Source organism: Nonomuraea sp. NPDC050153, assembly GCF_044460125.1.
Classification (GTDB): Bacteria; Actinomycetota; Actinomycetes; order Streptosporangiales; family Streptosporangiaceae; genus Nonomuraea.
In genome coordinates this window covers 1-56,116 of sequence record NZ_JBITJQ010000005.1, presented here as the reverse complement: position 1 = coordinate 56,116, position 56,116 = coordinate 1, and the positions used below count along the sequence as shown (strand labels likewise).

Sequence of the window (56,116 nt, the reverse complement as noted above, 5' to 3'; positions counted from 1 at the left end):
CGTACGCGGGCGGAGATCGTGGCGTCGAGCCGCTCCACGAACGACTCGACGAGCGCGGCTTCGTACTCGGGACCGAGGTCCCGGCGGGCGTCCAGGGTGGCCTGGAGATCATCCCGGATGGGGCGCTTATCTGGCATGACAGCAATCATCCATCGCCGGCGCCACGCCGTCATCCGACCTGAGGGCTAAGGTGCGATCCTCCCCAGGTACGGTGCTGGCATGGAGGTCATGACCCCGCGGGGGCCCGCGCTCGTCCAGGTGGACGAGGTCGCGGACCCGCGCCTGCTGCTGGTGCTCACCCACGGTTCGGCCGGGGGAGTGGAGGCTCCCGACCTGCTGGCCGTACGGGACGCCGCGATCGAGGCCGGGGCCGTCGTGGCCAGGGTGACGCAGGCGTTCAGGGTAGCGGGGGCACGGGCGCCGGGATCGGCGGTCAAGCAGGACGAGGCGTGGGAGATCGTCCTCAAGGAGGTGCGCACGCTCTGGCCGGGGCTGCCTCTGGTGCAGGGCGGCCGGAGCAACGGGGCGCGGGTCGCCTGTCGTACGGCCGGGGCGGTCGGCGCGGCGGCCGTGGTGGCGCTGGCCTTTCCGCTGCACCCGCCGGGGAAGCCGGAACGCTCCAGGGCCGACGAGCTACGCGGCGCCGGGGTCGACGTGCTGGTGGTCAACGGGGACCGGGATCCGTTCGGCGTGCCGGACGCCGCTGACGCGGCACGCCTGGTGGTGCTGCCGGGGGAGGGACACGACCTCAAGAAGGACCCCGCCCGAGTGGGCGAGGTCGTGGCGGAGTGGATAGTTCACTACGCCTAGTCCTAGCTCACGCCGCGCCGACCACGGGCCGGTGCGGCGCGATGGCGGCACCGCTGGGCAGGAGCTCTCCGGTGTCCTCGAACAGGACGACACCGTTGCAGAGCAGGCTCCACCCCTGCTCGGGGTGGCAGGCGAGAGTGCGTGCCTTCTCGCGGTCGGGCGCCTCGGCATCCGGACAGGCCGGGTCGTGCGGGCACATCGGCGTGCCTCCGATATCTCGTGGGATGCTCCCGTTTGGAGGGTCGGGAGCCGGCTCGGGTTGTTGTCGTGGCAAGTGTGCGACAGAAGTCACACTCCCGGACATAGTCCATCAGGACTGTTACAGGAGAGATCCCCGTTCGTGTGACCTTCGACACAGCGTGCCGTATGCAGGATAACGGGCCAAGCGTGACACGCGCACTACGTTTGCAATCCCTTGAGCAGAGCGTCGAGCCCGCGCTCGAAATCGATATCTGCTCTTTCGTCCCTCCTGACCCATTCGTCAACCTCGGGATCGGCCCAGCCTGACTGCTGCACCTCGACGGCCACGCTCCCGAAGACGAAGGCCCGCAGCGCTCGCACGGCCTCCGCCGCGTCGCTCAGCCCGCCGTCGGCGAGTTGCTCCGTCTGCTCCCTGATGGCCAGGGCGGTGGCGCCTTTGGGGGGTTTGGTCAGGGCCAGCGCGAGCACGCCCGGATGCTCGCGCAGCAGCTCCCGCCCCGCCCGGCACCAGGCCTTGGCGGTCTCCTGCCAGGTGGGCGCCTGCTCGACGCGGACCGAGGTGACGTGCTCGGCCAGGGCGTCCATCAGCGCCTCCTTGCCCCTGGGCAGGTGGTGGTAGATGGCCATGGCCTCCACCTGCAGGGCGTCGCCCAGCCGGCGCATGGTGAGCCGCCGCAGGCCCTGGCTGTCGGCGATGTGGAGCGCGGCCTCGATGATCCGCTCGCGGGAGAGCGGGACCGGCGGTCTCTTGGCGGGCATGGAGATCATCTTACTTCGTAAAGCCGGTCGCGCCGGGTCGATTTCCCGCTGTGTCGCAGGACGGCGTACCCTTGGCGGTTGAACGAGTACCGGCTGGGTGAAGGGGCAGGTTCGATGGCGTTTTTCCGTCCGCGGGTGAGCCGGGAGGCCGAGGTTCGCTACCACGCGGACCAGGAGATCTCCAAGAGCTTCCCCGAGTTGCTCGACAAGGCCAGGGAGGCCGAGGAGACGCTGCGCGAGCTGCGGGCCGCGGCGGCGGACGAGGTCGAGCTGCTGGCGGCCGGGCGGTTCTTCGACCGGGCGCTGACCGACGCCCTGCGGGCCGCCGAGGCGGGGCAGCGGGCCACGTTCGGGGTCAAGGCCTACGACGACCGGATCGCCCGTCGCAAGGCCAAGGCCACGCCCACCGGGGCGATGTGGACGGCCGAGGTCGACCGGCTGCGCACGCTGCGCGAGGACAACCGGATGTGGGGGATCCCGCGCGTGCCCCGTCCGCTGCCCGCGACCCTCTGACCTCAGGACTTTTCCGCCCCGAGGCCCCACGCCGGGCTTCGGGGCGGTCGCGTTCCCCGGGCGCGTCGCCATGGGCGGGCGCATGAAGAAGCCCCGGCACAGCCTCCCTCGTTGTGCCGGGGCTTCGGGTTCTCAGCTCGCCCAGTCCAGCAGCGGGCGGGTGTTGCTGGGGTGGCGGAGCTTGGACAGCGACTCCTTCTCCAGCTGGCGGATCCGCTCCCGGGTCAGTCCCAGGTGCTTGCCGATCTCGTCCAGCGTGTGGGGCTTGCCGTCCACCAGGCCGAAGCGGAGCGCCATGATCTTCGACTCCCGGGGCGAGAGGTTGTCGAGGACGCCACGCAGCTGGTCGCCCAGCAGCTGGCGGTCGACGATCTCCGAAGCCTCCGGCGAGTCCACGTCCTCGATGAGGTCGCCGATCGTGGTCTCCCCGTCCTCGCCGATCGTGGCGTTGAGCGAGATCGGCTGGCGGCTGGTGCGCAGCAGCTCCTCGATCTGGTCGGGCGTCTTGTCCAGCTCGACGGCCAGCTCCTCGGGCGTGGGCTCGCGCCCCAGGCGCTGGTGCATGTCACGCTCGACGCGCGACAGCTTGGACAGCATCTCCAGCACGTGCACGGGCAGCCGGATCGTACGGGCCGAGTCGGCGAAACCACGCTGGATGGCCTGCCTGATCCACCACATGGCGTACGTGGAGAACTTGAACCCCTTGGTGTAGTCGAACTTCTCCACGGCCCTGATCAGGCCCAGGTTGCCCTCCTGGACCACGTCCAGGAGCGACATGCCGCGGTCGGTGTACTTCTTGGCGACCGACACCACGAGCCGCAGGTTGGCCTCCAGCATGTGGTCCTTGGCCTGCTTGCCGTCCTCGATCACCAGGTGGAGGTCCTCCTTGGCGGCGGCGGGCAGGTCGGGCTCGGTCTCCAGCTTGTACTCGGCGTACAGGCCCGCCTCGATCCGCCGGGCCAGTTCGACCTCCTGCGCCGCGGTGAGCAGCGTGCGGCGGCCGATGGACTTGAGGTAGGTGTGCACGGAGTCGCCCATGACCGACTGGTTGTCGTCCAGGTCGATCTGCTCGCCGTCGTTGTCGAGGTCGGCGTCCTCGGCGCTCAGCGCGAGGTCCTCCGGCACGTCCTCCTCGTGCTCCGGCTTGGGCTCGGGGCGGGTCACGGCCTTGGCCGCGACCTCCGTGGCGGTTTTTGCCTCCGCAGCCTTGCGGCCGGTAGTCTTTGCACGCGCGGGCTTCCTGGAGGTCTTCCTCGGGGCGGTCTTGCTGAGAGACGGTTCGTTCTCGGCGGCCAGGCTCACACCGCTCTCCGAGAGCTCGCGCAGGATCGTGCGGCCTTCAGAGGGGCTGATACCGGCGTCCGCGAACGCGTCACGCAGCTCCGCGAGAGAAAGGTGACCCTGGGCTCGCCCTCGTTCAATCAATTGGTCGAGAGTCGCAGGTGGGGTCGCTACGGCGGTTCTGGGCATGAGGACACCTCCTCCGTACGGAGTCGAAGCGATCAGGCAGGTTGTGGTGGGGCGGCTTCTGTCCGCACGGCGCACCAGTATCAATAACGCCAATCGCCGTCATTTGTTCCCGCTGGGATGAAAAAGGGGCGGAACGCCCCAATGGACGAACCGCCCCTCCTGCGGGTCTTATTCCCCGATCTTGATCTCCCCGGCCGAGACCTCGGGCATGGGCATCGGCTGGGCGTCCTGCAGGCGCTGGTCCGTCCAGTAGTCGACGACCGCGTCAGGGTCGGGGTTGACCTCGTGGGACACCACGGTGCCGTCGTCGCTGGTCGTGGGCGTCGGGGACGACGCCGGCAGCGGTTGCTTCTCCACCACGGCTCGGGTCTCCTTCGCGACCTGATCGAGCTTGCCCGCCGAGGCGGCCGCCGCGACTGAGGCGCCTCCGACGACGATGACGCCGACGACGGCCGCGGATGCCCACATCTTGCGGGTCTGATCCATGAAGGCTCCCTCCCTCTCCCCAACTATGACGCAGCCGCAACTCGTCAGGTTCCTGCCCGGAGCCGTACCAAATCGGTCTTCCCATTCGGAAGTAGCGGCAGCTGGGACACCAGGCGCAGGCTGCGCGGGGCGGCGTGAGGGGGAAGCCTATCGCGGCAGAACGCCCGCAATTGGCGAAGAGTGAGTGGCGTGTCGGGATTGGCCGGCACCACGATGGCGGTGACCACTTCGCCCCACTCCGCATCGGGCGTGCCGATCACGGCGGCGTCGGCCACCTCCGGATGGGTGCAGAGCACCGCGGTCACGGCGGCGGCCACGACCTTCTCGCCGCCGGTGTTGATCACGTCGTCGGCCCGGCCCAGCACGCGCAGCCGGCCGCCGGTCAGCTCGCCCAGGTCGGAGGTGCGGAACCAGTCGCCGTCGAACGGGTCGGAATCGCCGAAGCGGTAGCCGGAGAACAGCACGGGACCGGTGATCCTGATCAGCCCGTCATCGCCGATCTTGAGATCTACATTGTAAAGGGGCTGGCCGTCGTAGACGCAGCCGCCGCACGTCTCGCTCATCCCGTACGTCGTGACGATCCGCGCGCCGAGCTCCCGCGCCTGCTCCAGCAGCCCCGGCCGGGGCGCGGCGCCGCCGAGCACGATCGTGCGGAACACCGACAGGTCCGCCCCCAGCTCGACCAGCCGGTGGAGCTGGGTGGGGACGAGGGAGACGTGGTCGGCCCCCGAGGTGAGCACCTCTTGCGGGTCGAACCGGGCGTGGATGATCGGCTCGCTGTCCGACAGCAGGGCGCGTACCAGGACCTGGAGGCCCGAGATGTGGGCGACGGGCAGGCAGCACAGCCAGCGCTCGCCCTTGGAGGCCGCCACGCGGCGCAGGGAGGCGGCGGCCGAGGCGCGCAGGGCGGTGGCCGAGAGCATCACGCCCTTGGGGGCGCCGGTGCTGCCGCTGGTGGCGATCACGACCGCCACGTCGGAGGGGACGCCCTCGCCGTCGCTCCGGAGCGCGCCGTTGACGTGCGTGGGGCGCAGCGCGGTCACGGCGGCTTCGGAGTGGCCCGGGGCCAGGGGGAGCACCGCCGGGCCCGCGCCGGACAGCGCGTCGCGGATCGCCGCGAACAGGTCGGGGCCGGGAGGCTGCACAATGGCATGCAGCGGACGGTCCGGATGCGACGGGTTCCTCCACATGCTCGTAAGGTTAGTGGCGACAGGTCGGACAGCGGCGCAGGGAGGGTCGTGACGCGTTCTCCCGTGGTCTTCCGCATCCCCATGCGCACCCGGTTCCGTGGACAGACCGTCAGGGAAGGCGTGCTGCTGCACGGTCCCGCCGGATGGGGGGAGTTCTCCCCGTTCCCGGAGTACGGCCCGCGCGAGTGCGCCCGCTGGCTGGCATGCGCCCGCGAGGCGGCCTTCGAGGGGTGGCCGCAGCCGGTGCGCGACAGCGTCCCCGTCAACGCGACCGTGCCCGCCGTGGGGCCCGAGCAGGCCCACGACATCGTCCGGCGGTCGGGCTGCGGCACGGCCAAGGTCAAGGTGGCCGAGCGGGGCCAGACGTTCGACGACGACGTGGCCCGGGTGGAGGCCGTACGCGACGCGCTCGGGCCGGGCGGCCGGCTGCGGGTCGACGCCAACGGCGCCTGGGACGTGGACGAGGCGGTGCGGCGGCTGAAGCGGCTCGACCGGTTCGACCTGGAATACGCCGAGCAGCCGTGCGCCACGCTGGAGGAGCTGGCGGCGGTGCGGCGGGCGTGCGACGTGCCGATCGCGGCCGACGAGTCCATCCGCAGGGCGGAGGACCCGCTGCGGGTGCGGGCGGCCGAGGCGGCCGACATCGCGGTGGTCAAGGTGCAGCCGCTCGGCGGGGTGCGCGCGGCGCTCAAGGTGGTGGAGGCGTGCGGGCTGCCCGCCGTGGTCTCCAGTGCCGTGGAGACGTCCGTGGGGCTGGCCGCGGGGCTGGCGCTGGCGGCGGCGCTGCCGGCGTTGCCGTATGCGTGCGGGCTGGGCACGATGGCGTTACTGGCGGGTGACGTGGTGGACGACTCTCTGGCGCCGGTGAACGGAGCTCTGACGGTACGGCGCCCTTCGGTGGATTTTAGGCTTTTGTCGGATTTTGAGATTGAATCTCCCCAGTGGCTTCGCCGGATGCAGGAGGCGTCACTTTGAACCCCGCTACGGCGCTGGCCACGGTGCTGGTCGACGAGCTGGTGCGCTGCGGCCTCACCGACGTGGTGGTGGCCCCCGGCTCGCGCTCCGCCCCGCTGGCGCTGGCCCTGCACGCCGAGTCGCGGGTGCGCCTGCACGTGCGCATCGACGAGCGGTCGGCGTCGTACCTGGCGCTGGGGCTGGCCAAGCGTGGCGAGCGGCCGGTGGCGCTGATCTGCTCGTCCGGCACCGCCGTGGCGAACTTCCACCCCGCGGTGATCGAGGCGAGCGAGTCGGGCGTGCCGCTGCTGCTGCTGACCGCCGACCGGCCGCCCGAGCTGCGTGGCACGGGCGCCAACCAGACGATCGACCAGATCAAGCTGTTCGGCTCGGCGACCCGCTGGTTCGCCGAGGTGGGGGTGCCGGAGGACCGTCCCGGGCAGGTGGCCTACTGGCGCTCGCTGGCCTGCCGCGCCTACCAGCGCGCCTCGGGCCCGTCCGATCCTGGGCCCGTCCACCTCAACCTGGCCTTCAGGGAGCCGCTGATCCCCGACGGCGACACCTCCTGGTCCGAGCCGCTCGACGGCGGCGCGAACGGCCCGTGGGTGCGGGCCAGGGTCGCGCCCCCGCCGGTCGCCCTGCACATCGCGCCGACCAGGCGCGGCGTGCTGGTGGTCGGCGACGGCGCGGCCAACGTGCGCCGGTACGTGGCGGCGGCGGGCATGGCGGGCTGGCCGGTGCTGTCGGAGCCGAACGGCGGCGGCCGCTATGGCGACCACGCGATCTCCACCTACCACTACCTGCTGGGCATGCCGGAGTTCGCCGACACGCACCGGCCCGACGTGGTGGTGACGCTGGGGCGGCCGGGGCTGTCGAGGCCGCTGCTGTCGTGGCTGAAGCGGGCAGGGGAGCACATCGTGGTGGCCCCCGACCTGGGCCGCTGGCCCGACCCGACCCGTTCGGCCACGCAGGTGGCGCAGGCCGTGGAGATCCCGGTGGCGGCCGGTGACGATTCGTGGCTGCACGCCTGGCGGCAGGCGGACGCGGCGGTCAGGTCGGCCACGGACGCGGTGCTGGACGCGTCGGGCACGAGCGAGCCGCGCCTGGCGAGAGATCTGGTCGACTCGCTGCCCAACGGCGCGCTGCTGTTCTGCGGCTCCTCGATGCCGATCCGCGACCTGGACCAGTCGATGCGGCCCCGGCGCGGCATCAGGCTGATGGCCAGCAGGGGCGCCTCCGGCATCGACGGGGTGGTGTCCGCGGCGATGGGGGCGGCGCTGGCGCACAACGGCCCCTCCTATGCGCTGATCGGCGACCTGTCGTTCCTGCACGACCAGAACGGGCTGATCCTCGGGCCCCGCGAGCCCCGGCCCGACCTGTGCTTCGTGGTCGTCAACAACGACGGGGGCGGCATCTTCTCGCTGCTGCCCCAGGCGGCGGTGCGCGACCCGTTCGAGCGGGTCTTCGGCACGCCGCACGGGGTGGACCTCGCGTACGTGGCGGCGGCCACGCGGACCCCGTACACGCTGGTGGAGGACATCTCCGACCTGCCCAAGGCGCTGCGTGGCGAGGGGCCGCGCGTGGTGGAGGTGCGCACCGACCGCGAGGAGAACGTGATCGTGCACGCCCGCCTGCGCGAGGCCGCGCAGGAGGCCGTCCGTTCCTACCTCGACGGCTAGCCGCCCAGCACGTCGAGCAGGCGGTTGAGCGGGCCGTCGAGGCCGTGGCGGTCGGCCAGGGCCACGAGGGCCTCGGGGTCGCGCGGCTTGGCGGGCAGGGTGAGGTCGGTGTCGGGGAGCGGCGCGTCGGAGGCCACCTCGACGACGGCGGGGGCGGCGCGCAGGTAGTCGCGGGCGGCGGCCAGCTTGGTGCGGCTGCCCGCAGGGAAGCCGTCGGTGACGCCCGCGTCGAGGGCCTGGAGCAGGGCGTCGAGCGAGCCGAAGCGGGTGATGAGGGCGGCGGCGGTCTTCTCGCCGACGCCGGCCACGCCGGGCAGGCCGTCGCTGGGGTCGCCGCGCAGGGTGGCGAAGTCGGCGTAGGCGCGCCCGGGGATGCCGTACTTGGCGGTGACGAACGCCTCGTCCACGATCTGCAGGTTGCGGATGCCGCGGGCGGTGTAGAGGACGCGTACGGGGCGGGCGTCGTCGACGAGCTGGAACAGGTCGCGGTCGCCGGTCACGATGTCCACGGCGCCGGGGGCCCGGTGGGTGAGGGTGCCGATGACGTCGTCGGCCTCGTAGCCGGGCGACTCCGGGCGGGCGATGCCGAGCGCGTCGAGCACGTCGTGGATGACGGCGATCTGCGGGACGAGCGCCTCGGGGACCTCCTCGGTGTTGCCGTGGGCGACCCGGTGCGCCTTGTACGTGGGGATCGCCTGGACGCGGAAGGCGGGCCGCCAGTCGGCGTCCATCGTGGCCGCGAGCTCGGTGGGGGAGTGCTGGCGGACAAGGGTGGCGATCATGTCGATGAGGCCGCGCACGGCGTTGACCGGAGAGCCGTCGGGGCCCTTGATCGACTCCGGCACGCCGAAGAAGGCGCGGAAGTAGAGCGACGGAGTGTCGAGAAGCATCAGCACGGGTCTATGGTCGCACCCTTGACGAGCGGTTCCTCGCTCTGCGCCGGTATCCGGGCCGGTATCCGGGCCGGTATGGACGCCGGTATCGACACCGCCAGCAGGCAGGCGTCGTCCTCGGGGTTCGGGCCGCCGATGTCGGCCAGGAGACGGTCGAGCCCGGCGTCCAGGTGGCGGGTGGGCACGTCGCGGGCGGCGGCGAGCACCAGGTCGAGGCCGACGTCGATGTCGCGGGTGCGCCGCTCGACCAGCCCGTCGGTGAACAGCAGCAGCAGGTCCCCGGGCAGCAGCCGGGTGGTGGCCAGCTCGTACGGGCGGCCCGAGGCGGCCCCGAGCAGCACGCCGCGGGGCTGGTCGAGCTGGCTGGCGACCCCGTCGCGCACGAGGATGGGCGCCAGGTTGCCCGCCTGACCCCAGGCGAACACGCGGGTCTCCGGGTCCAGATGGCCGATGATCGCGGTGGCGGTGGTCTCCTTCAGCTGGTGCATGACGAGGTCGTTGAGCCAGGTGAGCAGCCGGTGGGCGGGCTGGCCGGTCATGGCGAGGCCGACGAGGGCGTGGCGGAGCTGGGCCATGTGGGCGATGGCGGGCAGGCCGTGGCCGGAGACGTCGCCGATGGCCAGCAGCAGCCGGCCGTCGGGCGCGGGCGCGGCCTCGAACCAGTCGCCTCCGAGGCTGGCGGTCTTCTCGGCGGGCACGTACCGGACCGCGATCGTGGTGTGCGGCAGGTCGAGGCATCCGGGGTGCTCGGGCAGGATGGCCTCGCGCAGGGCGAGCATGACGTGGCGCTCCTCGGCGGCCTGCTCGCGGGCTTCGAGGAGCTGGCGGCGCGACTCCGACATCAGGCGCTCGGCGCGGCGGCGGCCGGTGATGTCCTGGATGACGCCGTGCAGGCCGATGGGGCCGCCGGGGGCCATGAGGGGTTCGAGGACGACGCGCAGGTCGCGCAGCTCGCCGCGGCGGCGGATGCGGAACTCGGCCTGGACCGGCTCGACGCTCTCCACGGCCGACCACAGGAGCCGGTCGAGCGTGCCCATGTCCGCCTTCTCGACATGTTTGGCCAGGTCGGGCAGGGCGATCGGGCCGTCGGCCGGGTTGCGGCCGAAGATCAGGTAGACCTGGTCGGACCAGATCGTCTCGCCGGTGTGCATGTGCCATTCCGCCCAGCCCATGTTGCCGAGCCGCTGTGCGTGCGCCAGTCGTACGGCGTGCATCTCGGCGTCGGCCGCGCCTGCGACGTCGACCATGGTCCCACTTTCAAAGACTGGACAATTGACCCCACAATACGTGATCAACCTTGAACGGAGTGTAGCGGTGGCTTGCCGTGTTGTGAGAGCTTTTCGCGGATTTTAGGCGGCGCGGTCCGAGTAGATTATGGGCTGTGACGTCCTCAGATCTGTATCCCGTGTCCCGTCTCGCCGCCGTCCAGGAGGCCACCGCCAAGGCCGGTCTCGACGCCCTTCTGCTCACGCCCGGCCCCGACTTGCGCTACGTGAGCGGATATGAGGCCAAGCCGCTGGAGCGGCTGACGTGTCTCGTGGTGCCCGCCTCCGGTGAGCCGTACATGATGGTGCCCCGCCTGGAGCTGCCCGCGGCGCAGGCGTCGCCCGCCTCGCGGCTGGGGCTGGAGTTCGTGGCGTGGGACGAGACCGACGACCCGTACGCCATCGCGGCGGCGCGGCTCGGGCAGGTCGAGAAGGTGGGCCTGGCCGACCGGATGTGGGCCATGTCCTCGCTGCGCTTCCGCGAGGTGCTGCCGGAGGCGGAGCAGGTGCTGGCCGGGACCGTGCTGCGGGAGCTGCGGATGCGCAAGTCGGCCGCGGAGGTGGCGGCGCTGCGCGAGGCCGGGGAGGCGATCGACGCGGTGCACCGGCGGGTGCCGGAGTTCCTGCGCGCCGGGCGCACGGAGCGCGAGGTGGGCCGGGACATCGCGGAGGCGATCCTGGCGACGGGCCACGCGACCGTCGACTTCGTCATCGTCGCCTCCGGGCCCAACGGCGCCAGCCCGCACCACGACGTGTCCGACCGGGTGATCCAGGCCGGGGAGCCGGTCGTGGTGGACATCGGCGGGCAGCTGCACAACGGCTACTGCTCCGACTCGACGCGCACGTACAGCGTCGGGGAGCCGCCGGCGGAGTTCGCCGCCTACTACGAGGTGCTGCGCAGGGCGCAGGACGCGGCCTGCGCGGCGGTGCGGCCGGGGGTCTCGTGCGAGTCGATCGACGCGGCCGCTCGCGACATCATCGCCGAGGCGGGCTACGGCGAGTACTTCATCCACCGCACCGGCCACGGCATCGGGATCGAGACGCACGAGGAGCCGTACATCGTCTCCGGCAACGGCGAGCCGATGGAGCCCGGCTTCGCCTTCTCCGTGGAGCCCGGCATCTACCTGCCCGGCCGCCACGGGGCGCGGATCGAGGACATCGTGGTCTGCACCGACACGGGCGCCGAGCGCCTCAACAACACCCCGCGCGACCTCGTCATCGTGTAGGAGGTCGTGTTCGCGGAGATCGCCTGCGCCAGCAGGCCGGGGTCCGGGCGGCCCAACGAGGACCTGGTGATCGCGGGGCCGTCGTGGATCGTCGTGCTCGACGGGGCGACGGCCGCCCAAGACGTCGCCAGCGGGTGCGCGCACGACGTGCCGTGGCTGGTGGGACGGCTCGGGGGCGCGCTGGCGGCGGGCCTGAGCGCCGATCGTGACTCGCCGCTGGCGGAGATCCTGGAGGCGGCCATCGAGACGACGATGGCCGCCCACTCCGGCACCTGCGACCTGGACAACCCCGACTCGCCGTCCTCGACGGTGGCCCTGGTGCGCGCCGGTCGTGACGGCGTCGAATATCTCGTGCTGGGCGATTCGCCCGTGGTCTTCTCGCTGGCGGGCGGCGGCGTCCGGGTGGAGAGCGACGACCGGCTGGACCGGCTGCCGGGCGGGCGGCCGTACACGGTGGAGCTGGTGCGGCGCATGCGCAACGCGCCCGGCGGGTTCTGGGTGGCGGGCAGCCGCCCGGAGGCGGCTCGGCAGGGGCGGTGCGGGGTCGTGGCGGACGCGCGCGGCGTGGGCGCGCTCACCGACGGGGTGTCGCGGCTCGTCGAGTGGTACGGCTGGAGCTGGCGCGACCTCGTGGCGGCGCTGGACGGGGAGGGCCCCGAGGCGGTGATCGCGGCGGTCAGGGAGCTGGAGAGGCGCCGGCCGCCCGCGCACGGGAAACGGCACGACGACGCCACCGCCGCCTGGACCCGCGTCTGAGGTGTATCAGGGGCCGCCGCCCGCCCTCTGGGAATGCGAGGGGGGCGGAGGGAGCGCTCATGTTCGTCGGCAGGACAGCGGAGCTCGCCCTGTTGGGCGCCGAACTGCGCGCGGCGGACGGGGGATCCGCCAGGAGGGCGCTCGTCGAGGGGCCCGAGGGGATCGGCAAGACGGCGCTCGTCCACCGGCTCCTCGCGACCGGCGGCGCGCGGGTGCTGGCGGCCAGCGGCGAGGAGAGCGAACAGGCGCTTGAGCTCGGCGTCGTGCGCCAGCTCCTGGACGAGGCGGCGTATCTGGGAGCACCTGTGCCCGCGCCCGCGGGGCAGGGCCCGTGCGCCGCCGGGCAGGTGCTCCGCGGGGCGATCGACGCGCTCCAGGCGCAGGCTCCTCTGGTGGTGCTGGTCGACGACGTGCAGTGGGCGGACGCCCCGTCGCTGCGCGCCCTGTCCTACGTGCTGCGGCGGGTGCGGGCCGGGCGCGTGCTCGTGCTGCTGGCCTGCCGCGACGTCACAGGCCCGTGGCTGCCCGAGGGGCTGCGCCGGCTCCTGACCTGCGACGGCACGCTCCACGTCACGCTGGACGGCCTGGGCGCGGCCGACCTGGCCGAGCTGATCTCGGCCGGGGACGACACCGCGCGCACGGCGGGCGCGCCCGGCCTCCGCCGGGCCGCCGCGCGGTTGCGCGAGCACACGCTCGGCAACCCGCTGCACGCCCGCGCCCTCTTGGCCGCGCTCCCCGTCCGGGTCCTGGCCGATCCCGGCTCGCGACTGCCCGCCCCGGGCACGTACCTGCGCTCCTTCGCCCGCCGCCTGCACGCCTGCGCCCCCGCCGCCCGCGCGCTCGTCGCCGCGTGCGCCGTCCTGGGCGAGGGCTGCCCGCTGCACGTGGCAGCCGCAATGGCCGGCGCTGTGGGCGGCGCCGTGGGCGGCACGGTGGGCGGCACGGTGGCTGACACGGCGGGCGGCGCTGTGGCTGACATGGCGGCCGACGCGGGCGCGGGCGGCCTGGACGAGCCGCTGGACGCGCTGGAGGAGGCCGTCGGCGCCGGGCTGCTTCGCGAGCTGCCCGGACGCCTGGTCGGCTGCGCCGAGCCGCTGGCGCGGGCGGCCGCCTACGACGGGCTCGGGGCCGGCGTCCGGTCGCGGCTGCACCTGGCCGCCTCCCGCCTGACCGAGGACACCGGTACGGCCCTGCGCCACCGGGCCGCGGCGGCCGGCGGGCCCGACGAGGCGCTGGCCGAGGAGCTGGCCGGGTTCGCCGCCAAGGCCGCCCAGCACGGGCAGTGGCAGGAGGCCGCCGCCCACCTCGACCTGGCCGCCGGGCTGACCGAGTCGGCGGCCCGCCGCGACGAGCTGTCCACGGCCGTGCTGGAACACGTCCTCGTCGGGGGCGACGTGATCCGCGCCACCGAACTCGCCGCCGCCCGAAACGCCGACCCGCGCCCGGTGCGCCGGTACGTGCTGGGACGGCTCGCGCTGGCCTCGGGACGCTTCGACGAGGCGGGCGAGCTGCTGGCGCAGGCGTGGCGGCACCGGGAGCCCGGGTTTGCCGCCGACGTGGCCGAGCAGCTCGCCTGGCTGCGCCTGGTCGGCGGAGACCGGGAGGCGGCGGTGAGCTGGGCCCGCCTGGCGATCGAACAGCCCATCGCGGGCGCGGTCGCCAGGCCGTACGACGTGCTGGCGCTGGGCGGGGCACCCGGCGCCGGCACGCCGCCCGACGGCCTCGCGCCGGTGCCGGGAGGGGCGCCTGGCGCCGCGCCGCCCGACGGCCTCGCGCTCGCGCGGGGAGAGGCGCCCGGCACCGCGCCCGGCGGCCTCGCGGCGGCGCTCGCGCACCTGGCACGGGGCGCGCCCGAGCAGGCGTGCGCGGTGCTCAGGACGGTCGTGGGCGCGGCGGCCAAGGCCGGGCTGCCGCACCACCGGCTGCTGGCCGCCGCGCTGCTGGCCGTCGCCGAGCACCGGAGCGCGCGCTGGGACGAAGCAGCCGCCCGCGCCGAACAGGCCCTCGCCGAGGCCAGGACGCTCGGGCAGCAGTGGCTGCTGCCGTGCCTGGAGGTCGCCTGCGTGGCACCGCTGGCGGCACGCGGCGAGCACGAGCGGGCACTCGCGCACGCCATGGCCGCCCGCGCCACCGCCCGCCGCCTGCGCCACGCGATGGGGGAGCGGCAGGCGGACCAGGCACTGGCGCTCATCGGCACCGAGCCCGCCGGGACGGTGGACGGGGCGGGCGAGGTGTTCGTGCCCGACCCGAGGCCGGGGCGGATCGAGGCGCTGGTGGCCGACGGGCGGCTGGAGGAGGCGGAGCGGACGCTGGCCTTGTTCGGTGAGAGCGGCCCGGCGGGACAGGCCGGCCGGCTCAGGCTGGCGGGCCTGCTGCTCGCCGCCAGGAACGTTCCAGACGAGGCCGAGGAGCGCTTCGCCCGCGCGCTCGCGCTGGCGGCGGGGGCGTGCCCGCTGGAGGAGGCACGGGTGCTGCTCGACCTGGGCCGGCTGCTGCGCCGCACGGGCCGGCGCAGGGCGGCCGCTGACCGGCTTGGCGCGGCCCGCGCGATCTTCCAGCGGCTCGGGGCCCGCCCGCTCGTGGACCGCTGCGCGCGGGAGCTGGAGGCGTGCGGGCTGGAGCCGCCGGCGACGGTACGGCTCGGGCTCACGCCCCAGGAGCTCAGCACCGCCACGCTGGCGGCCGACGGCCTGACGAACCGGCAGATCGCCAGGGAACTGCTCATCAGCGTCAAGACCGTCGAGTACCACCTCGGCAAGATCTACACCAAGCTCGGGATCGGCTCACGGGCCGCGCTGGCCGCCAAGCTCGCGGCGCACGGACGGCCTCACGGGCGGCCGGCCTGACCACGGTCAGATGAGGATCCAGGTGGTCACCACGGGGCCGCCGCGGTCGGGGCTGACCCGGAGCCGGAGCGGGCCCGGCGCGAGCTCGCCCGTGGTGAAGCGGCCCAGCTCGTCCGCGCGCACCGGCGTGCCGCCGTCCCGCCGCTGCACGACGATCTCGGCGGGCCTGCCGCCCGTCACCCGCCCCACCAGCCGCCTGCCGGTCACCTCCAGCTCCACGACGACCTCCCCGGTGGCGAACGTCAGCAGCCGCGCCCGCCCCCCGCCGCGCACCCGGGTGGCCGACAGCTCCTCCCACGAGTCGAACGTCAGCTCGGCCAGCTCCGCGTCCAGGGACCTGAGCGCGTAGGCCAGCATCGCCTCCTCGAACAGCGCGTCCGGGACCGGGTCGAGCCGCCCGGCCGCCGCCCGCAGCCGCTCCTCCAGCTCCATGTCCCTCTCGTCGATGGCGTCGTCCATGCCGCTCACCCCCGGATGCCGTTCACGCCGCGCCGGTTCATCAGGACGGCCAGGCGCTTGAGGCACCGCCCTCTATTGGGGCCGATGCCGCCGACCGGCATGTCCAGCCCGTCCGCGATCTCCTGATAGCTCGGCCGGGGATCGGCGATGAGGAGGCGCAGCAGCCGCCTGCAGCGCTCCGGCAGCTCCTCGAACGCGTTCCACAGCTCCCGCTCGCGCTCGGCCTGCTCGCCCGCCTCCTCGGCCTCCAGCAGCAGGAACTCGGGCGAGCGCGCGTCGGCGTCGAGGCCCATCAGCTCCAGGTCGCCGACCGGCAGGGCCCTGCCGCTGGTGCGCAGGACCCGCAGCGCCTCGTGCCTGGCGGTGGTGGCCAGCCAGGAGCCGGCCCGCTCGGGCTCGCGGAGCCTGGTCAGGTGCTCGGCGAAGCGGTACCACGTCGTCTGGCACACGTCCTGGGCGTCGGAGTCGTTCACGAGGTAGCCTCGCGCCACGGCCCACACCAGGCCGCTGTAGCGCTGGTAGAGCTCCTTCCACGCCCCCGCGTCGCCGTCCCCGGCAGCCGCGACCAGGGTTGCGGTGTCGTCCACGGCGGTAGCTCCCTATATCTGGGCGGGAAGCCCAATATATTTCGCATACCGCCGCTGGGCGGGCAACTCATCATCATCGGAGAAAACCGCTCAGATCCGGTACGGCCAGCCGCCCCGCCAGGAGCTGCGCCGCGGCCACGCGCGCGGACACCTGCTCCTGCGACATCCGGGCCGCGATCATCCCGGCCACGATCGGCGTGGCGAACGACGTGCCGCTCCAGGCCGCCAGTCCGGTGAAACCGGCCTTGTCGCCCTCCTGGAGGATCGCCACGCAGGTGCAGCCGGGGTAGTGGGCCGGGTCGGCGAAGCGGCAGGTGGTGCGGTGCGGGTAGCCGTACTGGTAGGGGCCGGAGGTGAAGGCGTTGACCAGGCGCTCGCCCGGCGCGTACACCGTGACCCAGTCGCCATGGTTGCTGAAGCAGGCCCGGCCGAGCCCGTCCTCGCGCAGCGCGCCCACCGACAGCACCACGTCGCCGGAGGCGTTGACCGGCTCCGTGGAGAACGCGGCCGGCCAGAACGGCAGCGTCTCGCCGTCGTTGCCCGCCGCGGCCACCAGCAGCGTGCCCGGGTGGGCGGCCAGCTCGTCCACGAAGTCGGCCAGGCCGAGCAGCGCGCTCGCGTCGGCGGTCCTGGTGCCGGCCGACAGGGAGACGATGTCCGGCCAGCCGTGCTCGTCGAGGATCCGCAGCAGGGTGTGACCCAGCTCGTCCTCCAGCGCGGCGCCCGCGTACGGGAAGGCGTTGTAGACGCGCACGTCCGCGGCGGGCGCCACGCAGCGCAGCACGCCGGCGATGAAGGTGCCGTGGCCCACGTACGGCTTGATGAGGCCGTCGGGGTCGAGCTCGTCGCCGGGGGCGGTGACGTCGCCGTCGACCTTGGGGATGTTCGGGATGCCGGAGCTCTGGGCCAGCCACTGGTGGTCGAGGTAGTCGTGGACGAGACCGGTGTCGAGGACGGCGACGCTCACCCCCGCCCCCCGGTCGCGGCCGGAGAGCGGCGGGTTGAGCGGCCCGGCGCTCGGGACCGGCTCGTCCCCGGGGCACAGGTTGACGCCCGCGACGGTGACGAAGTGGACGAGGCTCGACGCGATGTCCTCGCGGGCCAGGTGCTCGACGGTCCGGTGCGGGTCCCTGGAGCCGACGCAGAGCCGGCGCATGGAGCTCCGGCCGGCGCTCCTCGCCCCGACCACGCGGACCGTGTCGGGCCCCGGCTGCAGGCGCTGTACGGCGGCGGCGGCCCGGCCCGCGTCGGCGTCGCGCACCAGGATGTGCCCGTCGAGGTGGGCGAAGCGCGGCTGGACCGCGGATCCCGGCGCGGCCCCCTCGGGACCGGCGACCGCGCGCATGCCGTCCGGCAGCGCCGCGTTGAGTATCTCCAGCTGCTCCCAGAACCGGGTGTCCGATGGGGTCATCCTCTGCGTCCCTCCTTGCGGTGTACGTGTGTATGAGCCATCACCGGGCCGGCTGATACAACAGAGGTCTACGATCGTGCCGTGTCCCGGGAAGATCCGCATGACCTGCTGGCCATGGTCTTCGCGAGACCCCGGGAGGCCCTGGCGGCCGCCAGGGCGCTGCTGGCCGGCGGGAGCGGGCCGTACGAGTCCTCGATCGCCAGGCAGGCGCTCGGGATCCTGCACCGTGAGTTCGGCGACCTCGAGGCGGCCATCGCGGAGCTGCGGCACGCCGTGCGCCTGGCGCGGCGCTCCGGCTCGGCCGACCGCGAGACCGACGTGCTGGCCACGCTGGGCATCGCGCTGCTGCAGTCCGGGCGTACGCGGGCGGGCCTGTCGGCGCTCGACCGGGCCGCCACGCGGGCGGACGGCACGACGCGGGCGCGGGTGCTGTTCCGCCGCGCGGGGGCCCGGTGGATCCTGGGCCGGCACGGGCCGGCGCTCGACGACCTGAAAGACGCGGTGCCCGCGCTGCTGGCCGCCCGCGACACGGTGTGGGCGGCGCGGGCGCTGACCCTGCGCGGGCACGTCCAGCTCGCCCTGGGCGCCGTCCAGCCCGCCGACGCGGACTTCCGCACGGCGCAGGACATGCTGGGCCCGACCCGGCAGGAGCACGACTCGGCGGTGGCCGTGCAGAACCGGGGGGTGGCGGCGTTCAGGACCGGTGACCTGCCCGCGGCGCTGGCCCTGCTGGACGAGGCGGAGCGGCGGTTCGGCACGCTCGGCACGCCGATGTTCGACCTGGTCGGCGACCGGTGCGCGGTCCTGCTGGCCGCCGGGCTCGCCAGGGACGCCCTCGACCACGCCGACGGAGGGCTGCGGCTGCTGGCCCGGCTGCGCGGCCAGGCGACCCGGCGCGCCGAACTGCTGCTCATCGCCGCCCGCGCCGCCCTCCAGAGCGGCGACCCGGCCACGGCCGGGGAGCGGGCGGGAGAGGCCCGGCGGCTGTTCGCCCGCCAGCACCGCGCGTGGTGGTCCGAGCACGCCCGCCTGATCGTCCTCCAGGCCGAACACGCCACCCCGGACGGCCCGGCGCGGCGCACCTCGCTGGGCGAGGCCCGGCGGCTGGCCGCGCGGCTGGCCGGGCTGGGGTCGCCGGAGGTGTGGCAGGCGCACCTGCTGGCGGGGCGCATCGCGCTCGCCCTGGGCGAACCGGGCGTGGCCGAGCGGCATCTCGCCAGGGCCGCCGGCGTCCGGCACAAGGGACCCGCCACGTCCCGGGCGGGCGGCTGGCTGGCGGAGGCGCTCAGGGCCGAGGCGGCGGGGGAGCCGCGCCGCCTGCTGCACGCCTGCCGGGCCGGGCTGGCGCTCATCGAGGAGCACCGGCTCACGTTCGGCTCGTCCGAGCTGCACGCGCTGGCCACGGCCCAGGGCGCGGAGCTGGTCACGCTCGCCCAGCGGCACCTGCTGCGCGTCGGCCGGCCCCGCCGGCTGCTGGCCTGGACGGAGCGGTGGCGGGCCACCTCGCTCGCCGTGCCCGCCGTGAGCCCGCCGGCGGACGACGAGCTCCTCGCCCAGCTCGCCGCCCTGCGGCAGGCCGAGCACCTGCTCGCCCAGGCCCGCCAGGAGGGCGCCGCCTCGGCCGCGGCCCTGGAGCGCGACCGGAGCCGCCTGGAGTCCCGCGTACGGTCGGCCACGCTGCACATCACCGGGCACACCACGGGGCGCACCTATAGCGGGCGTGAGCGCCCGGACGGCGACCGGACCGGACGGCTCCTGGAAGCCCTGGGCGGGGGCCGGCTGGCCGAGCTGGTCGCGGTGGACGGCACGTTGCACGTCCTGCTCTGCGGCGACGGCACCGTGCGCCGCCACACCGCCGGGCCCATGGACCGGGCCGTCGCCGAGGTCGAGTTCGCCCGCTCCCGGCTGCGCCGCCTCGCCTACGAACGCCATCCCGACCAGGGCGAGCTCCACGACCTGGGCGCCCGGCTGGAGGCGGCGGTGCTCGGCCCGGTCGCGGGCCTGCTCGGCGAGCAGCCGCTGGTCGTGGTTCCGCCCAGCACCCTGCACACCACCCCCTGGGGCCTGCTGCCGTCCCTGCGCCGCCGGCCCTTCACCGTCGCCCCCTCCGCGGGGGCGTGGCTGCGCGCCGGGTCCGCGCCGCGCCCCGACGGCGGCCGCATCGCCCTCGTCCGCGGTCCGGGAGTCGCCCACGCCGATGGCGAGGTACGCGAGATCGCCCGCCTGTACGCCGGAAGCGACCACGACGTCTCCGTCCTGGCGGAGGGGCGGGCCACCGCGCCCGCGGTGCTGGCGGCCATCGACGGCAGCCTGCTCGCCCACCTGGCCGCGCACGGCACGTTCAGGGCCGACAGCCCGCTGTTCTCCTCCCTCCACCTCGACGACGGCCCCCTGACCGGCTACGACCTCGAACGCCTGCGCCGCGCCCCCCACCACCTCGTCCTGTCCAGCTGCGACTCCGGCCAGATGGCCGCCGTCGGCGCCGACGAGCTGCTGGGCCTGGCCACGGCCCTGCTCCGTCTCGGCACCGCCGGGATCGTGGCCAGCGTCGTCCCCGTGAACGACGAGACCGCCGTGCCCGTCATGCTCGGCCTGCACGACGGCCTGCGCCGCGGGCTCGGGCTGGCCGAGGCGCTGTGCCGGGCCAGGGGCGACGACGTGTCGTTCATCGCCATCGGGGCAGGCTGATCGGCCATTGATCGGAGGCGCGCGATCATGAAACAATTCCCTGACAGATGGATTTCCGCGTAGTGGGGGACGGTTGTCCATGATCCGCGAGCTGATCGAGCGGCCCTAGGGTGCCGGACGACGAGCTGGACGAGGCGTTCGAGCTCGGCAGGACATGCGCGCTGGCCGCCGAATGCGGCAGGGACCTGCGGCGCTGCGCCCAGATGTACAGCGGGCTGTTCCCCTCGGCCGCCTTCGGCGCCGAGTCCTACACCGCCCTGACCCTCTCCACGGCCTTCAGCGCCCCCTGGGCCGGCGCCGAGCTCCTGAAGGTCGCCAACCGGGCCGCTCTGTGGGTCATGGCCGTGGAACGCCTCGTGGACCACACCGCGACCACCCGGGGGCAGGTCGACGGCCTGATCCGCGAGTGCCTGTCGGTCGCCGACGGCGCCGTGCCCCGTTCGGCGGCGACCCGGTTCCTGGCCGACCTGCGTGACGAGCTGGGCACGGTCAAGGAGTTCGACGACCTGCGGTGGATCTGGCGCGACCAGCTCGCCCGGACGCTGGCGGGCATGGCCAGGGCGTGGGCGTGGCGGGACACGGGGGCCGTTCCGACGCTGGAGCGCTTCCTCGACAACGCCGACAGCCGCGGCTCGTGCTTCGTGGACGTCTCGCACTGGATCTACACCGCCGACGACTGGGCCAGGGCGCACCTGGAGGACCTGCGGGCGGTCAGCGGGAAGGTCCAGCGCTACCTGCACCTGCTCGGCGACGTGGCCTCCTACCGCAAGGACATGAGCTGGGGCGACCTCAACGTCCTGGCGCTCGGCGTCAGCCGCGCCGAGGTGAACGAGGCGATGGCCGCCCTGGCCCGCGAGGCGGCCGGGCTCATCGCGCCGGTACGCGCCGGGAGCCCCCGAACCGCCGTCTACCTGCGAAGACGGATCGGCTTCAACGCGGGTTTCGTTGGCATTTCGGGCTAAAGTGCGACAAGCTAAGGTGCTTGTCGGATTACCTGACAGACAGGCTTGACATATTGACTGTTAGATCTGGCAATAAGGGCGCGCCCCACGACAAACCGTGACATTTTGATTCTTGTAAAAGATTGCGGCTTGAGTGGAAAATGTGGCGTTGCTAGGGTGTCTGGATGCCAGGCATGTGGAGCGACCTTCTCGATGCACCTTGACAGGTACCACTGACCAAGGCACCTCAGGGGCGGGGTTGTGCATGCGCGGGAGATGTACAGGCGGTGCTGGATGGAATTCGGTCGCTCTGACCGTTGGCGGCTGCCGACAGCGATCAAGATCTTGATCGCCGGGGGTTTCGGCGTGGGCAAGACCACCATGGTCGGCGCCGTGTCCGAAACCCGGCCATTGCGTACGGAAGAGGCGCTCACCCAGGTAGGCACGCACATCGACGACCTGTCGGGCGTCGAGCGGAAGCTCACCACGACCGTGGCCATGGACTTCGGCCGCATCACCATAGCCAACGACTACATGCTCTACCTGTTCGGCACGCCCGGCCAGGAACGGTTCTGGTTCGTGTGGGACGAGCTGGCCATGGGCGCCCTCGGCGCCGTCGTGCTGGCCGACACCCGCCGCCTCGACGACTGCTTCCCGGCCGTCGACTACTTCGAGAAGCGCGAACAGCCGTTCATCGTGGCGCTCAACTGCTTCGACGGATCGAGGCCGTTCACGGTCGGCGAGGTGCGCTCGGCGATCGGCCTGGAGCCGGAGATCCCCATCGTGCGCTGCGACGCCCGCAAGAAGGACTCCGGCAGGGAGGTGCTCATCACGCTCGTCGAGCACGCGATGCGCATGGGAGCCTCGCCCGTCGGGACCATGTCGTGACCATGACCGGCTAACCTTTTGGCGATGGAGGAGATCGACCGCCGGATCGTCACGCTGCTGGCCCGCGACGGCCGCATGAGCTTCACCGATCTGGCCAGGGAGACCGGGCTCTCGGTCTCGGCGGTGCACCAGCGCGTACGCCGCCTGGAAAAGCGCGGGGTCGTGCGCGGATACGCCGCGATCATCGACCATGAGGCGGTGGGGCTGCCGCTGACCGCGTTCGTGTCGATCAAGCCGATCGACCCGGCCGCGCCCGACGACGCCCCCGAGCGGCTGGCCCACCTGACGGCCATCGAGGCGTGCCACAGCGTGGCGGGCGACGAGAGCTACATCCTCAAGGTCCGCGTCGCCTCGCCGACGGCCCTGGAGGACCTGCTGCAGCAGATCCGCGCCTCGGCCAACGTCTCGACCCGCACCACGGTCGTGCTCAGCACCCCGTACGAGCACCGCGCCCCCGAGGTGGCCGACGAGGCCCCCGCCACCTCGGACACCTGACCACCCGCCCGCCCCGGGCCCCCAGCCGCCGTGACGCCGCGCCGAGGCACCCGCTCGGCGCGACGTCGCCGTGCCCCGGCGCGGGCCGCCAGGGCGGGGCTCAGCCCGTGCCAGGCGGCTCGTAGCGGGCACGCAGGCGGGTCTTGGCGGTCTCCGCGGCGTCCAGGTGCTCCAGGCCGAGCAGGGCCGCGCCCACGATCGGGGGCATGTCGGCCAGCACCGGCTTGGCCCGCGGCGTCCGTACCGCGAAGGAGGAGTCCAGCAGCGACGTCAGCAGCGGGTCGCGGGCCGTCAGCAGCCCCCCGCCCAGCACCACCTCCGTCGGCGTCTCCAGCAGGCCCAGGCGGCGCAGGCACACCTCAGCCATCACCGTCACCTCCTCGGCCTGCCGCTCCACCAGCGACCTGGCCACCGCGTCCCCGCCCGCGGCCGCGGCGAGCACCCCCGGCGACAGCTCGTGCAGGCGCTCCTCGCTCAGGCGGCCGAAGTGCATCTCCAGCACGAACTCCTCGACCGTCGCCGTGCCGAAGTAGGACGTGATCAGCCCGGTCAGCGCGGTCGGCACGCCGCGCCCGTCCTCGGCGCGGACCGCGTGCCACAGCGCCTCCTCCGCCAGGCCCTGGCCGCCGCCCCAGTCGCCGCTGATCCGCCCGAGGGCGGGGAAGCGGGCCACCTTGCCGGTGGGGGAGACGCCGACCGCGTTGATGCCGGCCCCGCACACGACCGCCACCCCCCACGAGGCGGACGCGCCGGCCCGCAGCAGCGCGAACGTGTCGTTGCGCACCACCACGTCCGCGCCGAACCCCCCGGCCGCGAACTCCCGCGCCAGCGCCTCCTCCTCGACGGGCATGTCCGCCCCCGCCAGGCAGGCCGACACGTGGTCGAACCCGCCCTCGGGCACCTGACCCGGCCCCAAGGTGGTGAGCGCGTCCCGCACCACGCCCACCGCCGCCGCGACCCCGTCGCGCTGCGGCACGAACGGGCCCGAGCGCCCCGTGGCCAGCACCTCGCCGTGCTCCGAGACCACCGCCACATCGGTCTTGCTGTTGCCGCCGTCGACCGCCAGCACGAGCCGCGGGCGCGCCACTAGCCCACCGTCCACGGCAGGTGCGCGCGGTTCGCCTCAAGAAGCAGACTCGTCAGCTCCTCGGCGATCTCGTCCTGCCCGACCAGCGGATGGGCGAGCAGGGCGTCCCGCACCCGGTCCGCGCCGCCGTGCAGCGCCGCCTCCAGGGCGAGGCTCTCGTACGCGGACACGTGCGCGATCAGCCCGGCGTACAGCGGCTCGACCGGCGGCACCGGCAGCGGCGCCGCGCCCTGGGCGCCGACCGTCGCGGGTACCTCGATCACCGCCGCGTCGTCGAGGAACGGCAGCGTGCCGCCGTTGCGAACGTTCACAATCTGGACGTCGCCCCGGTCCCCGAGCAACGACGCGATCAGCGCCACCGCCGCCTCCGAGTAGAAGGCCCCGCCGCGCTCCGACAGCAGCTCCGGCTTGGTCACCACGGCCGGGTCCGCGTACATCTCCAGCAGCCGCCGCTCCAGCGCCGCGACCTCGGCCGCCCTCGACGGCTTGGCGCGCTGCTCGCGCACCACGGCGTCGTGCGCGTAGAAGTAGCGCAGGTAGTAGGAGGGGATCGAGCGCAGCCGCTCCAGCAGCCCGAGCCGCAGCCCGAGGCTGTCGGCGATCTCCTGCCCCTGCGAGCGCAGGATCGACGGCAGGACGTCCTCGCCGTCCAGGTAGACGGCCCGCTCCCAGGTCAGGTGGTTCAGCCCGACGTGGCCGAGCGAGATCCGCGAGGGGTCCACCCCCAGCCCGGCGGCGAAATGGCGCTGGAAGCCGATCGCCACGTTGCACAGCCCGATCGCCCGGTGCCCGGCGTCCAGCAGGGCTCGGGTGACGATGCCGACGGGGTTGGTGAAGTCCACGATCCACGCCTGCGGCGCGAGCGCGCGCACCACCGAGGCGATCTCCAGCACGACCGGCACCGTGCGCAGCGCCTTGGCCAGCCCGCCCGCGCCCGTCGTCTCCTGCCCCACGCACCCGCAGCGCAGCGGCAGCGTCTCGTCCACCTCCCGCGCGGCCTGCCCGCCCACCCTGAGCTGGAACAGCACCACCCGCGCCCCCGCGACCCCCTCCTCGACCGAGGAGGTGGCCAGCACACGCGCGGGGTGCCCGGCGTGCGCCAGCATCCGCCGCGACACGCCCGCCACCAGCTCCAGACGCGCGGCGTCGGGATCTATGAGGGCGATCTCCGTCACCGGCAACTCGTCGCGCAACCGCGCGAAGCCGTCGACCAGCTCAGGCGTGTACGTCGAGCCGCCCCCGACCACGGCCAGTTTCAACCCTTCACTCCCGTCAAAGTAACGCCCTCGATGAACACTCGCTGGGCGAAGAAGAACACGATGATCACCGGTGCGGTCACCAGCAGCGTGGCGGCCATGGTGAGGTTCCACTGCACGCTGTGGAACGCCTTGAACGTGGCCAGGCCGACCGACAGCGTCAGATGATCCTGTTCGACGCCGGCGTACAGCAGCGGCCCGTAGTAGTCGTTCCAGCAGTAGAAGAACTGGAACAGGGCGACCGCGGCGATGGCCGGGCGGGCCATCGGCAGGACCACCCTGACGAGGGTCTTGAAGTCCGAGCACCCGTCCACCCTGGCCGCGTCGGTGTAGTCGCGCGGGATCGTGACCAGGAACTGCCGCAGCAGGAAGATCGAGAACGCGTCCCCGAACAGCATCGGCAGGATCAGCGGCCACAGGCTGTCCGTCAGCCCCAGCCGGGCCCACACCAGGTAGATCGGCACCGCGATGACCTGCGGCGGCAGCATCATCGCGGTGATCACCAGCAGGAACGCCAGCCGCCGCCCCGGAAAGCGGAACTTGGCCAGCGCGTACGCCACCGGGACCGACGACACGATGGTGAAGACGGTCCCGAGCACCGCGTACATGAGCGTGTTGGCCAGCCACCGCAGCAGCATCGACTTCTCGAACACCACGGCGAAGTTGTCCCAGTTCCAGCTGCGCGGCCACAGGTCGCTGGTCAGCGCCTGCTGGTCGCTCATCAGCGCGGTCAGCCCGATGAACACCACCGGCGCCAGGAACATCAGCGCCAGCGCGATGGCCAGGGCGTGCGTGGCGATCCACACCAGGATCCGCCGCCTGCGGGCCCGGACGCCGTCGCGGCGGGCGTGCGCGGCCACCGGCCGGGGCGGCGCCGTGATCGTCGCGCTCATGCGCCCTCCTCGGTCCTGCGGAACTGCCGCAGCAGGATCAGCGTGAAGATCATCGAGGTGCCGAACAGGAGCAGCGCGAGCACGCACGCGTACCCCATGGAGAAGTCGCGGAAGCCGACCTGGAACAGCCACTGCGGCAGCGTCAGCAGCGACTCGTCCGGGTAGCCGGGCGAGAACGAGCTGCCCGGCGAGTCGGTCTGGCCCGAGGCCACCCGGGAGGCGATCATCGCCTGCGTGAAGTACTGCAGGGCGTAGATGACGTTCGTGACCAGGGAGAACATCAGCACGGGCGCGATGGCGGGCAGCGTCACGCTGCGGAACTGCCGCCACGGGCCCGCCCCGTCGATGGCGGCGGCCTCGTACAGGTGCCTGGGCACGTCCAGCAGCGCCGCCATGAAGATCACGACCAGCTGGCCGCAGCTCCACAGCGACAGCAGCGTCAGGCTCGGCTTCGACCAGGCCGGGTCGCCGAACCAGTCGGGCCCCTGGATGCCGAACAGCGCCAGGAACTGGTTCCACGGCCCGGTGGCCGGGTTCATCAGGAAGACGAACGTGATCGTGCCGGCCGCCAGCGGCACCAGCGACGGCAGGTAGAAGATCGTGCGGAACAGCCCGACGCCGGCCTTGAGCCGCACCACGAGCTGCGCCAGCGCCAGCGAGCACAGCACGGTCGCCGGCACCATGATGACCACCAGCCACAGCGTGTTCTTCGCCGAGGTCAGCACCCTGGGGTCCTGGAACAGGTAGCGGTAGTTGTCCAGGCCGGCGAACTCGAGGGTGTACATGTCGTAGCGGTGGAAGGAGAAGTACACGGTGGACAGCAGCGGGTAGACGAAGAAGATCGAAACCCCGGCGATCCAGGGCGACAGCCACACGAGGGCCCGCAGGCCCTCGCGGCGCCGCCACACCTCAGCGAGCGCGGTCACCTCAGCCCCCGGACAGCTTCAGCTTGTCGTCGATCTGCTTGTCCACGCCCTTCAGCCCGGCGTCCACGTCGGGTACGGAGCCCTTCTCCCACTTGGTCATGAACGTGCCCATGACCTCCTGGTTGAAGACGCTGTTCACGCTGGCGGGGATCGTCGAGGTCTTCGGGTGGGCGAAGATGTTCAGGAACGTCGTGAAATTGGCGTCCTTGGCCAGGTCGGGGGAGTCCATCGCCGCCTTCGTGGTGGGCACGTTGCGCAGCGCGTTCGACAGCGTCACCAGCGAGGTGGTGTCGGTCGTCAGGTGCTTGACCAGCTCCCACGCCTGCTGCGGGTGCTTGGCGCCCTTCGGCACGCCGATCACGGTGCCCGCGGTGAAGCCGCTGCCGTACAGGTCGGGGCGGTCGTCGGCGACCGGCAGGGGAGCGGTGCCGTAGTCGAGGTCCTTCGCCTCGTTGGCGATCATGGCGTTACGCCACTCGCCGTCCAGGACCATGGCCACCTTGCCCTGGTAGAACGGGTGCTTGGCGCTCCACTCGTCGCCCAGGCTCTTGCGGAACTTCTCCAGGTTGGCGTAGCCGTACCAGTCGACGAGCTCCTTCTGCCAGGTCAGCAGCCGCTTCCAGGCCGGATCGGAGCCGATGGCCGAGGTGCCGTCGTCGTTGTACCACTTGGCGCCCACCATGGGGGCCAGGTGGGTGGGGCTGTTCTCGTAGTACTGGACGCTCGGGATGAACCCCGCCACCTTGATCGTCCCGTCGGGGTCGCGCACGGTGAGCTTCTTGGCCAGCGCCGTCAGCTCGCTCAACGTCTTGGGCGGCTGCTCGCCCTTCATCAGCTTCTTGTTGTAGTAGAGCCCGTACGCGTCCGCCAGCAGCGGCAGCGTGCACTGCTTGCCCTCGAAGCCCGAGTACGAGCGCGCCACCTCGGGCAGCACCGACAGGTCGATGCCGTCCTGCTTGATCACCGGCGTGAGATCCTGGAACGATCCCGACCTGCACCATTGGGCCACGCTGTCGGTGGTGAACGAGGCCGCCACGTCGGGCGCGTTACCACCCCGGATGGCCTGGGTGATCTGGTCGTCCTGCACGTTCTTGACGGCCTTGACGGTGATCTGCGGGAACTTCTTGTTGAAGCCCGCGATGGCCTCCTCGAACGCCTTGACCTCGGCGTCCGTGGAGAACCCGTGCCACAGCTCCAGCGTGGCCGCGGGAAGCGCCTGCGAGGCCGAGCCTGAGGGTCGGGGCTGGGCGCCCAGCGAGGGCCCTGCCTGTTTGTTGGCTGTGCACCCGGTCAGAGTGCTTGCGGTCAGCGCGAGAGCCGCGGCGACCGCCAAGGGGACGAAGCGCACGGGGGGTGCCTCCTGCCATGGTGGTTCATGTTGGAACGGTTGAGCTGAAAACCTCTTCGCGCACGGTGGCGAGAGCCAGGTCGAGGGCCCCGGCGAGGACGGGGTTGCCCTCGACGTTCGACAGCCGGACCCGGGGCTGCGGGATGGTGAGCGCGTGCAACTCGTGCTCGACGAGCTCGCGCAGGGTTTCGCCGCCCGACAGCACGACGCCGCCGGTCAGCACGATCAGCCCGGGGTCCACGACGGACGTGATCGCGGCCAGGCCCACCGCCAGGCGGGCGGCGATGTCGCGCAGCCCCGCCCTGGCGTCGTCGGCCTTCTGGCCGCTCCCCCCGGCCGCCCGCACGGCGTTGGCGACCGCGTGCCGGAAGTCGGCGCCGCGCACGCCGTACGAGCGCAGCAGCTTCAGCACCGCCGGGCCGCCGGTGAGCGCCTGGTAGCCGTGGTTGGCGTAGCGGCCGGCCTCGCGGGCCGTCTGCGCGCCCGGGGTCGGCATGTAGCCCACCTCGCCCGCGCCGCCCGTGGCGCCCCTGTGCATCCGGCCGCCCAGCACGATGGCCGAGCCGATGCCCTCGTCGGCCCACAGGAGCACGAAGTCCTGATGGCCCTGGGCCGCCCCGCGCGCCTGCTCGGCCACCGCGACCAGGTTGACGTTGTTCTCCACGTCCACCGGCACGCCCAGGCCCGCGCCGAGCGTGGGCACCAGGTCGGGGATCTGCCAGCCGGGTACGTCCTTGGCGGCGGCGTACCCGAGCAGGCCGGTGGACGGGTCGATCGCGGCCTGCACGCCGATCACGACCCGGCGCAGCTTGTCGGGCGGGCTCGCGCCCTCCAGGGCCGCGTTGAGGCGGTCCACCAGCTCGCCGTGCGGCCGGCGCGGGGTGGGCAGCGTGTGCTCGCCCACGATCGCGCCGGTGATGTCGGCCACCTTGGCCTCGATGCGGTCGGGCGTGACGTCGAGCGCGGCCACGTACGCCGCCGCCGGGTTGATGCGGTAGACCTCCGCCGTCCGCCCCGGCAGGCCCTCCCTGATGCCGTCGAGCACCACCAGCCCGGCCTCCTGCAGCCGGGCCAGGAGCTGGGACGCCGTCGGCTTGGACAGCCCGGTGAGGGTGCCGATCTCGGGACGGGTCAGCGGACCGCGTTCGAGAAGTGCCTGCAGGGCGGCGCGATCATTGATGGCGCGTAGCAGACTGGGGGTCCCAGGCACCGGACCGCTCACGGATGGACTCCTTGCGAGTTAGGAAACTTTCCTAACTCGGAACATAGGGAGTCCGGCTCCGCGGGTCAAGAGGCGGGTCCAGGTGAAACCAAGACGTAACAAGGAAAGGGTCCGAGAAGGAAAGACAGGTGGGAGTGCCTCAACAGGCGTGCTAATGTCGTCGTTTGTCGTAACAACAAGCAGAATGGCCCGGAGTGTCCCATTAACCACAATAACGGTCAGGCGGCAACTCGTCAAACAGAGCTCGCCCGGGAGCAGGCGTACGTCACCCGACTCTACGACCGCCTCGACGAGCTGCGCGAGCGTACCCAGCGCCGGCTCAAGGAGGTGCTGGCCACGGGGGCCGTCGGCACGATGCAGAACCGGTCGGAGCGCGACACGTTCGCCGACATGTACGCCTCCAGGCTCGCCCGGCTCTGGGCGGTCGAGCGCGGCCTGATTTTCGGTCGCCTCGATCACGTCGACGAGGGCCGGCTGTACATCGGCAAGCTCGGCATGACCGACGACGAGCAGCTGCGCCTGCTCATCGACTGGCGGGCGCCGGTCGCGCAGCCGTTCTACCGCGCCACCCCGGCCGCTCCGATGGGCGTGACCAGGCGCCGCCACCTGCAGACCAAGGGCCGCGTCGTGGTCGGCGTGGACGACGACCTGCTCGACCTCGACTCGCTCACCGACGACGACCGCGCCACGCTCAACGGCGAGGCGGCCCTGCTGGCCGCGCTCGACGAGCGGCGCACGGGCCGCATGCGCGACATCGTGGCCACCATCCAGGGCGAGCAGGACCGCGTCATCCGCAGCGACCTGAACGGCGTGCTGGTCGTCCAGGGCGGGCCCGGCACCGGCAAGACCGTCGTCGCGCTGCACCGTGCCGCGTACCTGCTCTACACCCACCGCGAACGGCTGGAGCGCCGCGGCGTGCTCATCCTCGGGCCCAACCTCACCTTCCTGCGCTACATCGAGCAGGTCCTGCCCTCGCTCGGCGAGACCGACGTGCTGCTGTCCACGGTCGGGGAGCTCTACCCGGGCCTGACCGCCACCGCCAGGGAGCGGCCCGAGGTGGCCGCGCTCAAGGGCGACGCGCGCATGGCCGAGGTGATCGCCAAGGCCGTGCGCGACCGGCAGCGGGTGCCGCGCAAACCCGTCGAGCTGACCATCGGGCGCATCACGCTCGCCATCGACCGCTCCATGCTCGACGGCGCCAGGAACAAGGCCATCCGCTCGCGCCGTCCGCACAACCAGGCGCGCGCCGTGTTCGTCCGGTCGCTGCTGAACGCCCTGGCCAGGCAGCAGGCCCGCAAGATCGGCAAGGGGCTCATCGACGACGACGAGCTGGCCGACCTGCGTGAGGAGCTGCGTACCGAGCCGGTGGTCAAGTCCGCGCTCAACCGGCTCTGGCCGTACCTGACGCCGCAGCGGCTGCTGCTCGGCCTGTACGGCTCCCCGGAGCGCCTCGGCTACGCCGCCTCCGAGCTGAGCCCCGAGGAACGCGCCCTGCTGCGGCGCGACGGCGGGGAGTGGACCGAGTCGGACGTGCCGCTGCTGGACGAGGCCGCCGAGCTGCTCGGCGAGATCGACGAGCAGGTGCTGCGCGCCAGCGCGATGCAGGCCGAGGAGGAGCTGGCCGCCGCCAGACAGGCCGAGGAGCGCGAGCGCGAGGCCGAGCTCGCCTACGCCCGCGAGGTCCTGGAGCTGACCGGGCTGTCCGACGTCATGGAGGCCGAGCGGCTGGCCGAGCGGCAGCGGGGCGAGGGCCCGTACCTCACCACCGCCGAGCGCGCCGCGGCCGACCGCACCTGGGCCTACGGGCACGTGATCGTGGACGAGGCGCAGGAGCTGTCGCCCATGGCGTGGCGGGCGGTCATGCGGCGGTGCCCGACGCGGTCGATGACGATCGTCGGGGACATCGCGCAGACCGGGTCGGCTGCCGGGGCGCGGTCGTGGGAGGAGGTCCTCGACCCGTACGTGGCCGGGCGCTGGCGCCAGGAGCGGCTGACCGTCAACTACCGCACGCCGGTGGAGCTGATGGCGGTGGCCGCGCGGGTGCTCGCCACCATCGACCCCGCCCTGCGGGCGCCCACGTCCGTGCGCGAACTCGGCGTGGAGCCGTGGTCGGCGCCGCTGTCGGCGCTGGCGGAGCTGGCCAAGGCCGAGGTGGGGGAGGGCGGCAAGGTCGCCGTGGTGGTGCCGGACGCGCTGCTGGAGCCGCTGGGCGCGGAGGTGGCCGCCACGGTGGCGGGCGCGGTGGTGGTCATGCCGGGGTCGGGCCGCGGGGGGAACCCGGGCTCCGGCGCCGGACGGACAACCGGCCGGGCGACGGCATCCGGCACGGGCCAGTCTGGGGCGGTCGCATCCGGCACGGGCCCTTCCGGTGCGGTGGAGCCGGGTGCGGTGACGTCGGAGGCGGTGGCGTCGGGTGTGGGACGGGCCGGGGCGGCGGCGGCGCTTGACGCGCCGGTGGCCGTCATGGGGGTGGCCGACGCGAAGGGGCTCGAGTTCGACTCGGTGATCGTGGCCGAGCCCGACCTCATCGCCGCCCAGTCGCCACGAGGCCTGAGCGACCTGTATGTTGCTCTCACCCGCGCCACGCAACGGCTCGGTGTGGTGCACGAGCGGCCGCTGTCGCAGGCTCTGAGGGGCCTGCCGAGCCGCTCCCCGGCGTCCTCAAGTGACCTTTGACCGGCTTACGCACCATGTCCTACCTGCGAAAACTTGATGTTTCTGCTGATCGGGACACGGTTGACATCTGAGGTGGAGTCGGTAGTTTGCTGCGCAGTCCAGCACGGGACTTGGCCGGTTGGCCGTCTCTGACATCGTCGGATCCTGCGTCCGTGACGGAGCGTGACTCCGTCCACACAGCCAGGTGCAGGGCCGTCGGTCCGTCGAGTCGGGGCACCCCAACCGGGCGGGGGGTTGGACCCGGGACGGGTCCGGGAGCCCAGTAGACAACGGAATTCCGAGCTCGCCGCCGACGAGACGGGTCCGGTCCGAAGGGTTTCCGGGCCCTCTTCCCGCTCCCGTGCGCAGGGCCGACATGTGCGCCGGGTGGTCCCGTAGGTCGCGGGATCACCCTGCCGCCTCCGCGCGTGAAACGCCGATTCTTTCGATCTTCCGGTGCTGCGCTGGCTTCGAGCGCCCCTGCGGGGCGGTAGCGTTTTCGCAAGCAGGTGTGCGATTCGGCGGAGGAGACCCCGGAGTGGTTCAGGAGAGAACGAGCCTACCGCCCACCCCCGGGCGCGACCCGGCTCGCGCCGACACCCCGCACTCACCTGACCTGAAACCTTCGAACGCCCCGCTCGCGGACGCCCCGCTTGACGACGAGGCGCATACGGATACGCCGCTGGCGGACGCTCCGCTCGAGGATAAGGCGCTCGGGGACGGACCCGAGTCCACAGCAACGGCCACGGCCGCCCCCACACGCGAAGGCTCGCCGATCGCCGCTCCCGCGCCGGACCTCGCACCCGCGTCTGACGGGGCGCCCGTGCCCCAGGGGGCATCGTCCACTGCCGCCGCGCCCGCGCCCGCTTCGCAGCCGCAGCCCGTCCCCGACGCCGTGCCTGCGCCCGAGGCGGCGTCCGCGCCCGGCGCGGCCTCGCCCACCGACGTCGCGCCCGCGTCCGCCTCGCCCACCGAAGTCGCGTCCGCCTCGACCCCCTCCGAGCCCGTGCCCGCTGGACCCACCGCCGAGCCGGAGCCCGGCGCGGCCGCCGGAAGCGGGTCGGCGACGACGGCCGGCGCGGGAGGCGCGAAGCGGGAGCCTGGGCGGGTGCTCCTGGCCCGCGTCGTGGCGGGTGTGGTCGGCGGGCTGGCGCTGTACGCCGCGTTCCCGTCGCTCGACTGGTGGCCGGCCGCCCCGCTCGGCATCGCGCTGATCGTCGCGGCGCTCCATGGCACCAGGCCCAGGCGGGCCGCCTGGCTCGGTTACCTGATCGCGCTGGTGTTCCTGCTGCCCGCCCTCGCCTGGGTGCGGCCCATCGGCGACGACGTCTGGCTGATGCTGGTCGCCACGGAGAGCGTGTTCTACGCCGTCATGGCCGCTCTGGCCGCGCTGGTGTTCAGGCTGCGCGCGTGGCCGTTGTGGTTCGGCGGGCTGTGGGTGGCCATGGAGTGGGCGCGCAGCCAGGTGCCCATCGGCGGGTTCCCGTGGGCGCGGCTGGCCTTCAGCCAGAGTGAGTCCCTGTTCACGCAGTACGCCGCGCTCGGCGGCGCGCCGCTGGTGTCGTTCGCCGTGGCCGGGTGCGGGGCCCTGCTGGCCTACGCGGTCGTGGTCCGGCCCAGGGCCGAAGGCGTGTGGCGCAGGGCGGTGCCGGTGGCGCTCGCGCTGGCCGTGCCGGCGCTGACCCTGGCGCTCCCCAGGCCGGGCGACGAGGGGCGGACGGTCAACATCGGCATCGTGCAGGGGAACGTCCCGGGAAGGGGCATGGGCTTCCTGGGCGACGAGCCCGCCGTTGTCCTGAAAAATCATGCCAATGAGACGAAACGTCTGGCCCAGGCCGTACGCGATGGAAAGCTCCCCAAGCCCGACGCGGTCGTCCTCCCCGAGAACTCCACCGACCTCGACCCCTACCGCGACCCGTACGCCCGCGAGATCATCCAGGACTCCGTCCGGGATGTCGGCGTCCCCACGCTGATCGGAGCCGTGGCCTCGATCGGCGAGGAGTACCGCGCCACCCGCAGCCTCGTCTGGGACCCGGTGACCGGGCCCGGCGCCTATTACGACAAGCAGCACCTGGTCCCGTTCGGGGAGTACACGCCGTTCAAGGAGATCGTCCTGGCTCTGTGGGAGCGGGCGAGCCTGGTCGGACGGCAGTCGGTCCCGGGGGACAAGCCGGGCGACCTGAAGCTGGGCCCGGTCACGATCGGCGCGGTCAACTGCTACGAGGTGGCGTACGACGACACCGTGCGCGGCACCGTGCGCGCCGGCGGCACTCCCTTGGTGATGCAGGCCAACAACGCCACGTACGCGCTGTCGAATCTGCCGACGCAACAGCTGGCCATGTACAAGCTGCGCGCCGTCGAGCACAACCGGGCGGTCGTGGCCGCCGCCACCACGGGGATCTCCGCCTATATCCGACCTGACGGTAAGGTCTCCTGGCAGACCCGCGAACTGGTCGCGGACATGAACGTGGTCAAGGTACCGGTACGCACCCAGGAAACGATCGCCACCAAGGTGGGCGCGCTTCCCGAGTGGGCATTGATGTTGATGGGAGCGGCGGCGGCCGGAGTCGCCGCGTGGCGGGGCAGGCGGCGAGGCGATCGGATGAGGAACGACTGATGATGGAGACTCTCGGACGGGTGCTCGTCGTCGTGCCGACCTACAACGAGCGCGACAACCTTCCCATGATCGTGGAGCGGATTCGCAAGGCGCTGCCGGACGTCCACGTGCTCGTGGCCGACGACAACAGCCCTGACGGCACCGGCGAGGTGGCCGACGGGCTGGCCGAGGGCGACGACCACGTGCACGTCCTGCACCGGGACGCCAAGCATGGGCTCGGCGCCGCGTACATCGCCGGGTTCCGCTGGGGACTGCGCGAGGGCTACGACGTCCTGGTCGAGATGGACGCCGACGGCTCGCACCAGCCCGAGGAGCTGCCCAAGCTGCTCGAGGCGCTGGCCGACGGCGCCGACCTGGCGATCGGGTCGCGTTACGTGCCCGGCGGCAAGGTCGTCAACTGGCCGCACCGGCGCGAGCTGCTGTCCAAGGGCGCCAACCTCTACACCCGGGTGATGCTCGGCCTGCCCGTACGCGACGCGACCGCCGGGTTCCGCGCCTACCGTGCCGCCACCCTGGAGAAGATCGGCCTGTCCGGCGTGGAGTCGCAGGGCTACTGCTTCCAGGTCGACCTCACGCTGCGCACGTCCAGGAACGGGCTGCGGGTGGCGGAGGTGCCCATCACGTTCGTGGAGCGTACGGTGGGCAAGAGCAAGATGAGCGGCAAGGTCATGTCCGAGGCGCTGTGGCGCATCGGCATGTGGGGCGTCACGGGCCTGCCCAAGCGGCTGCGCGGCAGTCGTCGCGGCTAGGCGCCTCGGCCCGGGCCGGCGCGGAACGCTTTGCGGCCGCCGGGCGTTGTTCCTGCTGTAACGCGCTGGTGCGGAATCGAGGAAACGATGCGGCTGCTGCTCTTCCTGGCCTTCCTGGTCGTCCCCGTCCTGGAGATCTGGCTGCTCATCCAGGTGGGTTCGGTGATCGGCGGGCCCGCCACCGTGGCCCTGCTCATCGCCGACAGCCTGCTCGGCGCCTGGCTGGTGCGCCGCGAGGGGCGCAGGGCCTGGCGGGCGCTGCAGGAGGCGCTCGGGTCCGGCCGGATGCCCGACCGCGAGCTGGCCGACGGCGGCCTGGTCCTGGTGGGCGGCGCGCTGCTGCTGACGCCGGGCTTCTTCACGGACGTCCTCGGGTTCGTGTGCATTCTGCCGTTCACGCGGCCTCTGATGCGCCGCCTGGGCGCCTGGTTCTTCGACCGCCGGGTCAAGCGGCTGGCGGCGAGCTCCCCGTACTCGAACCTCTTCCCGCCCTTCGAGCCCCACCAGGACGCCGCCGCGCCGAACGGCGGCCGGGTGGTGCACGGCGAGGTCATCCGCGAGGACCGCGACTGAGTTCCGCGGCGTTTCCGCCCCGCCCGTAGGCGGGCATGAAGAAGCCCCCGGGCCGGTGGCCCGGGGGCTTCACCGTGAGAGGAGGTCAGGCGCTCTTACGACGCTGGGCCCGCAGAACCGCGAGCCGCTCGTTGAGCACCTCCTCAAGATCCTCGATCGACCGCCGCTCCAGGAGCATGTCCCAGTGTGTCCGCGGGGGCTTGACCTTCTTGGACTCCGGCTGCTCGCCGTCCACCCGCACCGCGGTGGCGCCGCACATGCGGCACTCCCAGGTCGCGGGAATCTCAGCTTCGGCTGCAAGCGGAACCTCGAAGCGATGGCCCTTAGGACAGGTGTAGGACACCTCCTGGCGCGGGGCCAGATCCGTGTTACGGTCGTTCTCGTAGCTGGTTGCCCCGAGCCGGGTGCCACGAAGCGCGCGCTCGCCCATGTCTAAATGCCTCCTACAAGGCCCCCTTGCGTGGGGGGTCTGTCTCCCACGGTGTCTAACGCTTGGTACCGTGATGGGATTCCCACCCGCGGGGTGATCCAATCGCGCTTGGGGCGTCGGTTCTTCACACAGTCGCCGATTGGGCCCGCGTCCCGGCCGTGGCCAGGGCCGCCGCCAGCCAGAGCCCGCCAATCATGATCAGTGCGCCGTGCGCGACACGCAGCGGGTACGGGCCGAAGAACTGCGGGATGAACAGCACGAACCCCAGGGCCAGAGCCGTCCCGCTCCACTTGGGCAGCGTTCCGGACCGCCAGACGGAGATCGCGGCCATCACCGTGCCGACGGCGAGCAGAAGGAGCCCGGCGGCGAACATCGTGACCGCGACGGGCCCGTACCTGAACTCCTCGGCCAGCTCCATCAGCGCCGGCGCCTGGTCGCGGAGGGAGCGCTGGGCGATCACGTTGAGGCCGAAGTCCTCGGCGCCGTAGTACGGGAGCGTCAGGCCCGCGCCCACCCAGGTCACAACGGCGGCGCGCAGGGAGAGGCGGTCGCCGAGCACCTGGTGCAGCCCCAGCACGGCCAGTCCGAGCAGCACGAAACCGACCATGGCGGCCGCGTGCCCGGCGACCCACGCCGTGGAGGCCATCGCCGTGGCGTCGTCGCCGGACGGGCGGATCGCGGGATAGACGAGGAAGAGGATGCCGGCGGCGGCGAAGGCCGCGGAGGTGAGTCTGGGGGCCATCAATGCTCCTTGAAGAGGGCGTCGCTCTATAGCGAGAGCAATGCTCTCGCTTTGGAGCCGCGATGTCAAGAGCAGTGCTCTCTCTTTGGATCGGTGACCCCCAGGGGATCTATGTGGACGGACTTGGCTTCCTGGGTCGAGAGGAAGGGTGAAGGGGTTCTCGGTACGGAGGGGCGGCGGCTGGGGCTAGCTCGGGCGCCTACGGGTCAGGAGCGGGACCAGGGTCCTGTCGCCGAGGCGGGTCATCGCGGCCAGCGGCTTGACGGCGGCGGCGACGAGCCAGGGAAGGCCCGGCTTGCCGGTGGCGCGGGCCAGGCCGGGGCCGAGCGCGGCCATCATCGCCGTCAGCCCCGGCAGGGGCCGGATCCACATCGTGATCTCCGTGATCAGCCCGTCCTCGCCGACCTCGACCAGTGCCGCCTCGTGGATCTCCTGGCGGCCCAGCCGGGCGGTCGCGGTCAGGGCCCGCGTGCGTCCGTCGCCGACGTCCTTCTGGTAGCGCAGGTCGGACAGCACGTCGAACACGACCGAGAACAGCTCCCGTACCTGCTCCTTGCCGTGGAAGGGGGCGTTGGCGCTGAGCGGCGAGCGGAAGACCACGTCGTCGGCGAGCGTGGCGAGGAGGGCGTCGACGTCATGTGCCTCGCCTGCCCGCCGGTACGCGGCCGCAGGTGAGTCCTGAATGTGAACTATCATGAGTTCACTTTATCAACCCACTATCCTGGGTCCATGAACAGGTTCGGTGAGATGCACTGCTCCATCGCCCAGGCCGTCGGCGTGGTCGCCGAGCCGTGGACGCCGCTGATCCTGCGAGACCTGTTCCTGGGCCTGCGCAGGTTCGACGACCTGGCGGAGGATCTGGGCATCTCGCGCAACCTCCTGACCCGCCGCCTGGAGCATCTGGTGACGGCGGGCGTGGTGGAGAAGCGGCCGTACCAGGAGCGCCCTGTGCGCCACGAGTACGTTCTCACCGAGGCGGGACGGGACGTCGTGCCGGCTCTGCTGACGTTGATGGCCTGGGGCGACCGCTGGTCCACGCCGCCGGGCGGCCCGCCCGCGCTCCTGGTGCACTCCTGCGGCGAGCGCTTCACCCCGGTCGTCACCTGCCCGCACTGCGGCGGCGAGGCCACCGCCGACACGGTCACAGCCGTGGGCGGCCCAGGCGCGGCCCAGGGCCCCGGCACCATGCTCCTGGCGGCACCGTCGTCCGTCGTGACCAGTCCACCGGTCGCACAGCCGTGACTGGGGTGGGCCCCTGTTCGTCGAGATGAGGACGTCGGTCGTACCGCCGTGGTCGGGGTGAGTCCCTGGACGTTCGTGCCGGGGCACCGTCGTAACCGGAGGGCGCCCCCGATCGTCGCACCCCGACGCCCAGCCGTGTGGTCGCGACCCGGCGCTCGGCCGTGTGGTCGTTGCCCGGCGCCTGGCCGTATCGTCGTGATCGCGAATCCCTGGCTGTCACGACGATGAGTGGGCACCCGTGCTCAGCGGACTCGGCCGCGCTGTCGTGACCGGAGCCGCGCGGACGGCCGTGACCGGAGTATCGCCTCGGAGCGCCCACGTCCGCCTCTTGATGAGAGATCTCTCATCCGCCGCTCACGATCACGCCATCCCGGACCCCCAGGCTGAGAGCCGGCAGCGTACGGGACGACGAACGGGAGACGCCGATGAGACGGGGACCACGATGGCTCCTGCCGGCCCTCACCATCGCGCTCGTCCTGGGCACCACGGCGGCGCTGCCGGGGCGGCGGGAGGCCCAGGTGGCGACACCGTTCGGCATGTTCCACGTCGTAGCCGCCGCTGCGGATGACGGCGGCGGCGATGGCGACGGTGGCGGTGACGGGAAGGATGACGATGGGGACGACGGAGCGGCACGCCACAACCCGGCGAGAGGCCGCCCTGGCGCCGGATCAGACGAGGGCCCACGACCGGGCAAGGGCGCGCAGCCTTCCTCCGACGGCGGGCGATCACAGAGCGGCACGGGGGCACGACCTTCCCGCCCCGCCGGTCCGGGGGGTGGCGAGGGACCGGGCGTCTCGCATGTCACCGAGCCCACGGGCACCGGTGACGGGACACGCACCTCCGGCGCCACAGGTTCGCCTGCACCGCGTACGGGCGGTGAGCCGCACGATGGAGGCTCACCGGCGCGAGGCGGTCCGGACTCACCGCGCCGAGGTGGGCCAGGTTCGCAGCCCTCGGGTGAGCCGGGTTCACAGCCCCCGGGCGAGCCGGGTTCACAGCGCCGGGGCGGTCCGGGTCCGCAGGGGTCGGTTGGCGCCACCTCATCAGCCGGGAAGAGCGAAGGCGGGCCTGCGCTCGGCGGCGCCGAAGGCTCGCGGACGCCCCCAAACGGGGCTTCGCCCTCTGGCACGGACTCGCCGCCCCGAGACGGCACGGTGCTCTCCCAAGGGCCCGTCCCTCCCAGTGGCCCGGCCACACCACCCACTGGCGCAGGTTCGGCGCCCGACGGTGCAGGCTCGGCACCTGGGGGTGCGGGCTCGCCTCCAGCCACCGCGGGCTGGTCACCTGATGGCGGAGGCCCGCCGCCCAACGCCACGGGCTGGTCACCTGACGAGGTGGGCTCATCACGTGACAGTGTGGGCCGGTCGCCTGGCGGCGCAGACCCGCCGCCTGATGGCGTGCTCTGGTCGCCTGACGGTGTGGACTGGCCGTCCGATGCAGTGGGCTGGTGGTCTGTTGAGGGCCGTGGAGACTGGCCGCCCGCTGAGGACGCCGAGAAGTGGCCGCCCCCGGACGACGTCGACGGCCCGTCCACTCGGCCCGGCACCGGCTCGGCGGGCTCACCCGGCGACGGCGGCTCGCCGGCCCCGGACGGATCACCGCCGGGTGGCACGGGCACGCCGGACCCCGACGCCGGGCGCACCGGCGACTCACTCGGGAACGTCCACCGAGGGTGGTGGGTGCTGCTCGCCATCGTGGTCACGGCCGGCCTCGCGGGGGCGGCGTTCTGGATCGCCCACAAGCTCGGTCCGCGCCCCGACCCGCCGCCCGACCCGACCTATGCACCCCTGCCCGACTCAAGCCCCGATCCTCCACGCGGCTCGAGCGACTGAACCCTCCCGCTCGGCCATCCACCGCCGGACACCAGCGGCGATTCGCCGCGATCGTAACGAGCACCCGGTCGTGCCGCCTGGCGGCTCGCCCAAGGAGATCCTGTACGTGCCGCCTGGCGGCTCGCCCAAAAACACCCTTCACGTACCGCCTGGCGGCTCGCCCAAAAACACCCTGAACGAAGCGCTCGGCGGCTCGTTCAAGAACGCCCCGAACGTACCGCGTGGCCGCTCGCCCAAGGAGGCCCTGAACGTACCGCCGGGCGGCTCGTTCAAGAACGCGCTGGGAGTAACGCCGCCGAACATCGGGCACCCAAGCACCCGGTTCCCATGGGGGCAGGAGGGCGCAGACCGGGCCGGCACCCGTCCACGTGTGATGCTGCTCCCTTGCCCGACTTGCCGGGCAAGGGAGACGCGCAGGCCGCCCGGTGGCCGGGGTCAGATGCGGTCGGGGACCTCGTTGCCGGCCTGGCGGATCGCCTTGGGGAGGTTGGTCAGGGCCAGGAGCACGAAGCCGATGACAAAGAAGATGATCATGGAGACGATGGCGATGCGGTAGCTGTTGGTCAGCTGGAGCGCGATCGTGACCGTCAAGGAGCCGATGAACGCCGACCCCTTGTCGCTGATCTGCAGCAGGCTGAAATACTCGGCCTCCCGCCCCTTCGGGATCACCTGCGAGAACAGCGAGCGCGACAGCGCCTGCGTGCCACCCAGCACGATCGCGATCGCGAACGCCATCAGGTAGAACTGCAGTTCCTGCCCCACCCCGACGAACATCGCCGCCACCACGATCGCCGTCCACAGCACCAGGCTGGCCAGCACCGTGCGCTTGGTGCCGAAGCTGCGGGCCAGCCGGCCCAGCAGCAGCGCGCCGAAGAACGCCACGAACTGCACCATCAGGATGGCCGTGATCTGCACCGTCTGGCCCAGCTTGAGAGCCTCGGAGGCGAAGGCCGCGCTGTTGCCGATCACCGTCTGCACGCCGTCGTTGTAGACCAGATACGCCACCAGAAACAGCAGCGTCAGCGGATAGCGGCGCAGCTCGGACAGGGTGCGGCCGAGCTGGCGGAAACTGCCGCCGACCGAGCGCAGCGCCGTGGTCTCGTGGATGGGCACGGGACGGTTGCGCAGCCGAAGCAGCGGGACGATCGTGAAGATCGCCCACCACAGACCGGCCGACATCATGCTGATGCGCACCGCCATGCCCTCGGCCAGCCCCAGGCTGTCGCGCTGCAGGTAGAGGACGAGGTTGAGGGCCAGCAGCAGGCCGCCGCCCAGATAGCCGATGGCCCAGCCGCGCGAGGACACCCCGTCGCGCTCGGCAGGGGTGGAGATCTGCGGCAGGAACGAGTCGTAGACCACGACCGAGGAGCCGTACGCGAGGTTGGCCAGGATGAACAGCACCCCGCCCAGCATGTAGCGGTCGCCCTCGACGAAGTACAGGGCCATCGTGGCCAGCGCCCCGACGTAGGCGAAGCCGCCGAGCATCTCCCGCTTGCGCCCGGTGTGGTCGGCCAGCGCACCCACCACCGGTAGCACCATGATCTGCAGGAACACCGCGATCGTCAGCGTCAGCCCGAAGAACGCGGCCGGCCTGATGTCGGCGCCGAGCACGTCGACGTACCCCAGGCCCGGGTTCGTCCCGGCCAGCTTGTCGAAGTCGGCCACACATGTGCCGGAGGCGACGTTCGGGAAGTCCTTGGCGCAGGCCGCGGTCTTGGCGACCGGGATGAGGTACGGGCCGAGGAAGACCGAGATGATCGTGGTGTAGAAGGCGGAGTTGGCCCAGTCGTAGAAGTACCAGCCGCGCTGCTCCCGCCTGCGGGCTGCGGGAGAGTCGTCGAGGGCCGCGGGGGGCGCGGGTACGGGCATGGTGTCGAGTCGCTCCTATGCGGCCGGGGGGCCCGGCCTGCAGGCTTAGGGGGCTTTCTTGGCTTCTTGGGGCTGGTGCGCCGGGCTCTCGGTGCTTGCTCGTGGTGCGGGGCCCGGCCCGTCGGGTCGAGTTACGCGGCCAGGCTGCCGGGATGCCGTCGGCCGTGGCGCTCCAGGATGGTGCGCAGGGCGGAGACGGTGTCGGTCATGCTTGACGCGCAGCTCATTTTCGCAGGTCGTCGTTGAAATCCGCGTATCGTGCCCATGACCATACAATGATCACCTTCCCGGCGAAAGGACTCAACCCAAGACCCACTGAGGCCGTGAACCCTCAAGAAGGTACAGGGCAACGGCAATCAGTGTCCCCGCGCCGCCAAGGGATGCCGCCATGAGTGGCGGCTCCAGTACCAGGACGAGAACGGCCGACAGCGAGAGCGCCGACTCACAGCGCGCTTGAAGAGAAAAAAGGCGTATCCCTGGCAAAGCTGTTACCCGTCAGGTCCTCATCATTCGATAGCCAAAAGGGCTGTCATTGTTCCTGGGCCGATGGATCCCAGACGGTGACGGGTCTTGGATTGCCTGCCGGTGAGCGCGGATACGGCTTCGCCTCGGCCGTGCGCGGTCATCTCCAGTAGACGCTTACCTGGGCCGGCAGTGGTCTCGCTCTCGTCCCAGCGGGAGCGCATCCAACCGATGCTCTCCAGCCGGCGCGGGATGGGGTAGACGATGCCGGGCCCAGGCCCGGTCGCCTGGCAGATTTGGAGTCCGTACGTGGGCCTGTCCCGGGCCGCGGCGTCGAGGCGCGCGCCGAGAACGTCCCGAGCGGCGGCAGTGAAGTGAATCGGACATACCCCGGCATCGAGTACGACACCAGCGTGTCCGGGCGTCTCGTGGGTGGGGCTTGGGCCCGGGGTTCATCGGGTGCGGCGACCAGACTTTGGTGATCTCCTCGTGCGTCCCGGCTAACGACCTGCGGCCCAGGGCATCAGCTCGGCGACCAGGGCCTTGCTCCATGGCCGGGCCAGAGAGCGCAGTTCCTCGCAGCCTGCGGCGCCAAGCGCGGTGTACGGTGCCATCCCCATCCGATCCGTCGCGTCTTCGATCTCCTCACGCCACTTGCGGCCTTCCTCGGTAAGAGATCCCTCGAAGAGCCAGCCACGCTCCTCCAGGCCCTGTACGGCGGCAGCCCAGTCGGCCTCGGGCCACCCCCGCGTACTCCGCAGCGTCTCAGACGCGACAGCGCCGGTGGCCGCGTGGGTGACGAGGGCTTCGATGCCGCTCAGGCCGGCGGACAAGAGGGCGGCGAGGTGGCCGTCGCCGCGATATTCGCGCAGCAGGGTCTGGGCGTGCCAGAGCACCAGGTGGGGAGCCTCCGGCCAGGGCAGCGCCGCGTGCGCGGCATACAACGGCCGCCCGCTGAGCTCGCCCGCGACAGTATCCGCCGCCTTGCGGGCCAGCGCCGCTGCTCGCGACATCTCCGGGGAGCCCACGGCATCGCCCAGCACGCGGCGTAGCGTGGCGTCGACCGATTCGAGCCGGGCGGCCAGGATGTCGGAGGGGGAGGCGATCTGCCAGGCGGCCGGGATCGCCTGCCGTACCAGATCAGGGTTGAAGTTGTAGAAGGTCGCGATCACCGCTTCAGCGGGAACCGGGCCGAGAGCGGCGGCTCGGGAGGCGAAATACCCCATCCGGCCGCTCAGCCCGAGGCCCTTGTAGGCGGCTCCAGCCTCGGGGGAGAAGTAGATCATGCCGTGCAACGGCTCCAGGGTGCGCCAGGTCCGGCGTTCCAGCGTCATGCCAGCGAAAATACCGACCAGTCAGTATGGTGTCCATACTGATCACACTCGGCCCCGACGGCCCCGGTAGGCGGCGACCAAGGGCATCCGACTCCGGATGTACACCCACGGAGCGGGGTCACGGGCGACACGAACGCCACCTACGGCCCTCTCGCCGTGGGCGAGCAGTACCAGTTCAAAGCCTGGGCAAGAAGGGGCCGTTCTCGTCCGCGGCCGCCGTGCATCAGCGAAGCCACGCGTACAAGGCTCCCGTGATCGAGATGACGCAGGCGAAGACGAACATGATCACGGAAATGGGCATGGTGAACGTGCGGTGGGGGTTTCGCTGTACGAGGCGGAGCGAGTCCAGGTCCAGAGTGGCGGCGAGTCGATCCTGAATCTCCGCAATCGGCTGTAAGGCCAATCGGGCAAGGCCACGAAAGCGCCACCCCGCAAGTGACGCCGCAACGGAGACCAGAGCCGCTACCAGCCCAACGGCGCCGGCTACGGCGTCGAGCTTCGCCTGAAGGGCCGCGACGTAAGCGGCGGACATCACAGCAGTTGAGACCAGGTAGAAGTTCAGGACCTGGAGTCCTTGGCTGATGCGGTACTCATACCAGCGTGTGGCATGTTCGAGGGCGGCCACGAGTGACTCGTGATCACTTCGCCCCGGTGGCGGCGGTGGAGAGGCGGGGCGGCGGCCGGGTAGCCACTGGGTAATTGCGGCCTGGACAGAGGAGATCGTCTTACCCACCAGAACCCTCCGTTGAAGGTCGGCCCACTCCTCCAATCACAGCACACCACACCGCGAAAAAGAGGGCTTTGTCGTGCAGGTGATCACTCCCGGTGAGCCGCTGCGGTACGGCCTGCGTCTGATCGCCTATCAGCCGAACGGGGCGCGTCTCGGCGTGCCGGGCCGGCATACCGAGAGCCAACGACGTCTCCTGTCTGAGGCTCGCCTACTCCGGGCATCCACCGACGACGACCAGCTGAGCCGTCACGGGACGAATGTGATTCGCGACCATCGGGAAGCCTCGTCAAGCTGCGACAACGCGCCGGATGGCGCGTCACGCCGCCATTCCGCGCGGATGCCACTGTCCCCGGCGGTCGAGGACGTGGCGGAGGCCGGTGATGTTGTCGGTCATGCTTGACGCGCAGCTCATTTTCGCAGGTCGTGGTTGAAATCCGCGTATCGTGCCCATGACCATACAATGATCACCTTCCCGGCGAAAGGACTCAACCCATGACCCAGCGAGGCCGCGGAACCATCAAGAAGGTACAGGGCAACGGCAAGCCGTGTCCCCACGCCGCCAAGGCATGCTCCTGCAAGTGGCGGCTCCAGTACCAGGACGAGGACGGTCGGCAGCGAGAGCGCCGGTTCGTGACCAAGCGCGAGGCACAAGACTTCCAAACGGCCGTGGACGACGCCAAGCGCCGGCGCGGCGCAGTCCCCGGCTACCTCACACGAGGGGCAGGACCGGCCGTCGCCGACTACATGATGAGCTACCTCAACGACCGGACCGAACACGAGAACCTGGCCCCCACGACCATCAGGGCGCACCGAGGGCGAATCAAGAACTACATCATCCCCCGCTGGGGCGGTCAGCGCGTCAAAGCCTTAACGCAAGCGAACATGCTTGCCTGGCAACGGGAACTGGAGGAACAGAAGATCTCGCCCGGTGAAGTTCAGACCATCATCGGAACCCTCATGGGCGGCATGATGCGCAAGGCCGTCGACGAGGCCATCCGCCCGGACAACCCCGTGACGGGTCTGAGGTTCACCGAGTACAAACCCCAGCCGAGGTATCTGCCGACCGCCGAGGTTGAGCGGAGCGTTCGCGCCCGAGCTGGGCGTTCACTTGGGCTCCACCGGCCGGGCCGCGACCGGGATGGCCCGGACAGCGGGGCCGGTGAACATCACAGTCACCTCGATCAACCCGGTAGCCGAGCCGACAAGCGAGACCGTCAATAGGGGCCTCTCCTACGCTGGGATGCTAGGTGTGCTGTAGAGGGTATGGGGTTCGATAGGGCCGTGAGTTGGCTGCATTTTCATTGCATTAGGCCCAGAGTCTTTCGAACTTTTCGGGGACGGGGGACGTCATATCTATCAAGCATCCGGCGAGGAGGTAAGCGTGGCTCGTCCCGGCTGATCCGTGCCGCAACACGGCCCGGATGACCAATTCTCTTCTACTCATCAGTTCGATCAGCGCGGTGGCCCTTCTCGGCCTTCGTGTCCTGGTGGTGCTGGTCGCGCTGTTCACGCGGGACCGGGATCGCCGGCGTACCGCGATGACGATCTTTCGCACTCTTTACGCACGGCGGCGCCCTTAACGGGGGCTGCCCCCTCGCAGGGTTCCAACCCCTGCGCCACGGACCAGTAACGCCAGCCACTGGTCCATTCATCCGCGAAGCTTTCGGGCGCACTTCCCATCTGGGTAGTGCGCCCGAAAGCATTTCGAGGCTGGTTTGTCAGCGGATTTGGCCACAGAGAAGTACACGGGTGGCTTTCCGGCGAGTGCGACAACAATTTCCGGGGGTGATAGATGCCGACGTACACGCTTGACGGGGTACCGCTTGACCACCCGGGCGGCTGCTGGCAGCTGAAACTCGGCACCAAGCGCCGCCCGCTGCCGGGGATACGCGGGGTGTCGCTGACGGTGCCGGGCCGCCACGGCGAGATCCCGATCCACGGCCTCGACTTGGAAGCGACGATGTTGCCGCTCGCGTGCGCCGTGTACGCCTACACCCCATCGGGGACGTTCGGCGGATACGAGCAGATGGAACGCAACCTAGAGGCCATCACCGCGTTGCTCGGCGTACGCCATCGGCCGATGCAGCTCCGATACGAGGCTGGATCCATCGTCCGAATCGCCGACGTCACAGTGGATCCGGCGTCCGAGGTGGAGATCAACGTGGGCACGGCCATCGCCCGGTTCACATCTGTGGTGAAGGTTCCCGGCGTCGTGTGGCGGGACGAGGTCGAGACCACGTGGGCGGGTTCGGCGAGCGCGCTGAACCAGCCCGTGACCACTCTGGCCGGAAGTACCGGCCCGATCAGCGATGCCATCGTGCGGATCACGGGTCCCGCTGTGAATCCCAGCGTGAGCGATGTGGCGACGGGCGGCACGGTCGCCCGAGGCTCTGGGCTACTCACGGGGGAGCGGCTACTGATTGACTGCGGCCAGATGCGCGCCCGGCTCGTCATCACCGACACGTGGGACCTAAGCACGGGCACCGACGCGACTGGGCAGATCAGCGCGACAGGCCCGGGAAGCGCCTTCAGATGGTTGCATCTGACTCCTTCGATCGCGGTAGGGGATCCGCACTCCCGCACGGTGATGGTCACCAGTTCAGCCACCTCCACCACGGGCGCGTCCCGGCTGGAGATCCGCTCCCGCCGCTCCTACCTGTGAACGGGAACACGTGCCGGTCGTGGGAGACGGTTGTTCGATTCGCCACACGTGCGTGCCGGTGTCAACTGCGCTGGCTCAGCGCCGTGTACGTGACGACTTCGACGGAAGGGCCTACCCCATTCCTTCGTCATGTGCGAACATCGGCCCAGGAGGGGAGTATCCCCCTGTGCGGAACAGCGTCGTCATCACGGTGAGCCCAACGTAGGGCCCCCGGCGCCCCGGTCGCGAGACGGACTTTGACCAGCCCCCTCGCGATGGAGAGACCTCCGGAGATGAACTACGTCTACCGGAGATCATTATGGGGCTGGTCGCCAATTCGCTCGTTCTCAGCACCATCGTGTGCACCGCGATCTATGCGGTGACGCGCGTCCTTGCCCTGCTGATCGTTCTTCGCGGAACGCGGCCGCACCAGCGCGCCGAACTTGTGCTCGCCGTGGCTGAGCTGTTTCGACCGCCGTTCCGGGCCCGACCCCAAAACGCGCTGGACCCGGCTGACTCCTCACCCTCGCCTCCACCCAAAAAGTGATGCTGGAGGTGCTCTCCTTAAGCGCGGCTCCAGGGCTGGCCGATGCCGCGGTATTCCTCCACAGGGATGGGCTTGACGCCGTCACGCATGCGACTGGTGTAGAGGCGGCCGTTCAGGTGGTCGATCTCGTGGGCGACGAGGCGGGCCAGGCCGTACGGGAAGGCGGTGATCTTCTGCTGTCCGTCCAGGCAGGTGTGTTCCACGTCCAGGGTGAGCGGTCGGGGGACCATGCCGCGCACGTCGAAGAACGACAGGCAGCCCTCGTACTGCTCATCGGCCTCGATGGACGCCTCGGCGATGCGGGGGTTGAGCAGCACGATTGCGTCGGCGTCGGGGTCTGGCGGGACGACCACGGCGGCGGCCCGGCTGATGCCGATCTGCGGGGCGGCCAGGCCCATGCCCTTGCCGAAGACGTGGTGTTCGCGGACCCGTTGCAGCGCGGCGAACAGCGCGTCGATGACCTCGCGCGCCTGCGCTGCCTCGGCGGGCAAGTTGAAGGGGCGCGCGACGGCGGCCAAGAGGGGATCTCCGGACTGGACGATCCCGGCCGCCTTCATCCGATCGCTGCTGGTGCGCAAGCTCGGGGGCGAGTCCGTCTCGTCCGGCCGGGCGCGAAGGCGCCATTCCAGCCGGTAGCGGGCGCCCATGGGCGGATCGGCGGTGCCCAGGCGAACAGCACATCTGACCCGCGCTGCGTGCGGGTGATGGGGTTGTGGAGGGGGACGGCCTCTGCGGTGGTGGAGGTTTCGGTGCCCCACACCTTCGGCTCCAGGTCGGCGGGGAAGCTCAACATCACGTCAAGGTGGCGGGTTGGCAGCCGTACCGCGCGCTGGAACCACGGCCCCCACTTGGTGTCGGGGACGGTGTAGGCGTACGTGATCGTGGCACGTTCGCCGGGGTAGAGCGGGAACTTGCCCCGCGAGTTCTCAAAACACAACCAGATCTCCTTGAACGAGTCCCGATCATGCTTGACCTGCCAATCCATCGGCTCGCCATCGCAATGTGCCGTCAGGCCAAGCTCGTCCCAGGTGAGCGGATCGCGCCGGTAGTGGACGTTGGATCGTGCCGGGTCGCCGGGGTAGCGATCAACGCTGATGCGGGCCAAATAGCGCGTCACGGGGTCGGGGCCGGCGTTGCGCAGGCGGCGGCGCATGTTCGCGGTGTAGATCCCGTTCGCATAGTGCAGCTCAGCGTGGTCGTCCTCCACTACAAGCCCGCCAGGGGCGCTGGAGGGGGCAGCGGCCGAGGCGGCAGGGCTCGCCGAGTTGTCTTGCCATGCTTGCCATACCTCGCCTCCAGCCGACAGCTTCGCCTCTGCACGGCGGGCGAAGTCCTCGCTGGCCGGGTACCGTCCCGACTCGACATGGCTGATGTACGACGGGTCGTAATCCATCGCTTCGGCGAGGGCTTTCTTGGTCATCTCGCGGCGTTTCCGCCAGGACGCCAGGACGTCGCCGAAAGCGCGCGGTTCGTTCCCGGGGGTATCCACGTCCTCATCTTCCCCCAGCAGGGCGTGAATGCGTGAGTGAAGCGTGAATGAGCCGCACTCACCGTGACATCACCAGCGGCGATCGGGGTCTGCTGGCAGGTGACCAGTCCACCCCCCGATCATCGGAGACTCCCGTGTCCCTGATCATCAATCCCCTGCTCATCGACGCCCAACAGCTCGCGCTCCCCGGCCGAGGCCGAATCGGCGTCCTGACCGGTGGCCGCTCCCGCGAGCGCGCCCGCTCGCTGCTGTCCGGCAACACCACCCTCACCGCGCTACGCCGTCTCGGTCTTTCCGCCGTCATGATCGACACCAAGGACCCCGACTTCCTCGATCAGCTGCGCGAGATCGACGTGGCCATGCTCGCCATCGCAGGCCAGTACGGCGAGGACGGCAAGCTCCTGGGCCTCCTGGAACACCTCGACATCCCCTACACCGGCTCGGGAGTGCTGGCCAGCGCCTTGGCGATGCACAAGACCGCAGCCAAGACGATGGTGGCCGCCCACGGCGTCACCGTCCTGCCCGGCTGCGGCATCGACACCGAAAGGCCCGCAGACCTGGTCGCCAAGGACCTGACCGAGACCCTCCCGCTGCCGATTATCGTCAAGCCGGTGTCTGAGGGCGGCTCCATCGACATGCGCCTGAGCCGTACCGAAGACGACCCCGCCGCCGCCGTGGATGAGCTGCGTCCGACCGGACAGGCGCTGTTCGCCGAGCGGCTCCGGCCCGGCCTGTCGGTGACCGCAGGAGTGCTGGACGACGGCGAGCAACTGCGTGTGCTGCCGCTGCTGGAGACCCGGCCGAACGGCGACTTCTACGACTACCCCACCAAGAACAACCCCGCCGCCTTCATCAACCACTGCCCGGCCGACCTCCCCGAGCAGGCCGCCGAACGGGTCAAGCAGTACGCGCAGACCGCGCATCGCGCGCTCGGCTGCGACGGCTACTCGCGCAGCGACTTCGTCGTCGCCGATGGCGATCAGGTCTGGTGGCTGGAAACCAACACCCTGCCGGGGCTGTCGGCCGCAGGGAACATGGCCACCATGGCGAACGCCGCCGGCCTCGACTACGACGCGCTGATCACGTTCATCCTGTCCACCGCGCTCACTCCGCACGGCTACCGGCCGTGAGCTCGCAGCAGGAGAAGGTCATGATCGGGATCGACGACGTGCGTGCGGCCGCCGCTCGCCTGGCCGGATACGTCACTGCCACGCCGCTGCTGGCCTCTCACGCGCTGGACGAACTGTGCGGCGTCCCCGTGTTGTGCAAGGCAGAAAACCTCCAACGCACCGGCTCGTTCAAGCTGCGCGGCGCCCTCAACCACGTACTCAGCCTCTCCCCGGCCGAACGCGCGGGCGGGGTGATCGCCGCATCCTCCGGCAACCACGCCCAGGCGCTCGCATGGGCGGCGCGCCTGGTCGGAACCTACGCGGTCGTCGTCGTCCCCTCCGACGCCCCGCCAGCCAAGGTGCTGTCCGCGAAGATGCTGGGTGCTGAGGTGTACTACTACGCCCGCGGCGGCGACGACCGCGACACCATCGTGGGCGAGATCGCTCGCGAGCGCGGCCTGGCGATCGTGCCGTCCGCGAACTCCGACGAGGTGATCGCGGGCGGCGGCACCGTCGCAGCCGAAATCCTCGCTCAAACCGATCAGGTGACCACGCTCGTGGTGCCGATTGGCGGAGGCGGCTTGGCGGCCGGCTGCGCGGTCGCGGCCAAGGCCCTCAACCCGAACGTGCGGGTGATCGGCGTGGAGCCGGAGTACGGAGCAGACACCGCGTTGTCGCTGCGTGAGGGTCGCCGCGTGAGCATCCCGACCCCGGCCACGATCGCGGACGGGCTCACGCACCGCACGCCGGCGCCGCTGCCGTTCGACATCAACCGGGCATTCCTTGACCAGGTGGTTACCGTCAGCGACGCCGAGATCATCGAAGCCATGGCGGTGGCCTTCAATTACCTGAGGGTCGTCGTCGAACCGAGCGGGGCTTGCGGACTCGCCGCGGCGATATGCGAGCGGATCGAGATCACGTCGGGCACAATGGGCGTGGTCCTGTCCGGGGGCAACATCGCCCTGGACCCGTTCCGGTCGCTGGTCGGCCGCGCAGCCGCTGCTGGGGGAGATGGTGGGGTGCCTGGCCTGCACGCCCGGGGCGGGCAGCAGTCAGCAGGCACTGCATGACGGTGTCACCCTTTATACCCAGTACATGAGCGCAGAGCGGATCGGCGCCATCGTCTACGACGGTGCCGATCCCGCCGACGATCCACGATGGAACCTCTCGGGGGCGCGCACCCGCGTCGAATACGGCCGCTGGTGTCGGCACGCCTGCGGCATGGCCTGCCTGCAAATGATCCTCGACCACCGCGACGGCCACGCCCCGCCCCTCCTGGAACTGTTGCACGGCTGCCGCGCCTACGGCGGCTACGTCGAGCAGGAAAGCGGCGAGATTCGGGGCCTGTATTACGCCCCGTTCACCGACTACGTGCGCGCCGAGCACGGCCTGCACGCCGACGTGCATCCGCACCTGGCCGCAGCCGAAATTCCTGACCTGCTCGCGCACGGGCACATGGTGATGGCCTCGGTCCACAGGGAGATCCGCCGCCCCGAACTGCCCTCACCCGGCCGGGGCGGCCATCTGGTCCTCATTACCGGCCACGACCACGGCCTGATCCACCTGCACAATCCCTCCGGCCACACCCCCGACGCGCGCCAGGCAAGCTTGCCCATCGAGGTGTTCGAGACGTTCTTCGGCCGCCGCGGCATCACCCTGTGCATGCGATAGAACACCGCCGTGGCAATCAAGGTACTGATCTCCGTAGACATGGAGGGGATCGCTGGCATCGTTCATCCCGCCGAGACGAACCCGGAGCGGTACGAGTACGAACGCGGCCGGAGGTTGATGACAGCGGCGGCCAACGCCGTGGTGGAAGGCGTGATCGATGCCGAGCCGACAGCCGAGGTGCTGGTGGCCGACTCTCACGGCCCGTACCGCAACATCCTGCCTGAGGAACTCGACCGGCGAGCCCGGCTAATCCGTGGCAAACCCCGCGAGCTGGGCATGATGGCGGGCTTGCAGGCCGGTGCCCAGGTGGCGATGTTCGTGGGTTACCACGCACGCGCAGGAGCGAGTAGCGCCGTGCTCGCCCACACCATGGCTGACGCCATCCTCGACGTCCGCATCAATGACCGCTCGCACGGTGAGATCGGAGTCAACACGCTGCTTGCGGGTTCGTACGGCGTGCCTGTCGTGCTCGCCAGCGGGGACGCTGCCGCGTGCGAAGAGTTCAGCGCACTGGTGCCCCACGCGGTCACTGTGCCGGTCAAGCGAGGCCTCGGCCAGCACGCGGCCGACAGTCTGCACCCAGAGGAGGCGGCAGACCGCCTGCGGCAGGCCGCCACCGACGCGATGCGGCGGTACGACGACCATCCGCCGGTTGTGGCTTCGGGGCCGCTCCACGTCGAGGTCGACGTGCATCAGCCTCGCACTGTGGACATTGCCGCCCTCATGCCTGGCGTTGTCACAAGCGGGCGCACCATCGTGTTCGATACCGAGAGCATGGCGGCTGCCTACGGCATGCTTCAACTCATTGTCATGCTCACACAGCTCGCGCCTTAAGCACGGGCACGTCCAAGGGCCGGCCGATCCTCAGAGGGGTGAGGCATGTTCGAGGTACGTCTCGTCGTCCACTCTCCAAACGGCAGTCGTCTGGCCGTGCTTCCGCACCCGCTGAGCGTGGAGGTCGGATGCCCGCTCGATGACGTGCCTGCGTTGAAGATGGGCTACAGCGACAAGGCGACGAACGCCGAGCTACTTGCTCAGCCGTGTGAGGTCGCTGTCGAACGGTCCGAGGACGGCAGTACGTGGACCGAGGCGTACGACTCGCGATTCTTGCGGATCAAGCGGCGCAGCGACGGCACTGACCGAACGGGCGTGTCCCAGTTCGAGCTGCCCGGCTGGATCTGGCAGCTCCGTAAGGTGGTCCTCTATCCAGGCAGTCAGCCGCTCGTGGACGGTAAGCGCGCTTTCCTGACGGCCACCGCAGGCGAGATTCTGCAAACGTTCCTCGTCGAGGCGCAGGCCAGGGGAGTGGTGCCCGGTATCGCATGGGACTTCACGCCGACGTGGGACAGCGCCGGCCAGGCGTGGAGCAAGGTCGTCTCCATCTACTACGAGCCGGGCATCGACGCGCTGACCTGCCTGATCAACTTGGCCGAGCAGGGTGTCGTGGACTTCCGCACGCTCGGCCGGACGGTCCAGCTTTACAACCCGGACACCCAGCTCGCGCGAGACCTTGCGAGCGGGCCAGCGCCGGTTGATCTGCGCTACGGCAGGGACATCGTCGAAGCGCCCGAGATGGGCACGCTTGAGGATCGCGCCAGCTCGGTGTTGGTTCGCGGCGACAACGGTTTCCAGATCACCGTCAGCAGCTCCAACCATGGGCCGTGGGGCAAATGGGAGACGTACGTTGGCCAGGGCGGCGTGTCCGACACAGGAACAGCGGTCCTGCTCGCCGACGCGGCGCTTGCCCGCTCGGGCGCGGAACGGGTGCAGCGTACCCGAAGCCTCGTCATCGGCCCGGACACGCGGTGGCTGCCGTGGCGTGACTACCGGCCCGGCGACCGCATTCGCACCCCGGGCGCGAACGGGACGCTGGAGAGCTTGCGCATTCGGCAGATGACGGTGACGCGGGACTCCAAGGGCGTGCTCGGCGGCAACGTTGTCCTCAACGACAGGCTGCTCGAACGTGAGATCAGATTGTCGCGCCGCGTTGCTGGCATCGTCGGCGGCAGTACGGCGGACGGCGGCTCCGGTGCCCGCCCGGCACCCGAGACGCCCAGCCCTCGGACTCCAACGGCACCGATCGGGCTGCTGGTCGATCCGCACGCCTACATCGACTCCAGCGGCTTCCCGCAGGGACAGGTATCGGTGAGCTGGAACGCCGTTACTCAGGACATCGGTGGCGTCGCCTTGAACGTCGGCGGCTACGAGGTGTACGCCCGCGTCAACGAGGCCGGGGCGCTGTGGTTCCTGATTGCGCTCACCGAGGCGGGCGACACGAATGCCACCTACAGCCCTCTCACTGTAGGGAAGCAGTACCAGTTCAAAGTCAGGGCGATCAACCTGGGCAAGAAGGGGCCGTTCTCCTCCTCGCTGGCGGTGACCATCCCGGACGACGCCGACGCGCCGCCAGCGCCGACCGCTCCCCTGCCCGCTACTCGCCTCGGCGTGGTCCACGTCGAGTGGGACGGCCTCGGTGGCGGCAGCGAGCCGATGCCTCCCGACTTCGTCCGGGTACGGGTCTGGATGCAGGACCCGCTCGCGCCCGGCTGGTCCGAGATTGGGTACCTGGAGTCCGCGGGCTCGATCGTCATCCCCGGCCTTCCGTACGGGCAGGACCGCGAGTTCGCGTTCTCCGCGATCGACCACAGCGGCAACGAGTCGGCCCGCAGCGCCACCGCGACCATCCAGCCCGCGCAACTGGTCGTGGGAGACGCTGCTGACGACAGCATCACGACCGGCAACCTCGTTGCCAACGCGGTCACGGCCGCGAAGCTGGCGGTGGGCGCGGTCGAGGCTGGCCACATTGCCGCCAATGCGGTGACGGCGGACAAGCTGGCGGCCGTGCTCGCGTTGGTGACGCGCATCGTGGCGGGCAACCCGGCCGGGGCGCGCGTGGAACTCAACGGCGGCGGGCTCGAAGCCTACGACGCTTCCAGCGTGCAGACGGTGGCCGTGTCGTCAGCCTCAGGCGCGGTGTCGATCGTCGGCCAACTCGCCACGGGCGTGGTCGGCCGGCGCATCATTGTCAACCCCAGCGGCTCCGCAGATCCGGAGATCAGGTTCATGCCGGGCTCCGGCTCGAACTACGCGAGGATCTACGCTGACACCGATGGGGCGATTGTGTCCCGTTCGGGCCTCAACACCGCAGGGGGATCGGCGTGCCGTGACGTGGCTGCGGGGCGATGAGTACCGGATGCAGTTGTTTGACGCGACGTCGGGCCTGGGCAGCGGCGGCTATCTGTTCGCGGACAAGAACGAGCTGGAAGTCGGCTACAACGACCCGACCCCGGCGTTGAACCGGTTCCGGTTCACTGCGGCGGCGGCCGAGTACAAGGGCATGTGGACCCATAGCGGCGCCGAAGCCGGGCTGATCATGAAGACGGTGACGATCACTATCGGCACGAGCTTGGGCACCGTCCAGTGGAGCGCCCCGGTCATGTCGTCCGTGCCGTTCGCCGTGATGAGTTTGCACTACGCCGGTCCGGGCGTCGTTACCACCTACATGACGGCGCGCAGCACGTCGGGCTTTACCATCCGGTGCGACAGCAGCGGCGCATCCGGCTCGGCAACGGCAATGATCTGGGCATGGCGTGCGTAGCTTGCCACGAAGAGGGAGCGTTCTGGTGCAGCAGTGGACGATTGTTGACGTTGAGGAGACGACGGGCGACGACGGCCGTACTCCTTACTGGGTGATCGTGTACGAGGTGCCGGAAGAGGTGTCTCCGGACGGGCGGTGGCGCTACTACGTGCTGAAGGAGTCGGTCGAGTATCGGGCCGCCGAGTTTGGGTTGACAGACATCGACGACGTGTTGGACGTGCTCGTGCATGAGTCGCTGCTGATCGAGCTCCAGTCCATCGGAGTGCTGCCGATGGTGACGCCGTCGTCTATGGACGCCGCTACGGCGCATGAGGTGGTGCGGGGGCAGATCGCGCATTGCCGTGAGCGGCACGCCACGGTGGTCACGGTACAGGGGAGCGGCGCAGCGAGAGCACGGGTTGCCGACCCGCTCCAGACGATCCGCGACGCCTGCCGGATTGATCTGATCCGCACGGCTGAGCTGCGGCTGGAGATCGACCGGGCACTGAACCCATTTCAGGCTTCCCAGCGAGTGCCCTGGTCACAGCATGATCGCAAGTCCGGTGTTAGCCCCATGACGTAGCAGAGCTCCTGGTAG

Annotated in this window: 53 protein-coding genes (1 of these 53 cut by a window edge); 28 read left to right on the top strand and 25 right to left on the bottom strand. The window is 71.2% G+C overall.

Annotation, left to right across the window (positions count from 1 at the left end):
• A protein-coding gene (locus ACIBQ1_RS15190; RefSeq protein WP_397277768.1) for a hypothetical protein crosses the window boundary here: on the bottom strand, positions 1-137 show its beginning. Its footprint begins 217 nt before the window's first position; 137 of the gene's 354 nt are visible here — the first part of the coding sequence; it begins with the start codon at positions 135-137; its stop codon lies off the left edge, out of view.
• Between the two features lie 82 nt (positions 138-219).
• On the opposite strand from ACIBQ1_RS15190, the gene ACIBQ1_RS15185 reads away from it, so the two are divergent.
• The gene (locus ACIBQ1_RS15185; RefSeq protein ID WP_397277766.1) at positions 220-810 is read left to right on the top strand and encodes an alpha/beta family hydrolase; all 591 of its coding nucleotides are present in this window, start codon (positions 220-222) and stop codon (positions 808-810) included.
• Between the two features lie 7 nt (positions 811-817).
• On the opposite strand, the gene ACIBQ1_RS15180 is transcribed toward ACIBQ1_RS15185, so the two are convergent.
• Together ACIBQ1_RS15180 and ACIBQ1_RS15175 are read right to left on the bottom strand one after the other, a co-directional pair.
• Complete coding sequence (locus tag ACIBQ1_RS15180) at positions 818-1,009, bottom strand: DUF5999 family protein (RefSeq protein ID WP_185074362.1); 192 nt, start codon at positions 1,007-1,009, stop codon at positions 818-820.
• 200 nt (positions 1,010-1,209) lie between these two features.
• Positions 1,210-1,770: a TetR/AcrR family transcriptional regulator C-terminal domain-containing protein gene (locus ACIBQ1_RS15175; protein WP_397277765.1), complete on the bottom strand. Its 561-nt coding sequence runs from the start codon at positions 1,768-1,770 to the stop codon at positions 1,210-1,212.
• A gap of 114 nt (positions 1,771-1,884) precedes the next feature.
• Between ACIBQ1_RS15175 and ACIBQ1_RS15170 the strand changes: the two genes are divergently transcribed.
• Positions 1,885-2,283, top strand: coding sequence for a hypothetical protein (locus ACIBQ1_RS15170; RefSeq protein WP_397277763.1), 399 nt, complete (start codon positions 1,885-1,887; stop codon positions 2,281-2,283).
• 132 nt (positions 2,284-2,415) lie between these two features.
• Here ACIBQ1_RS15170 and ACIBQ1_RS15165 read toward each other — a convergent pair whose 3' ends face one another.
• The 3 genes from ACIBQ1_RS15165 to ACIBQ1_RS15155 all read right to left on the bottom strand — a co-directional run bounded on the left by ACIBQ1_RS15165 (position 2,416) and on the right by ACIBQ1_RS15155 (position 5,429).
• Positions 2,416-3,753, bottom strand: a complete 1,338-nt coding sequence (locus ACIBQ1_RS15165) for an RNA polymerase sigma factor (RefSeq protein ID WP_397277762.1) — start codon at positions 3,751-3,753, stop codon at positions 2,416-2,418.
• A gap of 168 nt (positions 3,754-3,921) precedes the next feature.
• Positions 3,922-4,239, bottom strand: a complete 318-nt coding sequence (locus ACIBQ1_RS15160) for a hypothetical protein (protein WP_397277760.1) — start codon at positions 4,237-4,239, stop codon at positions 3,922-3,924.
• 44 nt (positions 4,240-4,283) lie between these two features.
• A complete protein-coding gene (locus ACIBQ1_RS15155) occupies positions 4,284-5,429 on the bottom strand; it encodes an AMP-binding protein (protein ID WP_397277759.1) in 1,146 nt (381 codons plus the stop codon).
• Between the two features lie 81 nt (positions 5,430-5,510).
• Between ACIBQ1_RS15155 and ACIBQ1_RS15150 the strand changes: the two genes are divergently transcribed.
• Both ACIBQ1_RS15150 and menD read left to right on the top strand, forming a co-directional pair.
• Entirely contained in the window at positions 5,511-6,404 is an 894-nt protein-coding gene (locus ACIBQ1_RS15150; protein WP_397278429.1) for an o-succinylbenzoate synthase, read from the top strand.
• Entirely contained in the window at positions 6,401-8,062 is a 1,662-nt protein-coding gene (gene menD, locus ACIBQ1_RS15145) for a 2-succinyl-5-enolpyruvyl-6-hydroxy-3-cyclohexene-1-carboxylic-acid synthase (protein ID WP_397277758.1), read from the top strand. Before ACIBQ1_RS15150 ends, menD begins: the two co-directional genes overlap by 4 nt.
• On the opposite strand, the gene ACIBQ1_RS15140 is transcribed toward menD, so the two are convergent.
• The gene (locus ACIBQ1_RS15140; protein WP_397278428.1) at positions 8,059-8,952 is read right to left on the bottom strand and encodes a 5'-3' exonuclease H3TH domain-containing protein; all 894 of its coding nucleotides are present in this window, start codon (positions 8,950-8,952) and stop codon (positions 8,059-8,061) included. The two genes, menD and ACIBQ1_RS15140, sit on opposite strands and share 4 nt — an antisense overlap.
• Positions 8,952-10,202 carry a PP2C family protein-serine/threonine phosphatase gene (locus tag ACIBQ1_RS15135; protein WP_397277757.1) on the bottom strand — a complete coding sequence of 417 codons (1,251 nt, stop codon included), beginning with the start codon at positions 10,200-10,202 and terminating at the stop codon, positions 8,952-8,954. The genes ACIBQ1_RS15140 and ACIBQ1_RS15135 overlap by 1 nt, the downstream gene beginning before the upstream one ends.
• Before the next feature lie 134 nt (positions 10,203-10,336).
• Between ACIBQ1_RS15135 and ACIBQ1_RS15130 the strand changes: the two genes are divergently transcribed.
• From ACIBQ1_RS15130 to ACIBQ1_RS15120, 3 genes are read left to right on the top strand one after another with little or no spacing between them, the layout of a single operon-like run.
• On the top strand, positions 10,337-11,446 hold the full coding sequence (locus ACIBQ1_RS15130; protein WP_397277756.1) for a M24 family metallopeptidase: 1,110 nt from the start codon (positions 10,337-10,339) through the stop codon (positions 11,444-11,446).
• A gap of 6 nt (positions 11,447-11,452) precedes the next feature.
• Positions 11,453-12,202, top strand: a complete 750-nt coding sequence (locus ACIBQ1_RS15125; RefSeq protein ID WP_397277754.1) for a protein phosphatase 2C domain-containing protein — start codon at positions 11,453-11,455, stop codon at positions 12,200-12,202.
• Between the two features lie 59 nt (positions 12,203-12,261).
• A complete protein-coding gene (locus ACIBQ1_RS15120; protein ID WP_397277752.1) occupies positions 12,262-15,048 on the top strand; it encodes an AAA family ATPase in 2,787 nt (928 codons plus the stop codon).
• A 6-nt stretch (positions 15,049-15,054) separates the two neighbouring features.
• On the opposite strand, the gene ACIBQ1_RS15115 is transcribed toward ACIBQ1_RS15120, so the two are convergent.
• The 3 genes from ACIBQ1_RS15115 to ACIBQ1_RS15105 all read right to left on the bottom strand — a co-directional run bounded on the left by ACIBQ1_RS15115 (position 15,055) and on the right by ACIBQ1_RS15105 (position 17,505).
• Positions 15,055-15,507: a hypothetical protein gene (locus tag ACIBQ1_RS15115; protein ID WP_397277751.1), complete on the bottom strand. Its 453-nt coding sequence runs from the start codon at positions 15,505-15,507 to the stop codon at positions 15,055-15,057.
• Positions 15,508-15,512: 5 nt separating this feature from the next.
• On the bottom strand, positions 15,513-16,094 hold the full coding sequence (locus ACIBQ1_RS15110) for an RNA polymerase sigma factor (protein ID WP_397277749.1): 582 nt from the start codon (positions 16,092-16,094) through the stop codon (positions 15,513-15,515).
• A gap of 73 nt (positions 16,095-16,167) precedes the next feature.
• The gene (locus ACIBQ1_RS15105) at positions 16,168-17,505 is read right to left on the bottom strand and encodes a S8 family peptidase (protein WP_397277747.1); all 1,338 of its coding nucleotides are present in this window, start codon (positions 17,503-17,505) and stop codon (positions 16,168-16,170) included.
• An 81-nt stretch (positions 17,506-17,586) separates the two neighbouring features.
• Between ACIBQ1_RS15105 and ACIBQ1_RS15100 the strand changes: the two genes are divergently transcribed.
• The 4 genes from ACIBQ1_RS15100 (at position 17,587) to ACIBQ1_RS15085 (ending at position 22,517) form a co-directional block, all read left to right on the top strand.
• Positions 17,587-20,193 carry a CHAT domain-containing protein gene (locus tag ACIBQ1_RS15100; protein ID WP_397277745.1) on the top strand — a complete coding sequence of 869 codons (2,607 nt, stop codon included), beginning with the start codon at positions 17,587-17,589 and terminating at the stop codon, positions 20,191-20,193.
• A 110-nt stretch (positions 20,194-20,303) separates the two neighbouring features.
• Complete coding sequence (locus ACIBQ1_RS15095) at positions 20,304-21,155, top strand: terpene synthase family protein (RefSeq protein WP_397277744.1); 852 nt, start codon at positions 20,304-20,306, stop codon at positions 21,153-21,155.
• A 273-nt stretch (positions 21,156-21,428) separates the two neighbouring features.
• Entirely contained in the window at positions 21,429-22,022 is a 594-nt protein-coding gene (locus ACIBQ1_RS15090) for a GTP-binding protein (RefSeq protein ID WP_397277742.1), read from the top strand.
• 24 nt (positions 22,023-22,046) lie between these two features.
• Positions 22,047-22,517, top strand: a complete 471-nt coding sequence (locus tag ACIBQ1_RS15085) for an Lrp/AsnC family transcriptional regulator (protein WP_397277740.1) — start codon at positions 22,047-22,049, stop codon at positions 22,515-22,517.
• A gap of 100 nt (positions 22,518-22,617) precedes the next feature.
• Here the strand turns inward: ACIBQ1_RS15085 and ACIBQ1_RS15080 are convergent, their stop codons facing one another.
• The 6 genes from ACIBQ1_RS15080 to ACIBQ1_RS15055 are packed head-to-tail and all read right to left on the bottom strand — an operon-like array spanning position 22,618 to position 29,249.
• The gene (locus ACIBQ1_RS15080; RefSeq protein ID WP_397277738.1) at positions 22,618-23,604 is read right to left on the bottom strand and encodes an N-acetylglucosamine kinase; all 987 of its coding nucleotides are present in this window, start codon (positions 23,602-23,604) and stop codon (positions 22,618-22,620) included.
• Positions 23,604-24,863 (bottom strand): 6-phospho-beta-glucosidase, encoded by a 1,260-nt coding sequence (locus tag ACIBQ1_RS15075; protein ID WP_397277736.1) that lies wholly within the window; start codon positions 24,861-24,863, stop codon positions 23,604-23,606. Before ACIBQ1_RS15075 ends, ACIBQ1_RS15080 begins: the two co-directional genes overlap by 1 nt.
• The gene (locus tag ACIBQ1_RS15070; protein ID WP_397277734.1) at positions 24,860-25,753 is read right to left on the bottom strand and encodes a carbohydrate ABC transporter permease; all 894 of its coding nucleotides are present in this window, start codon (positions 25,751-25,753) and stop codon (positions 24,860-24,862) included. The genes ACIBQ1_RS15075 and ACIBQ1_RS15070 overlap by 4 nt, the downstream gene beginning before the upstream one ends.
• The gene (locus ACIBQ1_RS15065) at positions 25,750-26,679 is read right to left on the bottom strand and encodes a carbohydrate ABC transporter permease (RefSeq protein WP_397277732.1); all 930 of its coding nucleotides are present in this window, start codon (positions 26,677-26,679) and stop codon (positions 25,750-25,752) included. Before ACIBQ1_RS15065 ends, ACIBQ1_RS15070 begins: the two co-directional genes overlap by 4 nt.
• A gap of 1 nt (position 26,680) precedes the next feature.
• Entirely contained in the window at positions 26,681-28,027 is a 1,347-nt protein-coding gene (locus tag ACIBQ1_RS15060; protein WP_397277731.1) for an ABC transporter substrate-binding protein, read from the bottom strand.
• A 25-nt stretch (positions 28,028-28,052) separates the two neighbouring features.
• Complete coding sequence (locus ACIBQ1_RS15055; protein WP_397277729.1) at positions 28,053-29,249, bottom strand: ROK family transcriptional regulator; 1,197 nt, start codon at positions 29,247-29,249, stop codon at positions 28,053-28,055.
• Positions 29,250-29,576: 327 nt separating this feature from the next.
• On the opposite strand from ACIBQ1_RS15055, the gene ACIBQ1_RS15050 reads away from it, so the two are divergent.
• The 4 genes from ACIBQ1_RS15050 (at position 29,577) to ACIBQ1_RS15035 (ending at position 35,843) form a co-directional block, all read left to right on the top strand.
• Positions 29,577-31,925: a HelD family protein gene (locus tag ACIBQ1_RS15050; protein ID WP_397277727.1), complete on the top strand. Its 2,349-nt coding sequence runs from the start codon at positions 29,577-29,579 to the stop codon at positions 31,923-31,925.
• An 802-nt stretch (positions 31,926-32,727) separates the two neighbouring features.
• Entirely contained in the window at positions 32,728-34,521 is a 1,794-nt protein-coding gene (lnt, locus tag ACIBQ1_RS15045; protein WP_397277725.1) for an apolipoprotein N-acyltransferase, read from the top strand.
• Positions 34,521-35,270, top strand: coding sequence for a polyprenol monophosphomannose synthase (locus tag ACIBQ1_RS15040; protein ID WP_397277723.1), 750 nt, complete (start codon positions 34,521-34,523; stop codon positions 35,268-35,270). Before lnt ends, ACIBQ1_RS15040 begins: the two co-directional genes overlap by 1 nt.
• A gap of 87 nt (positions 35,271-35,357) precedes the next feature.
• Complete coding sequence (locus tag ACIBQ1_RS15035) at positions 35,358-35,843, top strand: FxsA family protein (RefSeq protein ID WP_397277721.1); 486 nt, start codon at positions 35,358-35,360, stop codon at positions 35,841-35,843.
• A gap of 85 nt (positions 35,844-35,928) precedes the next feature.
• Here ACIBQ1_RS15035 and ACIBQ1_RS15030 read toward each other — a convergent pair whose 3' ends face one another.
• From ACIBQ1_RS15030 to ACIBQ1_RS15020, 3 genes are all read right to left on the bottom strand, one after another.
• Positions 35,929-36,273 carry an RNA polymerase-binding protein RbpA gene (locus ACIBQ1_RS15030; RefSeq protein WP_185074387.1) on the bottom strand — a complete coding sequence of 115 codons (345 nt, stop codon included), beginning with the start codon at positions 36,271-36,273 and terminating at the stop codon, positions 35,929-35,931.
• Between the two features lie 124 nt (positions 36,274-36,397).
• Positions 36,398-37,015 carry a hypothetical protein gene (locus ACIBQ1_RS15025; RefSeq protein ID WP_397277719.1) on the bottom strand — a complete coding sequence of 206 codons (618 nt, stop codon included), beginning with the start codon at positions 37,013-37,015 and terminating at the stop codon, positions 36,398-36,400.
• A 186-nt stretch (positions 37,016-37,201) separates the two neighbouring features.
• The gene (locus tag ACIBQ1_RS15020) at positions 37,202-37,711 is read right to left on the bottom strand and encodes a nuclear transport factor 2 family protein (protein WP_397277717.1); all 510 of its coding nucleotides are present in this window, start codon (positions 37,709-37,711) and stop codon (positions 37,202-37,204) included.
• Positions 37,712-37,744: 33 nt separating this feature from the next.
• Here ACIBQ1_RS15020 and ACIBQ1_RS15015 point away from each other — a divergent pair, with 33 nt between their 5' ends.
• Positions 37,745-38,257 carry a winged helix-turn-helix transcriptional regulator gene (locus ACIBQ1_RS15015; protein WP_397277715.1) on the top strand — a complete coding sequence of 171 codons (513 nt, stop codon included), beginning with the start codon at positions 37,745-37,747 and terminating at the stop codon, positions 38,255-38,257.
• Positions 38,258-39,675: 1,418 nt separating this feature from the next.
• Complete coding sequence (locus ACIBQ1_RS15010) at positions 39,676-40,089, top strand: hypothetical protein (RefSeq protein WP_397277713.1); 414 nt, start codon at positions 39,676-39,678, stop codon at positions 40,087-40,089.
• A 435-nt stretch (positions 40,090-40,524) separates the two neighbouring features.
• Here ACIBQ1_RS15010 and ACIBQ1_RS15005 read toward each other — a convergent pair whose 3' ends face one another.
• From ACIBQ1_RS15005 to ACIBQ1_RS14995, 3 genes are all read right to left on the bottom strand, one after another.
• Positions 40,525-41,958 carry an MFS transporter gene (locus tag ACIBQ1_RS15005; RefSeq protein WP_397277711.1) on the bottom strand — a complete coding sequence of 478 codons (1,434 nt, stop codon included), beginning with the start codon at positions 41,956-41,958 and terminating at the stop codon, positions 40,525-40,527.
• Between the two features lie 962 nt (positions 41,959-42,920).
• A complete protein-coding gene (locus tag ACIBQ1_RS15000) occupies positions 42,921-43,754 on the bottom strand; it encodes a hypothetical protein (protein WP_397277709.1) in 834 nt (277 codons plus the stop codon).
• A gap of 223 nt (positions 43,755-43,977) precedes the next feature.
• Positions 43,978-44,379: a hypothetical protein gene (locus ACIBQ1_RS14995; RefSeq protein ID WP_397277707.1), complete on the bottom strand. Its 402-nt coding sequence runs from the start codon at positions 44,377-44,379 to the stop codon at positions 43,978-43,980.
• 181 nt (positions 44,380-44,560) lie between these two features.
• Here ACIBQ1_RS14995 and ACIBQ1_RS14990 point away from each other — a divergent pair, with 181 nt between their 5' ends.
• The 4 genes from ACIBQ1_RS14990 (at position 44,561) to ACIBQ1_RS14975 (ending at position 47,672) form a co-directional block, all read left to right on the top strand.
• Complete coding sequence (locus tag ACIBQ1_RS14990; protein ID WP_397277706.1) at positions 44,561-44,884, top strand: hypothetical protein; 324 nt, start codon at positions 44,561-44,563, stop codon at positions 44,882-44,884.
• A 92-nt stretch (positions 44,885-44,976) separates the two neighbouring features.
• Positions 44,977-45,705: a hypothetical protein gene (locus ACIBQ1_RS14985; RefSeq protein ID WP_397277704.1), complete on the top strand. Its 729-nt coding sequence runs from the start codon at positions 44,977-44,979 to the stop codon at positions 45,703-45,705.
• Between the two features lie 571 nt (positions 45,706-46,276).
• Positions 46,277-47,146, top strand: coding sequence for a hypothetical protein (locus ACIBQ1_RS14980; RefSeq protein WP_397277702.1), 870 nt, complete (start codon positions 46,277-46,279; stop codon positions 47,144-47,146).
• A gap of 298 nt (positions 47,147-47,444) precedes the next feature.
• A complete protein-coding gene (locus tag ACIBQ1_RS14975) occupies positions 47,445-47,672 on the top strand; it encodes a hypothetical protein (protein WP_397277700.1) in 228 nt (75 codons plus the stop codon).
• Between the two features lie 17 nt (positions 47,673-47,689).
• Here ACIBQ1_RS14975 and ACIBQ1_RS14970 read toward each other — a convergent pair whose 3' ends face one another.
• The gene (locus ACIBQ1_RS14970) at positions 47,690-48,229 is read right to left on the bottom strand and encodes a peptide deformylase (RefSeq protein WP_397277699.1); all 540 of its coding nucleotides are present in this window, start codon (positions 48,227-48,229) and stop codon (positions 47,690-47,692) included.
• Positions 48,226-49,161, bottom strand: a complete 936-nt coding sequence (locus ACIBQ1_RS14965) for a helix-turn-helix domain-containing protein (protein WP_397277697.1) — start codon at positions 49,159-49,161, stop codon at positions 48,226-48,228. The genes ACIBQ1_RS14970 and ACIBQ1_RS14965 overlap by 4 nt, the downstream gene beginning before the upstream one ends.
• 134 nt (positions 49,162-49,295) lie before the next feature.
• On the opposite strand from ACIBQ1_RS14965, the gene ACIBQ1_RS14960 reads away from it, so the two are divergent.
• From ACIBQ1_RS14960 to ACIBQ1_RS14930, 7 genes are read left to right on the top strand one after another with little or no spacing between them, the layout of a single operon-like run.
• Positions 49,296-50,291 (top strand): D-alanine--D-alanine ligase, encoded by a 996-nt coding sequence (locus ACIBQ1_RS14960; RefSeq protein ID WP_397277696.1) that lies wholly within the window; start codon positions 49,296-49,298, stop codon positions 50,289-50,291.
• Between the two features lie 20 nt (positions 50,292-50,311).
• Entirely contained in the window at positions 50,312-51,340 is a 1,029-nt protein-coding gene (locus ACIBQ1_RS14955; protein WP_397277694.1) for a threonine/serine dehydratase, read from the top strand.
• Between the two features lie 25 nt (positions 51,341-51,365).
• Positions 51,366-51,941 carry a C39 family peptidase gene (locus ACIBQ1_RS14950; RefSeq protein ID WP_397277692.1) on the top strand — a complete coding sequence of 192 codons (576 nt, stop codon included), beginning with the start codon at positions 51,366-51,368 and terminating at the stop codon, positions 51,939-51,941.
• Positions 51,942-51,950: 9 nt separating this feature from the next.
• On the top strand, positions 51,951-52,775 hold the full coding sequence (locus tag ACIBQ1_RS14945) for a M55 family metallopeptidase (protein ID WP_397277691.1): 825 nt from the start codon (positions 51,951-51,953) through the stop codon (positions 52,773-52,775).
• Positions 52,776-52,820: 45 nt separating this feature from the next.
• The gene (locus ACIBQ1_RS14940) at positions 52,821-55,127 is read left to right on the top strand and encodes a hypothetical protein (protein ID WP_397277689.1); all 2,307 of its coding nucleotides are present in this window, start codon (positions 52,821-52,823) and stop codon (positions 55,125-55,127) included.
• A gap of 7 nt (positions 55,128-55,134) precedes the next feature.
• Positions 55,135-55,539, top strand: a complete 405-nt coding sequence (locus ACIBQ1_RS14935) for a hypothetical protein (protein ID WP_397277687.1) — start codon at positions 55,135-55,137, stop codon at positions 55,537-55,539.
• Positions 55,540-55,564: 25 nt separating this feature from the next.
• Entirely contained in the window at positions 55,565-56,101 is a 537-nt protein-coding gene (locus ACIBQ1_RS14930) for a hypothetical protein (protein WP_397277685.1), read from the top strand.
• Positions 56,102-56,116 lie beyond the last annotated feature (15 nt).

Excerpts from the sequence above, each read along its gene's own strand:
- ACIBQ1_RS15185 (WP_397277766.1), top strand. The coding sequence starts at position 220 with ATGGAGGTCATGACCCCGCGGGGGCCCGCGCTCGTCCAGGTGGACGAG.
- ACIBQ1_RS15180 (WP_185074362.1), bottom strand. The coding sequence starts at position 1,009 with ATGTGCCCGCACGACCCGGCCTGTCCGGATGCCGAGGCGCCCGACCGC.
- ACIBQ1_RS15175 (WP_397277765.1), bottom strand. The coding sequence starts at position 1,770 with ATGCCCGCCAAGAGACCGCCGGTCCCGCTCTCCCGCGAGCGGATCATC.
- ACIBQ1_RS15170 (WP_397277763.1), top strand. The coding sequence starts at position 1,885 with ATGGCGTTTTTCCGTCCGCGGGTGAGCCGGGAGGCCGAGGTTCGCTAC.
- ACIBQ1_RS15165 (WP_397277762.1), bottom strand. The coding sequence starts at position 3,753 with ATGCCCAGAACCGCCGTAGCGACCCCACCTGCGACTCTCGACCAATTG.
- ACIBQ1_RS15160 (WP_397277760.1), bottom strand. The coding sequence starts at position 4,239 with ATGGATCAGACCCGCAAGATGTGGGCATCCGCGGCCGTCGTCGGCGTC.
- ACIBQ1_RS15155 (WP_397277759.1), bottom strand. The coding sequence starts at position 5,429 with ATGTGGAGGAACCCGTCGCATCCGGACCGTCCGCTGCATGCCATTGTG.
- ACIBQ1_RS15150 (WP_397278429.1), top strand. The coding sequence starts at position 5,511 with ATGCGCACCCGGTTCCGTGGACAGACCGTCAGGGAAGGCGTGCTGCTG.
- ACIBQ1_RS15140 (WP_397278428.1), bottom strand. The coding sequence starts at position 8,952 with ATGCTTCTCGACACTCCGTCGCTCTACTTCCGCGCCTTCTTCGGCGTG.
- ACIBQ1_RS15135 (WP_397277757.1), bottom strand. The coding sequence starts at position 10,202 with ATGGTCGACGTCGCAGGCGCGGCCGACGCCGAGATGCACGCCGTACGA.
- ACIBQ1_RS15120 (WP_397277752.1), top strand. The coding sequence starts at position 12,262 with ATGTTCGTCGGCAGGACAGCGGAGCTCGCCCTGTTGGGCGCCGAACTG.
- ACIBQ1_RS15115 (WP_397277751.1), bottom strand. The coding sequence starts at position 15,507 with ATGGACGACGCCATCGACGAGAGGGACATGGAGCTGGAGGAGCGGCTG.
- ACIBQ1_RS15105 (WP_397277747.1), bottom strand. The coding sequence starts at position 17,505 with ATGACCCCATCGGACACCCGGTTCTGGGAGCAGCTGGAGATACTCAAC.
- ACIBQ1_RS15090 (WP_397277742.1), top strand. The coding sequence starts at position 21,429 with ATGGAATTCGGTCGCTCTGACCGTTGGCGGCTGCCGACAGCGATCAAG.
- ACIBQ1_RS15085 (WP_397277740.1), top strand. The coding sequence starts at position 22,047 with ATGGAGGAGATCGACCGCCGGATCGTCACGCTGCTGGCCCGCGACGGC.
- ACIBQ1_RS15070 (WP_397277734.1), bottom strand. The coding sequence starts at position 25,753 with ATGAGCGCGACGATCACGGCGCCGCCCCGGCCGGTGGCCGCGCACGCC.
- ACIBQ1_RS15040 (WP_397277723.1), top strand. The coding sequence starts at position 34,521 with ATGATGGAGACTCTCGGACGGGTGCTCGTCGTCGTGCCGACCTACAAC.
- ACIBQ1_RS15035 (WP_397277721.1), top strand. The coding sequence starts at position 35,358 with ATGCGGCTGCTGCTCTTCCTGGCCTTCCTGGTCGTCCCCGTCCTGGAG.
- ACIBQ1_RS15030 (WP_185074387.1), bottom strand. The coding sequence starts at position 36,273 with ATGGGCGAGCGCGCGCTTCGTGGCACCCGGCTCGGGGCAACCAGCTAC.
- ACIBQ1_RS15025 (WP_397277719.1), bottom strand. The coding sequence starts at position 37,015 with ATGGCCCCCAGACTCACCTCCGCGGCCTTCGCCGCCGCCGGCATCCTC.
- ACIBQ1_RS15020 (WP_397277717.1), bottom strand. The coding sequence starts at position 37,711 with ATGATAGTTCACATTCAGGACTCACCTGCGGCCGCGTACCGGCGGGCA.
- ACIBQ1_RS15015 (WP_397277715.1), top strand. The coding sequence starts at position 37,745 with ATGAACAGGTTCGGTGAGATGCACTGCTCCATCGCCCAGGCCGTCGGC.
- ACIBQ1_RS15005 (WP_397277711.1), bottom strand. The coding sequence starts at position 41,958 with ATGCCCGTACCCGCGCCCCCCGCGGCCCTCGACGACTCTCCCGCAGCC.
- ACIBQ1_RS15000 (WP_397277709.1), bottom strand. The coding sequence starts at position 43,754 with ATGACGCTGGAACGCCGGACCTGGCGCACCCTGGAGCCGTTGCACGGC.
- ACIBQ1_RS14985 (WP_397277704.1), top strand. The coding sequence starts at position 44,977 with ATGACCCAGCGAGGCCGCGGAACCATCAAGAAGGTACAGGGCAACGGC.
- ACIBQ1_RS14980 (WP_397277702.1), top strand. The coding sequence starts at position 46,277 with ATGCCGACGTACACGCTTGACGGGGTACCGCTTGACCACCCGGGCGGC.
- ACIBQ1_RS14975 (WP_397277700.1), top strand. The coding sequence starts at position 47,445 with ATGGGGCTGGTCGCCAATTCGCTCGTTCTCAGCACCATCGTGTGCACC.
- ACIBQ1_RS14970 (WP_397277699.1), bottom strand. The coding sequence starts at position 48,229 with ATGAAGGCGGCCGGGATCGTCCAGTCCGGAGATCCCCTCTTGGCCGCC.
- ACIBQ1_RS14955 (WP_397277694.1), top strand. The coding sequence starts at position 50,312 with ATGATCGGGATCGACGACGTGCGTGCGGCCGCCGCTCGCCTGGCCGGA.
- ACIBQ1_RS14950 (WP_397277692.1), top strand. The coding sequence starts at position 51,366 with ATGAGCGCAGAGCGGATCGGCGCCATCGTCTACGACGGTGCCGATCCC.
- ACIBQ1_RS14940 (WP_397277689.1), top strand. The coding sequence starts at position 52,821 with ATGTTCGAGGTACGTCTCGTCGTCCACTCTCCAAACGGCAGTCGTCTG.
- ACIBQ1_RS14935 (WP_397277687.1), top strand. The coding sequence starts at position 55,135 with ATGCAGTTGTTTGACGCGACGTCGGGCCTGGGCAGCGGCGGCTATCTG.